The sequence below is a fragment of the Pseudomonadota bacterium genome, from assembly GCA_016195085.1.
Lineage (GTDB): Bacteria > Pseudomonadota > Alphaproteobacteria > SHVZ01 > SHVZ01 > JACQAG01.
In genome coordinates this window covers 1-56907 of the sequence record JACQAG010000041.1, presented here as the reverse complement: position 1 = coordinate 56907, position 56907 = coordinate 1, and the positions used below count along the sequence as shown (strand labels likewise).

General features: G+C 66.2%; 51 protein-coding genes (1 of these 51 only partly in view). 19 read left to right on the top strand and 32 right to left on the bottom strand.

Annotated elements, in window-relative coordinates; all coding sequences use genetic code 11:
• Positions 1-808, top strand: partial view of an MmgE/PrpD family protein gene (locus HY058_12840; GenBank protein MBI3498185.1) — the 3' portion only. The gene continues 605 nt to the left of window position 1, outside the view; only the last 808 of its 1413 coding nucleotides appear in the window; its start codon lies off the left edge, out of view; its stop codon occupies positions 806-808.
• 177 nt (positions 809-985) lie between these two features.
• Here HY058_12840 and HY058_12835 read toward each other — a convergent pair whose 3' ends face one another.
• From HY058_12835 to HY058_12815, 5 genes are all read right to left on the bottom strand, one after another.
• Positions 986-2680: a glutamine--tRNA ligase/YqeY domain fusion protein gene (locus HY058_12835; protein MBI3498184.1), complete on the bottom strand. Its 1695-nt coding sequence runs from the start codon at positions 2678-2680 to the stop codon at positions 986-988.
• Positions 2681-2926: 246 nt separating this feature from the next.
• A complete protein-coding gene (locus HY058_12830) occupies positions 2927-3550 on the bottom strand; it encodes a glutathione S-transferase (GenBank protein ID MBI3498183.1) in 624 nt (207 codons plus the stop codon).
• A 55-nt stretch (positions 3551-3605) separates the two neighbouring features.
• A complete protein-coding gene (locus HY058_12825; GenBank protein ID MBI3498182.1) occupies positions 3606-5438 on the bottom strand; it encodes a DUF2264 domain-containing protein in 1833 nt (610 codons plus the stop codon).
• Complete coding sequence (locus HY058_12820; protein MBI3498181.1) at positions 5435-6232, bottom strand: sugar phosphate isomerase/epimerase; 798 nt, start codon at positions 6230-6232, stop codon at positions 5435-5437. The genes HY058_12825 and HY058_12820 overlap by 4 nt, the downstream gene beginning before the upstream one ends.
• Positions 6232-7245 carry a hydroxyacid dehydrogenase gene (locus HY058_12815; GenBank protein ID MBI3498180.1) on the bottom strand — a complete coding sequence of 338 codons (1014 nt, stop codon included), beginning with the start codon at positions 7243-7245 and terminating at the stop codon, positions 6232-6234. The genes HY058_12820 and HY058_12815 overlap by 1 nt, the downstream gene beginning before the upstream one ends.
• Positions 7246-7379: 134 nt before the next feature.
• Here HY058_12815 and HY058_12810 point away from each other — a divergent pair, with 134 nt between their 5' ends.
• Positions 7380-8651 (top strand): CinA family nicotinamide mononucleotide deamidase-related protein, encoded by a 1272-nt coding sequence (locus tag HY058_12810; GenBank protein MBI3498179.1) that lies wholly within the window; start codon positions 7380-7382, stop codon positions 8649-8651.
• A 203-nt stretch (positions 8652-8854) separates the two neighbouring features.
• On the opposite strand, the gene HY058_12805 is transcribed toward HY058_12810, so the two are convergent.
• The 3 genes from HY058_12805 to HY058_12795 are packed head-to-tail and all read right to left on the bottom strand — an operon-like array spanning position 8855 to position 11820.
• Positions 8855-10969 carry a xanthine dehydrogenase family protein molybdopterin-binding subunit gene (locus tag HY058_12805; protein MBI3498178.1) on the bottom strand — a complete coding sequence of 705 codons (2115 nt, stop codon included), beginning with the start codon at positions 10967-10969 and terminating at the stop codon, positions 8855-8857.
• Positions 10966-11439 carry a (2Fe-2S)-binding protein gene (locus HY058_12800; GenBank protein ID MBI3498177.1) on the bottom strand — a complete coding sequence of 158 codons (474 nt, stop codon included), beginning with the start codon at positions 11437-11439 and terminating at the stop codon, positions 10966-10968. Before HY058_12800 ends, HY058_12805 begins: the two co-directional genes overlap by 4 nt.
• Before the next feature lie 21 nt (positions 11440-11460).
• Positions 11461-11820, bottom strand: a complete 360-nt coding sequence (locus HY058_12795; protein MBI3498176.1) for a YkgJ family cysteine cluster protein — start codon at positions 11818-11820, stop codon at positions 11461-11463.
• Between the two features lie 363 nt (positions 11821-12183).
• Between HY058_12795 and HY058_12790 the strand changes: the two genes are divergently transcribed.
• Complete coding sequence (locus HY058_12790) at positions 12184-13851, top strand: YHYH protein (protein MBI3498175.1); 1668 nt, start codon at positions 12184-12186, stop codon at positions 13849-13851.
• A 224-nt stretch (positions 13852-14075) separates the two neighbouring features.
• Here HY058_12790 and HY058_12785 read toward each other — a convergent pair whose 3' ends face one another.
• Together HY058_12785 and HY058_12780 are read right to left on the bottom strand one after the other, a co-directional pair.
• Positions 14076-15272, bottom strand: coding sequence for a mandelate racemase/muconate lactonizing enzyme family protein (locus HY058_12785; protein ID MBI3498174.1), 1197 nt, complete (start codon positions 15270-15272; stop codon positions 14076-14078).
• Between the two features lie 35 nt (positions 15273-15307).
• Positions 15308-16300, bottom strand: coding sequence for an ABC transporter substrate-binding protein (locus tag HY058_12780; protein MBI3498173.1), 993 nt, complete (start codon positions 16298-16300; stop codon positions 15308-15310).
• 125 nt (positions 16301-16425) lie between these two features.
• On the opposite strand from HY058_12780, the gene HY058_12775 reads away from it, so the two are divergent.
• From HY058_12775 to HY058_12750, 6 genes are all read left to right on the top strand, one after another.
• Entirely contained in the window at positions 16426-17208 is a 783-nt protein-coding gene (locus tag HY058_12775) for a class II aldolase/adducin family protein (protein MBI3498172.1), read from the top strand.
• 41 nt (positions 17209-17249) lie between these two features.
• The gene (locus HY058_12770; GenBank protein MBI3498171.1) at positions 17250-18446 is read left to right on the top strand and encodes an ABC transporter substrate-binding protein; all 1197 of its coding nucleotides are present in this window, start codon (positions 17250-17252) and stop codon (positions 18444-18446) included.
• A gap of 156 nt (positions 18447-18602) precedes the next feature.
• Positions 18603-20507 (top strand): ABC transporter permease, encoded by a 1905-nt coding sequence (locus HY058_12765; GenBank protein ID MBI3498170.1) that lies wholly within the window; start codon positions 18603-18605, stop codon positions 20505-20507.
• Positions 20504-21274 (top strand): ABC transporter ATP-binding protein, encoded by a 771-nt coding sequence (locus tag HY058_12760; GenBank protein ID MBI3498169.1) that lies wholly within the window; start codon positions 20504-20506, stop codon positions 21272-21274. The genes HY058_12765 and HY058_12760 overlap by 4 nt, the downstream gene beginning before the upstream one ends.
• The gene (locus HY058_12755; GenBank protein ID MBI3498168.1) at positions 21274-22116 is read left to right on the top strand and encodes an ABC transporter ATP-binding protein; all 843 of its coding nucleotides are present in this window, start codon (positions 21274-21276) and stop codon (positions 22114-22116) included. The genes HY058_12760 and HY058_12755 overlap by 1 nt, the downstream gene beginning before the upstream one ends.
• A gap of 166 nt (positions 22117-22282) precedes the next feature.
• On the top strand, positions 22283-22600 hold the full coding sequence (locus tag HY058_12750; protein ID MBI3498167.1) for an MmcQ/YjbR family DNA-binding protein: 318 nt from the start codon (positions 22283-22285) through the stop codon (positions 22598-22600).
• Positions 22601-22714: 114 nt separating this feature from the next.
• On the opposite strand, the gene HY058_12745 is transcribed toward HY058_12750, so the two are convergent.
• From HY058_12745 to HY058_12720, 6 genes are read right to left on the bottom strand one after another with little or no spacing between them, the layout of a single operon-like run.
• Positions 22715-23941 (bottom strand): ABC transporter substrate-binding protein, encoded by a 1227-nt coding sequence (locus HY058_12745; protein MBI3498166.1) that lies wholly within the window; start codon positions 23939-23941, stop codon positions 22715-22717.
• Between the two features lie 12 nt (positions 23942-23953).
• Positions 23954-24937, bottom strand: coding sequence for a branched-chain amino acid ABC transporter permease (locus HY058_12740; GenBank protein MBI3498165.1), 984 nt, complete (start codon positions 24935-24937; stop codon positions 23954-23956).
• Positions 24938-24984: 47 nt separating this feature from the next.
• Positions 24985-25863, bottom strand: a complete 879-nt coding sequence (locus tag HY058_12735; GenBank protein ID MBI3498164.1) for a branched-chain amino acid ABC transporter permease — start codon at positions 25861-25863, stop codon at positions 24985-24987.
• A 14-nt stretch (positions 25864-25877) separates the two neighbouring features.
• Positions 25878-26588, bottom strand: a complete 711-nt coding sequence (locus tag HY058_12730) for an ABC transporter ATP-binding protein (protein ID MBI3498163.1) — start codon at positions 26586-26588, stop codon at positions 25878-25880.
• Positions 26585-27436, bottom strand: coding sequence for an ABC transporter ATP-binding protein (locus HY058_12725; protein ID MBI3498162.1), 852 nt, complete (start codon positions 27434-27436; stop codon positions 26585-26587). The genes HY058_12730 and HY058_12725 overlap by 4 nt, the downstream gene beginning before the upstream one ends.
• Before the next feature lie 32 nt (positions 27437-27468).
• A complete protein-coding gene (locus tag HY058_12720; protein ID MBI3498161.1) occupies positions 27469-28299 on the bottom strand; it encodes an IclR family transcriptional regulator in 831 nt (276 codons plus the stop codon).
• Positions 28300-28418: 119 nt separating this feature from the next.
• Between HY058_12720 and pimC the strand changes: the two genes are divergently transcribed.
• The 3 genes from pimC to HY058_12705 all read left to right on the top strand — a co-directional run bounded on the left by pimC (position 28419) and on the right by HY058_12705 (position 31168).
• Complete coding sequence (gene pimC / locus HY058_12715; GenBank protein ID MBI3498160.1) at positions 28419-29618, top strand: pimeloyl-CoA dehydrogenase large subunit; 1200 nt, start codon at positions 28419-28421, stop codon at positions 29616-29618.
• 178 nt (positions 29619-29796) lie between these two features.
• Positions 29797-30945: an acyl-CoA dehydrogenase family protein gene (locus HY058_12710; GenBank protein MBI3498159.1), complete on the top strand. Its 1149-nt coding sequence runs from the start codon at positions 29797-29799 to the stop codon at positions 30943-30945.
• 22 nt (positions 30946-30967) lie between these two features.
• Positions 30968-31168, top strand: coding sequence for a tautomerase family protein (locus tag HY058_12705; protein ID MBI3498158.1), 201 nt, complete (start codon positions 30968-30970; stop codon positions 31166-31168).
• Positions 31169-31175: 7 nt separating this feature from the next.
• On the opposite strand, the gene HY058_12700 is transcribed toward HY058_12705, so the two are convergent.
• The 3 genes from HY058_12700 to HY058_12690 all read right to left on the bottom strand — a co-directional run bounded on the left by HY058_12700 (position 31176) and on the right by HY058_12690 (position 34288).
• On the bottom strand, positions 31176-32108 hold the full coding sequence (locus HY058_12700; protein MBI3498157.1) for a sel1 repeat family protein: 933 nt from the start codon (positions 32106-32108) through the stop codon (positions 31176-31178).
• 51 nt (positions 32109-32159) lie between these two features.
• On the bottom strand, positions 32160-33215 hold the full coding sequence (locus HY058_12695) for a HoxN/HupN/NixA family nickel/cobalt transporter (GenBank protein MBI3498156.1): 1056 nt from the start codon (positions 33213-33215) through the stop codon (positions 32160-32162).
• A gap of 149 nt (positions 33216-33364) precedes the next feature.
• Positions 33365-34288 carry a metal ABC transporter substrate-binding protein gene (locus HY058_12690; GenBank protein MBI3498155.1) on the bottom strand — a complete coding sequence of 308 codons (924 nt, stop codon included), beginning with the start codon at positions 34286-34288 and terminating at the stop codon, positions 33365-33367.
• Positions 34289-34479: 191 nt separating this feature from the next.
• On the opposite strand from HY058_12690, the gene HY058_12685 reads away from it, so the two are divergent.
• Complete coding sequence (locus HY058_12685) at positions 34480-34935, top strand: hypothetical protein (protein ID MBI3498154.1); 456 nt, start codon at positions 34480-34482, stop codon at positions 34933-34935.
• Positions 34936-35028: 93 nt separating this feature from the next.
• Positions 35029-35655, top strand: coding sequence for a class I SAM-dependent methyltransferase (locus tag HY058_12680; GenBank protein ID MBI3498153.1), 627 nt, complete (start codon positions 35029-35031; stop codon positions 35653-35655).
• Between the two features lie 3 nt (positions 35656-35658).
• On the opposite strand, the gene HY058_12675 is transcribed toward HY058_12680, so the two are convergent.
• The 5 genes from HY058_12675 to HY058_12655 form a co-directional block, all read right to left on the bottom strand.
• Positions 35659-37245, bottom strand: coding sequence for an ABC transporter substrate-binding protein (locus tag HY058_12675; protein ID MBI3498152.1), 1587 nt, complete (start codon positions 37243-37245; stop codon positions 35659-35661).
• A gap of 91 nt (positions 37246-37336) precedes the next feature.
• Positions 37337-39289, bottom strand: coding sequence for a hypothetical protein (locus tag HY058_12670; protein MBI3498151.1), 1953 nt, complete (start codon positions 39287-39289; stop codon positions 37337-37339).
• Positions 39290-39311: 22 nt separating this feature from the next.
• The gene (locus tag HY058_12665) at positions 39312-40652 is read right to left on the bottom strand and encodes a TRAP transporter large permease (GenBank protein ID MBI3498150.1); all 1341 of its coding nucleotides are present in this window, start codon (positions 40650-40652) and stop codon (positions 39312-39314) included.
• On the bottom strand, positions 40649-41119 hold the full coding sequence (locus HY058_12660; GenBank protein ID MBI3498149.1) for a TRAP transporter small permease: 471 nt from the start codon (positions 41117-41119) through the stop codon (positions 40649-40651). Before HY058_12660 ends, HY058_12665 begins: the two co-directional genes overlap by 4 nt.
• A 162-nt stretch (positions 41120-41281) precedes the next feature.
• Positions 41282-42289: a TRAP transporter substrate-binding protein gene (locus HY058_12655; protein ID MBI3498148.1), complete on the bottom strand. Its 1008-nt coding sequence runs from the start codon at positions 42287-42289 to the stop codon at positions 41282-41284.
• 167 nt (positions 42290-42456) lie between these two features.
• Here HY058_12655 and HY058_12650 point away from each other — a divergent pair, with 167 nt between their 5' ends.
• Together HY058_12650 and HY058_12645 are read left to right on the top strand one after the other, a co-directional pair.
• A complete protein-coding gene (locus HY058_12650) occupies positions 42457-43425 on the top strand; it encodes a Gfo/Idh/MocA family oxidoreductase (protein MBI3498147.1) in 969 nt (322 codons plus the stop codon).
• Positions 43426-43460: 35 nt separating this feature from the next.
• Positions 43461-45038, top strand: coding sequence for an ABC transporter substrate-binding protein (locus HY058_12645; GenBank protein MBI3498146.1), 1578 nt, complete (start codon positions 43461-43463; stop codon positions 45036-45038).
• Positions 45039-45044: 6 nt separating this feature from the next.
• Here the strand turns inward: HY058_12645 and HY058_12640 are convergent, their stop codons facing one another.
• From HY058_12640 to HY058_12615, 6 genes are all read right to left on the bottom strand, one after another.
• On the bottom strand, positions 45045-46049 hold the full coding sequence (locus HY058_12640) for a Gfo/Idh/MocA family oxidoreductase (protein ID MBI3498145.1): 1005 nt from the start codon (positions 46047-46049) through the stop codon (positions 45045-45047).
• Between the two features lie 122 nt (positions 46050-46171).
• A complete protein-coding gene (locus HY058_12635) occupies positions 46172-47761 on the bottom strand; it encodes an ABC transporter substrate-binding protein (protein MBI3498144.1) in 1590 nt (529 codons plus the stop codon).
• A gap of 128 nt (positions 47762-47889) precedes the next feature.
• A complete protein-coding gene (locus HY058_12630; GenBank protein MBI3498143.1) occupies positions 47890-48678 on the bottom strand; it encodes an alpha/beta hydrolase in 789 nt (262 codons plus the stop codon).
• Positions 48679-48698: 20 nt separating this feature from the next.
• Positions 48699-49499 carry an alpha/beta hydrolase gene (locus HY058_12625; GenBank protein ID MBI3498142.1) on the bottom strand — a complete coding sequence of 267 codons (801 nt, stop codon included), beginning with the start codon at positions 49497-49499 and terminating at the stop codon, positions 48699-48701.
• Positions 49500-49695: 196 nt separating this feature from the next.
• Complete coding sequence (locus HY058_12620) at positions 49696-51288, bottom strand: ABC transporter substrate-binding protein (protein ID MBI3498141.1); 1593 nt, start codon at positions 51286-51288, stop codon at positions 49696-49698.
• A 130-nt stretch (positions 51289-51418) separates the two neighbouring features.
• The gene (locus tag HY058_12615) at positions 51419-53014 is read right to left on the bottom strand and encodes an ABC transporter substrate-binding protein (protein ID MBI3498140.1); all 1596 of its coding nucleotides are present in this window, start codon (positions 53012-53014) and stop codon (positions 51419-51421) included.
• A gap of 309 nt (positions 53015-53323) precedes the next feature.
• Between HY058_12615 and HY058_12610 the strand changes: the two genes are divergently transcribed.
• The 3 genes from HY058_12610 to HY058_12600 all read left to right on the top strand — a co-directional run bounded on the left by HY058_12610 (position 53324) and on the right by HY058_12600 (position 55702).
• Positions 53324-54289, top strand: coding sequence for a Gfo/Idh/MocA family oxidoreductase (locus tag HY058_12610; GenBank protein ID MBI3498139.1), 966 nt, complete (start codon positions 53324-53326; stop codon positions 54287-54289).
• A gap of 67 nt (positions 54290-54356) precedes the next feature.
• Entirely contained in the window at positions 54357-54869 is a 513-nt protein-coding gene (locus tag HY058_12605) for a PAS domain-containing protein (GenBank protein ID MBI3498138.1), read from the top strand.
• A complete protein-coding gene (locus HY058_12600) occupies positions 54866-55702 on the top strand; it encodes a class I SAM-dependent methyltransferase (GenBank protein ID MBI3498137.1) in 837 nt (278 codons plus the stop codon). Before HY058_12605 ends, HY058_12600 begins: the two co-directional genes overlap by 4 nt.
• A gap of 8 nt (positions 55703-55710) precedes the next feature.
• Here the strand turns inward: HY058_12600 and pssA are convergent, their stop codons facing one another.
• On the bottom strand, positions 55711-56556 hold the full coding sequence (gene pssA, locus HY058_12595; protein ID MBI3498136.1) for a CDP-diacylglycerol--serine O-phosphatidyltransferase: 846 nt from the start codon (positions 56554-56556) through the stop codon (positions 55711-55713).
• Positions 56553-56907 (bottom strand): phosphatidylserine decarboxylase (locus HY058_12590; GenBank protein MBI3498135.1); only part of this gene is annotated, 355 nt, incomplete at its 5' end. The genes pssA and HY058_12590, both read right to left, overlap by 4 nt.

Below are 56907 nucleotides of genomic sequence, written 5' to 3'. Positions count from 1 at the left end.
GGCCAGCGGGATCATCGAATATCTCGCCGACGGTAGCTGGACCAAGCGCATGCATCCCGGCTGGGCGGCACAGGCGGGCTTGCGCGCGGCGCTCATGGCCGCTTCCGGCTTTCGTGGGCCCGCCAGCGTATTCGAAGGCACCCACGGGCTCTTCAACGGCTTCGCGCACACGCGCGAGGGTGACTATTCGAAGCTCCTCGACGGCTTCGGCCGGCATTGGCATGCAGCGACCATCGCCTTCAAGCCCTATGCCTGCGGCACCATGACCCATCCCTACATCGACTGCGCGGCGAGGCTCGCCAAGCGCGGCGTCAAGGCCGAGGATGTAGCCTCGATCGTCTGCGAGGTGGCCGAAGGTACGGTGCATCGGCTGTGGGAGCCGCTCGCATCAAAGCAATCTCCCCCCAATGCCTATGCGGCGAAATTCTCCACGCCCTTCTGCGTGGCGCTCGCTCTGGTGACCGGCGATGCCGGACTTGCCGCCTTCACCGAAGCCGCGGTCGCGGACGAGCGCCTGCGCACGCTTGCCGGCAAGGTCGGCTACGTGATCGATCCCGACAACCCCTACCCCAACGACTATACGGGGCACGTCCGCGTCCGGCTCCGCGACGGACGCATCCTCGAGGAGCGCCAGGCGCATCTCCGCGGCGGCGCCCATGAGCGGCTGGACCGGGCCCAGATCGAGGCCAAGTTCTTCGCCAATGCCGCCTTCGGCGGCTGGACCGAAGGACAAGCCAAGGCAGCTCATGGCTTCGTGCGCGGCCTGTTCACCGCCGCCACGGTGGATCTCTCGCCGCTCAGGGGCTGAAGGAATTCACCACGGAGGTCGGGGCCGCGAAGACCGGCCCGACGAGAGCACGGAGACGAGGACGGTTGACCGCTGAGGGCGCTGAGGAGCGCAGAGGGCGCCGAGTGAATTGTTCTCCGCGCAAAGCGCGGCTATGACTTCTTCACTCTGTGTCCTCCGTGCCTCCGTGGTGAATTCCTATCTTTGGCGCGGCGCAGCCTGCGCTTTGGCGTAGCTGTCGCGGAGGCCGACGGTGCGGTTGAAGACGAGGCGGCCGGGTGCGGAGTCTCGATCGGGGTAGAAGTAGCCCTGGCGCTCGAACTGCACCGGGTCGGGGGCATTGCTGGCGGCGAGCCCGGGCTCGACCACGGCTCCTTGCAGCACTTCAAGGGACTGGGGATTGAGATCGGCAGCAAGGTCGCCCGCCGCACCCGGGTCCGGCCGCCGGAAGAGCGGCTCATAGAGCCGGATCTCGGCCGGTGCGGCGCTCGCCGCTGCCACCCAGTGCAGGGTCGCCTGCACCTTCCGCCCGTCGGGGGTATCGCCGCCGCGGGTGGCCGGATCGTAGGTGCAGCGCAATTCCATGACCTCGCCGGCGGCGTCCTTCACCACCCTCTGGCAGGTGATGAGATAGGCATAGCGGAGCCTGACCTCGCGGCCGGGCGCCAGGCGAAAGAACTTCTTCGGCGGGCTCTCCATGAAGTCGTCGCGCTCGATATAGATCTCGCGGCCGAAGGGGATCGGCCGGGTGCCGGCGCCGGGATCATCGGGATGATTGACCGCGCGCAGCTCCTCGGTGGCACCTTCGGGATAGTTCTCGAGCACGATCTTGAGCGGTCTCAGCACCGCCATCCGCCGCAAGGCCGTCTTGTTCAACAGCTCGCGGATCGAGTTCTCGAACATGGCGATGTCGACGACGCTGTTCGCCCGCGCCACGCCGACGCGGCGAACGAAATCGCGGATGGCGGCCGGCGGCACGCCGCGGCGGCGCAAGCCCGCCAAGGTCGGCATCCTCGGATCGTCCCAGCCCTCGACGTGCCCCGCCCGCACCAGCTCGGTCAACGCCCGCTTGGAGAGGACCGTGTAGGTGAGGTTGAGGCGCGCGAACTCATATTGCCGCGGCCGCGACGGCGCCGGGAGGTTGTCGAGGAGCCAATCATAGAGCGGCCGGTGATCCTCGAATTCCAAGGTGCAGAGCGAGTGCGTGATCCCTTCGATCGCATCCGACTGGCCATGGGCGAAATCGTAGGTGGGATAGATGCACCAGCTGGTGCCGGTGCGCGGATGGCGCGCGTGCAGGATGCGGTAGAGCACGGGGTCGCGCAGGTTCATGTTGCCGGCGGCCATATCGATCTTGGCGCGGAGCACCCGTGCGCCGTTCGGGAACTCGCCGGCGCGCATGCGCCGGAAGAGATCGAGATTCTCCGCCGCCGATCGTTCCCGGTAAGGACTGTCGCGGCCGGGCTCGGTCAAGGAGCCGCGCATGGCGCGCATCTCTTCCACCGGGAGATCGTCGACATAGGCCTTGCCGGCGCCGATCAGATGCGCCGCCCAGCCGTAGAGCTGCTCGAAATAGTCGGAGGCATGGTGGAGATGCGTGCCCCAGTCGAAGCCGAGCCAGCGCACATCGGCCATGATGGCGTCGATGTACTCCTGCTCTTCCTTGGTCGGATTGGTGTCGTCGAAGCGCAGATGGCAGCGGCCGCGGAATTCCCGGGCGATGCCGAAATTGAGGCAGATCGATTTTGCATGCCCGATATGGAGATAGCCGTTGGGCTCCGGCGGGAAGCGGGTCACCACCTCCTGGGCACGGCCGGCAGCGACGTCTGCCTCGACGAGGTCGCGGAGGAAGTCCCGCGCCGTATCCGCACTCGCCGCCTCGCTCGCCGCCATGCTCCGATGCTCCATGCCGCTTCGGCCTATCGCCGATGCAAAAGGCGCCGTCTATGTGCCAAATCGGCGCAGATGTGCCAAGGCCTCACCTGCCCTTCCGAGTGCCCCCACCCTCACCCTCCCCCGCCTGAAGCGGCAGGGGAGGGAGCAGGTATGCCGCCTACTCCCTCCCCCATGCGGAGCGTGGGGGAGGGTCGGGGTGGGGGCATTGTTCCCGTTCTGCCGGATGCGGTATTCGGAGGCCGGTCACTCCCCCCGCGGCACGACGTAGTCGGCTGGGTATGTCGCCTGGAATTCCGGCTTCGCCTCCAGGCGCCGGGAGAGCGCGTCCAGGCCTGGATAGCGTCCCTCCGGCATGAGCTCGGGGTCGGCCATCCGCACATAGCGGATCATGCAGACCGTGGTGATTTGCGCCTGGTCGAGCCCCGCAGACTCCGGCCAGACCTCGCGCTCCAGCGCGTCGAGCGCGCCTTGGCCCTGGGTCCGGCAGCGCTGGATCCATTCGGGCCAGCGATAGGCGGACGGACGGATGAGGCGCTCATAGGCCTCGGCGCCGATCTTGTCGATGGCGCCGGTCGCCAGCGCGATGAAGCCGAGCGCCCGCCGCCGCGCCTCGCCGCCCTGCGGGATGAGCGCCTTTGCGGGTCCGACGGACTGATCGAGCCAGTCCAGGATCGCAGCCGAGTCGATCAACACCGTCGCACCTTCGAGAATGAGCGAAGGAACGCGGCCCAAGGGGTTGATCCGGCGCATCGCGTCGAAATCGGCGAAGACCGAGCTTTTGTCGTGCACATAGGCATAGCCCAGCACGCGCAGCGACACCGCCACCCGGCGCACATAGGGAGAGTCGTACTGACCGACCAGGATCATGCCCCGCATCCTACGCGAGTTGCGCTCCCGGTGCGAACAGGGCGCGCGGCATGGTTCAATCGTCGAACCACGGACCTTGCGGTACGACCGGCGGCTTCGGCCAAAGACGATCGGCGGTATCCTTGCCGTGGGTTGCGAACACCGCCGTTGCCATGAGATGACGGCCAGACGCATGGCGACCCAGCAGCATCGGCATGATGGTGCGGGAGCTGATGAGATTGGTGTTCGGCAAGGGCCGGGCCGTCGCCGCAAGGCGCCCGGGTGCGCGGCCGGCAAGCGCGAGGTCGCGGATGCCGAGGATGCCGCCGGCGGCATCGATGCGGATCTCCTGCACTTCGGTCGGCGACAAGAACTCCCGATCGGCATGGGTCGATCCGGTGCGATCGGCGGCGAACCCGCCCTCTTTGGTCAGGATCGCCCGCTCGCTGCGCAATCGGTGGATGCGCAGGAGCCACGGCAGATCGACGGGGACGAGCCAAGTCTCGACCTCGACCTCGGCCCAGGGCTTCCAGCGGGAATAGAGCCAACCACCTGACTGCGCGGTCTCCTCGGCGATTTCGCGAACCCGATACTGATCGGGGACATCGGCGAGGGCGACGGCAAGCATGCTGTCGTAGCAGCCGTGATCGATCCCGCCCCAACCGCTCTCGACGCTGAAGCCGAAGCGCGAGGAATAGGCGAACTTCGCATATTTCGCCGTGCCCTGCCGGGCGAGCCGGTTCGTCTGACCGGACGACAGCATCACCGCGTGGGTCTCATCCTCTTGCAGGACAAGCCCGGCATGCTTTTGCACCGAGAGCGACGGCAGCATCGACGACGTCTCTTCGGCCCGCCAGAACGGATGCTCGCCGGCGACCGCGAGCGGCAGGAATGCCTTCATCGCCCAATAGGGCGACTGCGGCGAGTTGTACTCCTCCGAGATCAGGAGATTGGCATAGCTGTAGCCGATGGTGAGCGCGCCGTTGCGATCGGCGATCGGCTTGTCCGACCACCAGCGGAGATGGCGGAGATAGAGGCCCTTGACCTCGCCCCAGGGGAGGGCTTCGACATCGGCGAAGGCGAGCGCGCCCCAGAACGCACCCTGGGCGAAGCGGTAGGTCAAGCTGCGGCCGAAGGGGATGGCCGCACCGTCGCGGCCGAACCAATGGCGAAAATCCCGGGCGAAAAGACGAGCCCGCTCGCGGTAGGTGGCGCTTCGCTCCTGGTCCCACTCTTGCGCGAGGCGCGCATAGATGAGGCCGTAGAAATGGAAGGCGAAGGCCACGTAGTAGTCGAGCTGGCAACGCTCGCCGTCGCGGTACCAGCCGTCGCCCAGATAGAAACGGTCGAGCTTGGCCAACGCATCGGCCACCAGGTCCCGACGCCAGGGGCCGCCGACGCGCTGCAAACCGAGATTCACCAAAACGCGGAAGAAGCGCCAGTTGTTGTCGACGGTCTCATGCTCGTTGATGCCGGAGAGCCAGCGCAAGAGATTGTCGCGCACGCGGGACGGCAAAGGCTCCCAGACCAGCTCCGGCACCAGGGCCAACGCGAAGCCGATCGCCGCCATCTCGACCATGCGTTGGTCGCGCTCCTCGGTCCAACCCCAGAATTCGGGATGGCTCGGATCGCTGCCGCTGGCGAGTCCCTGGCAAACGAGCTCCCAGGCATCGCTGGTGCCGCCGCCGACCGCGAGCGGCACCAGACCCCAGAGCGGCCGGGAGAAGCCTTCGAGCTCGGCCGCCGCCTCGTCGAAGCGGGCAGCACTGGTGGCGACCCGCACCCGCGCGCGGCCCGGGCTGAAGCAGGACCGCAGCGGCTGGAAGAGCGCCTCGACCGCGGCAGCGACATCCGCTCGGCTGCGGAAGGGGTTGCCGCTGAGCGGCCGAAAGCCGAGATCTCGGCTCATCGCTCGGTGACCGATGCGATCCAGCCGGCGAGCGTGCGCGCATCCGCACGGAAGGCGGCGGGATCGTCATTGGCGACGAATTCCAGCATGGCATATCGCGGCATGGGCGCGCCAAGCGAGTTGGCAAGGGCACGACGCAGCACCGGCAGCCAGAATGCCTCGTGGGCGATCAAGGGCAGCCGTTCCTTCGCCGCCGTCCAGGAGAAGACATGGAAATGCGAGATCTTGCCGTCGAGCGCCGCCACCTCATCCAGCGCCTCCGCCCGCCCGATCCCCGGGCGCGGCTGCCAATAGGTGGTGAGGTTGGGGTGATCGACCGCGCTGAGGAGGTCGAGGGTGGACGACAGAGTGTCGGTAAGCGTTCCCGGATGGAACTCGAGGCCGACCGCAACGCCGCGCTCGGCGGCACGGCTCGCCATCCCTTTGAGCGCGTCGGCCACGGCCTGGCGGTCGCCGGCACTCGCCGCCTCGGAGCCGACGCCGCGCTTGCCGGCCCAGACCCGGATCGTGGGGGCGCCCATGGCTTCTGCGAGATCGAGAACGGAGGCAAAGGGCTGACCTGTGGTGGCGCCGGCCTCGACATAGGAGCCGATCGATGAGACCCGGATCCCCAGGTCGCGGCAGCGCCTGGCCACTTGGCGCGCGGCCTCGAGGTCGCCGGGCGGAACATGCTTGTCCGATCCCCACTCGATGCCGGCGACGCCGTTGGCCGCCGCCAGCTCGATCACCTGGGCGGGTGCGAGGCCGCGAAAGGTGACCGAGCAGAGGCCAAGCGCCAGAGGAGTAGCGCTCATCATGCCAAACGCTCCAGATCGACCGCCTCGACCCTATGCTGAAGCGCGTTGCCCCGCAGATAGCGCTCGATCTCGGCGAAGACGAGCTCGACCATCCGTTCGGTCTCCCGGCCTTGGGCCCCGGCAATGTGCGGCGTCAGGAATACATTGGGTATGTCGTAGAGGGGCGAGTCCGGCGGCAGCTCATCCGGCTCGGTCACATCGATGATCGCATCGAGACGCCCGGAGCGCGTCGCCTCGATCAAGGCGTCCTGATCCACCAAGGCACCGCGGGCGGTGTTGATGAAGACCGTGCCGTCGCGCATGAGCGCCAAATGGCGGCGATCGATCAGCGTGCGCGTTGCCGGAGTCGAGGGGGCGTGCAAGCTCACCACATCCGAACGCGCCAGCAGCTCATCGAGCGGGACGGGCTCGACGCCGAGCTGGCGCGCGTCCTCCGCCGCGACATAGGGATCGGCGAGAAGGACGGTGAAATCGAAGGGTCGCAGCAACGCGATGACACGCCGGCCAACCCGCGAGGCGCCGATGATGCCGACCACCTTGCGGTAGTTGCCCAGCCCCGGCGCCAGCTTGCTCCAAGGCTTGGCCATGGCGCGGCGCTCGCGATAGACCCGGTTGAGGCGGAACACCTGCTTGTTGGCGAAGAGGATCGCGGCCAGCGTGAACTCCGCGACCGGCACGGCGTTGCCGGCAACCGCATTGACGACGGCGATGCCGCGCCGCCATATGGCGGGATCGAGCATGGCTTTGACCGAGCCGGCGAGATGGGCGATGAGGCCGAGCTTCGGCATGGCGTCCAGCAGCACCGCATCGATTTTGGGCGCCCCCCATCCCGTCACCAGGATTTCCGTGCGATGCAGCAATGGCTGGATGGCGGGATCTCTCCAGTCGAGGACCGGTGCGCGGCGCAGCAGATCGGTCATCCCAGCCAAGGCCTCGATCTGCCCGTCGCTCAGGAGATCGGGACGATTGCCGGGATTGAAGGCGATCAGCGAACGAAGCTTTCGCGTCATACTCTAAGTCCCGTGCTGGCGATGCCTTCGATGAGGAGCCAGGATGCGAGACGCGGATGCGCAGATCAAGGCCGCTGCGCCATAATATGCATTGGGGCCTTTGCCCTCGCGATTCCCCGTGATAGGGGTGGAGCATGCGCATCGAGATCATCTGCACCGGCGACGAGGTGCTGACCGGCAAGATCGTCAACAGCAACTTCAGCTCTATGAGCCAGCGGCTGGAGGATGCCGGGCTGTCGGTGTTCTGGGGAACGACCGTCGGCGACGATCGCGAGACTCTCCTCGAGGCCTTCCGCCTGGCGGGCGAGCGCGCCCAGGCGGTGATCGTCAATGGCGGGCTCGGCCCCACGGTCGACGATCTCTCCCAGGAGATCGCCGCCAGGGCCGCCGGCGTCGAGCTGGTGCTGAGCCAGGAATGGCTCACCAAGATGGAGGAGTACTTCCTTCGCCGCAGCCGGGTGATGCCGCCCAACAACAAGAAGCAGGCGATGCTGCCGGCGGGCGCGGAGGTTCTGGACAATCCCATCGGCACCGCCTGCGGCTTTGCCCTCGATATCGGCAAGGCGCGCTTCTTCTTCACCCCCGGCGTGCCGAGAGAGCTGAAGCGCATGCTGGAGGAGCAGATCCTCCCCCGGCTCTTGGCGCGGAGCGGCAAGCAGACCGCGATCCATCTCAAGCGGTTCCATTCCTATGGCCTCGGCGAGTCCCATGTCGATACCATGCTGGCCGGGGTCGAGGAGATCGTGCCCGACGGCAGCGTCAAGCTGGGCTTCCGCGCGCATTATCCCCAGCTCGAGACCAAGCTCACGGTGCGCGGCACCGACAGGGACGATGTGCAGCTGAAGCTGGCGCCGGTGCAAGACGAGGTGAGGAAGCGTCTCGGCAATTTCATCCTGGCCGAGGACGACCAGACCCTGGAGGGCGTGATCCTGGCGGCACTCAAGGCCGAACGCAGCTCGCTCGCCGTCGCCGAGACCTTCACCAGCGGCCAGATCGCCGGACGCATCGCGCATCTCGCCGGCGCCGAGACGATCTTTCGCCGCGGCATCGTCGCCCGGGATCTCGGCGAGCTCGGCGCCGCCATCGGGCTCGATGGCGCCTTGCAGGCAAACGCGCTCACGACCGAGACGGCCGTCGCCGTCGCCGGCGCGGTTCGCGCCCAGGCGAAGGCCAGCCACGGGCTGGCGGTCCTGGTCGATCTCGACGAAGGCGCCGACCGGCTCGAGTTCGGCGGCACCATTTGCCTGGCGATCGCCACCGCCAAGAACGCCGCCTGGCGCCGGGCTCGCATTCTGGGCGGCCGCGACTGGGTGCGCATGGGCGCCATCGAGATGGGTCTCGATTGCCTCAGGCGCTATCTGCAAGGCCTGCCGGTCGACGAGCGCATCGACTTCGAGAAGGTGTGAGGCCGCTCTCGGCCGTATCGCACGTCGAGCAGGCCAACGGATTCCGCCTTCGACCTGCGAATGCCCCCACCCCTGCCCTCCCCCACGCTTATGCGCGGGGGAGGGAGTCAAAGACAATTCGTTCGGCCCTCGCGTGCCCTCCCCCGCCGAAGGTGGGGGAGGGTTAGGGAGGGGGCGTGCGGCGCCTACGAAACGCGCGGCTCCTACTTCAGCAGCGCCGCCATGATGCGCTCGCGGGAGAGCGGCATGTCGCGGATGCGGGTGCCGAGCGCATGGGCCACCGCATTGCCGATGGCGGCCGCGGTGGGTCCGACTGTGCATTCGCCGACGCCGAGCGCCGGATGCTCGGAGGCCTCCACCAGGTCGATGACGAGCTCAGGAACCTCGCTGAAGCGGAGGATCGGGTATGAGGCCCAGGAAATCGACGCAATGCCGCCCTCATCCAGGCGCACCTGCTCCTTCAAGGTCCAGCTCGCCGCCTGCAGGATGCCGCCTTCGAGCTGGTTCATGATTCCGTCGGGGTTGATCGCCAGGCCGGCATCGGCCGCACACCAGATGCGCTGGAGACGGACGCTCTCGTCCACCTCGACCTGGGCGATAACGGCGGCGTAGGCAGAGCGGTTCTTGTAGCGGGCGAAGCCGATGCCGAGACCGGCACCGCTGCCTCCCGGCCCGCGCCCGGCCCAATCGGCGCGCCTGGCCACGGTCTCGATGACGCGCCGGGCGCGCGGCTCCGACAGAATCGAAAGCCGATAGGCGACGGGGTCCTCGCCCAAGCGGAGCGCCAGCTCGTCGATGAAGCTTTCGATGGCGAAGATGTTGGGCAGGGCGCCGAGCCCGCACAGCGCCGAGGTGCGCACCGGCGGCCGCGACACCAGGTGATGGAGGATGCGGTGCCGGGGAATGTCGTAGAGCGGCACCGCATTGCGGGTGGCGCCGCCGCCGCTTGCCTCCGGCGGATCTTGCGGCACCGGCTCGGGGGGCGGATTGGGGAGCGCCTCGCTCGCCAAGAGATTGCCGCCGCCGGTGCCCGGGCGCTGGGTGTGGGTGCCGCTCCACAGCTCGGTCGTCCAGTCCTGCGGCCGGCCGCTCTCGTCGAGATCGGCCTTGAGCGTGATCAGCATGGCCGAGCCCAACGGCTCGAAGCCGAACTCGTCTTCGCGGCGCCATTGCAGGCGGATGCTGCGGTTCGGTACTGCCCGCGCGATGACAGCGGCATCGAGCGCCGCGTCGTCGGCGCCGTTATGGCCGTAGCAGCCCGCACCTTGGACGTGAAATGCCGAGACCGCATCCGGCGCCAGCCCGAGGGCGGCGGCAACGTTGCGCCGCAAGGGATGCATGCCCTGCCCATGCGACCAGATCGTCAGATGCCCGTCGCGGAACTCGGCCAAGGCGCAGGACGGCGCCAACGAGGCATGGGCGACATAGGGCCTGGAATATGTCGCTTCGAAGGGCCGGTTGGGCGGCGTCTCCGGCACCGGCGCCCCCACCAGCCGGTCGTTGGATATCTGGCTCTTGAGCCAGGCGGCCTCAGCCGATGCCGGATCCAGCCGGCGCGCATTCGACCACTCCGCATGCGCGGGTGCCGCCATCGCCGCCCTCTGCACAGTCGTCTCGTCCGGACCGAGGAAGGCCACGAACTCACCCAGGCGCAGAATGGTGAGCTCGCCGCCGGCAGCCCGGCAGATCGCGGCTTCGTCGAGCCTCGTTAGGCTGGCGCCGCGCGCGGGCTGTCGCAGCACCCGGGCGTGCAGCATGTCCGGGCGGACCATGTCGTGGATGAAGGCGCCGCCGGCGAGCTTCGCCGGCAGGTCGAGCCGCGGCAGGCTCGTGCCCACCAGGCGATAGGCGGCGACCGGCTTGGTGGCAGCCCTGCCGGTGATCTTGCTCTCAAGATCGACCTCGGGCGCGAAGCTCCAATAGTCGTGACCCGTGGGCGTTCCATTATGGAAGAAGCGGCCTTCGGCGACGGCGAGCTCGTCGCGTCCGCAGTTCAGCCGCTGCGCCAGGCGAGCGAGAACGCGCTGGCGCACCTCGGCGCAGACCAGCCTGACCGAAGCGCCAGAAACCTCAATGGATTGGCTGCCAGTGGTGTAGACCTCGTCCGGCCCTTCGGCGCCGTCGCCGGAGAGCACGCGGATGCGGTCAACCGGCACGTCCAGCTCCTCGGCCGCGATCTGGGCAATGGCGGTGACGATGCCTTGCCCCAGCTCCACCTTGCCGGTGGCGACCCTGACGGTGCGATCGGCGAGGAAGCGGATCCAGCGATCGAGCGCCGGATTTTCGATGAGGCTCGCCGGCAGGCTCGGCGCCGTCATCGGGCATGCCCGCGCAGGACGGAAGCGGCGCGCTCGACCGCACGGAGAATCCGCTGATGCGCCCCGCAGCGGCAGAGATGCCGGTCGAGGGCTTGGGCGATCTCGGTCCGGCTCGGGGCGGGATTGCGGTCGAGGAGCGCCTTGGCCGAGACCAGGATGCCCGAAAGGCAGTAGCCGCATTGGCCTGCCTGCTCGTCGAGGAAGGCCTGCTGCAAGGGGTGGGGCTTGGCCAGCGTGCCCAAGCCTTCGACGGTGGTGATGCGCTTGCCGGCGACGGAGCCCACCTCCCGGCTGCAAGCATGGACCGGTGCGCCGTCGACGAGCACCATGCAGCTCCCGCATTCCTCCAAGCCGCAGCCATAGCGCGCGCCCTTGAGATCCAGATGATTGCGGAGCACGTCCAACAGCGGCGCCGTCTCTGCCGCGCTCAACCGCCGTCTCTCTCCGTTGATGGTGAGCTCGATGTCCATGCGTCGAGAGAGCCGCGCCGGCTAGCCGTCCTTCTCCAGCTTGCGCAACCGCTTGACCGAGAGCTGCACGAAGCTCGCATATTCATAGACGGTGGTGTCCTCGTCCTCCCAGCAATTGTATTGCCGGCAGAGCGTGGGCCTGGCGGCATAAACGCTGCAGCGCCGACCGTCGGTGAGGAACTGGCAGGTCTTGTCCCAGGTCTTGATCAGCTTCGCCCTGTTCCGCATCTTCTTGACGATGTGCTTCTCCTCGAACTCCCGCTTGGTGAGGCCGAGGAATTTGGCCAGTCGCTGCGTGTCGCGCCGGCTCACTTCGACATAGCCCGCCATCTTGCAGCAGAGGCCCGGGCATTTTTGGCAGCTGAGTGGTGGTGTTTCCATCTGTGGCTTGTTCGGCTCGCTCCGTGATCCAGCCCAATCAGGCTGTGATGCTTATAACACAGGAGCGTGCGCGATGCGCCCACGCCTCGAGCGCGATGATGCGGAGCCCGTGCCGCTAGGGATCGACGGCCTTAGTATTAGCTGCCGCATACGACCTTCTTGCACCCGGCAACTTGGCGGCTCGTCGCCTTGGCGCCAGTCCTGCGAGCGAGGGAGCCCCCGTATCGTCGATTGTGATGGCGGTCACAGGAGCTGGCTTCCTTAGAAGGTATTTTCGGCTATCTTTCGGCAATGAGGATTGGGTGGAACTCCAACCCAATCAGGGCCGTGCCGGTCCAATGATCGAACGTTTGGGGGGACCTCATGCGGAAGGGCTTTGCTGCGTCGATCCTGATCGCCTTGGTGCTGGCGCTTGGCCACGTCTCAGCCAAGGCGGCGAGCTCCTGGCACGACCAGGGCACCACAGTCTCGACGGCCATCGACGGCCGCGCGACCAACGCAGCCGCCCAGAACACGATCTATTCCTGCTCCTTCAGCAAGGTCACCACCAGGACAACCCTGCCGTCCTGGGTCAACTCCTCGACCGGCACGCTCTCCTACGCGAGCAAGCCCGTGGTGAGCGGCACGGTAAGCTGGACCTCCTATTACAAGGCGGTCGTCTCCGGCGCGCAGCGCCTGCTCACGGGCAATGGCCTGCCCTCCCACACCACGGGCACGTTCCCGATCTCCTCATCCGACTCGGCCTACACCTACGACAAGAACCCCAACTCGATCGCCAGCGTCCGGCAATACTTCGCGCCGCCGGCCTCGCCCACCTACAGCTCGAGCCCGACCTGCGTCGGCATGGGTGCCATCGGCATCAGCACCAGCGGGGAGGTGTTCTACAACCCGCTCGACGCCGACGGATACGATCCGCTGATCGAGGAGATGTTCGACGCCTGCGAGGGCCATCCGGATTCCGCCGGACAAATCCACTACCATCACCTGTCGCCCTGCCTCACCGACAACGGCTCGGCCTCCCAGCATTCCACCCAGATTGGCTGGATCTTCGACGGCTACGGCATCTATGGCCCGTGGGGCAACAGCGGCGCCAAGGTCACCAACTCCGACCTCGACGTCTGCCACGGCCACACCCACAGCGTGACCGACAGCACCGGCACGACGAGCAGCGTCTATCATTATCACGCGAATGAAAGCTTCCCGTACCTCATCGGCTGCTATCGCGGCTCGACCAATGTGGCCACCGGCACCACGCTGTTGACCACGCCCAACACGGGGTTCTGGTACACATCTACGGCAAGCGGGCGCGGCTTCGGCATGGAGGTGCAAGGCTCCTCCATGTTTATCGGCATCTACACCTACGACTCGACCGGTGCCGACCTCTGGTACGTGGTGAGCTGCACCTTGACGACTACCACATGTACAGGTGATCTCACCGCCTATTCCGGCGGCACCACGCTCAGCAACATTGGCGTCGCCTCCACCAGCCCCACCTCGAGCTCGGTCGCCGGCACCTTCACGCTCACCGTGACCTCGAGCACGACGGCGACGGTGGCGATCACGCCGACGAGCGGCAGCGCCACCACTTACAGCCTGACGCGCTTCCCGATCTCGGGATCGACCGTGTCGTCGGCGCCGAGCTGGGCGCCGCAGACCGGCTGGTGGTGGTCGTCCAGCTATTCCGGCACCGGCTGGTTCATCGAGAACCAGGGTACCGTCACCTCCGGCGGCACCACCTATTCCAATTACTTCATGGTCGGCTACGCCTATGGCTCGACCTACACCTCTGGCCAGGGCAACTGGTACGCCAACACCTCCGGGCAGAACGTCCAGACCGGCAGCTCGACCTCTAGCTGGTCAGGCACGCTCTATGAATACGTCAACGGCCCGACCGTGACCGGTTCGTCCGGCTCGACCACGCTATACGCGACCAAGGGATCAGCGACGATCCAGTTCACCTCGTCGACTACGGCGACCCTGACCTTGCCCAACGGCAAGCAGATCGCGCTGACGCGGTTCACCTTCTTCTGAGGCCGGCCACCTCGCTCGCCGATCAGAATGCCACCGTCACCCTGCCAAACGGCAAGCAGATCTCCCTGCAGCGCTACACCATTCCGTAAGGTGCAGCAGATGGCGGCAGGAGCCCCCACCCCAACCCTCCCCCACGCTGCGCATGGGGGAGGGGGTCTGTCGGCGCGCCTCTAGCTCCCTCCCCCAGCATGGCTGGGGGAGGGTTAGGGTGGGGCCTTCGTCGGTTACCCGAACAGTGCCGCCGGATTCGCCGTGTAGCGCTTCAGCTTGCCTGGGGAGAGGGCGACGCCGAGGCCGGGCTCGTCCGGGATCGTGAGGTAGCCCTCGCGGTCGAGCTTGAACGGCTCCTCGGTGATTCCATCGAGATAGGGGCTGCCGCCGATGAACTCCACCAGATCGGTCTCGGGGAAGGCCGTCGCCATCTGCAGATCGGCAGCGAGCCCGAGCGCGGTGTTCCAGCCATGGCCGATATATTTGACGCCGAAATCGTAGGCCATCCAGGCGATGCGCCGCTGCTCGCTGATGCCGCCGACCTTGGTCACGTCGGGCTGCACGATGTCGAAGGCGCCGCGAACGAGCCACGGGATGAAGCTCTGGCGTCGGGTCAAGACCTCGCCGCCGGCGATCGGCACCGGGCTCTGGCGTCGGAGCTCGCAGAAATCATCGATGGCATCCGGCCTGAGCGCCTCCTCGAACCAGCCGATCTCGAATTCCTGCAGCATTTCGGCGGTGCGGAGCGCCCATTTCAGACCGTTCGGCCAATAGGCATCGCTGCCGCCGGGATCGACGAAGAGCTTCGCGGTCTCGCCGGCAGCATCGCGGGCCGCCTTGACGATGGCGCGATCGAGCTTCGGGTCGCCGCGGCGGCCGAACGGCCCCCAACCGATCTTGAAGGCGGTGAAACCCTTCTTGCGATATTCGCTGATGAGCTTGTGCATCCCCTTCGGCTCCTCCATGAGGAGCGAGCAATAGGGCTGCACCCGCTCCCGGTGGCGCCCACCCAGGAGCCGGCTGATCGAAAGCCCGGTGGCCTTGCCCAGAATGTCCCAGAGCGCGATGTCGATGCCGCTGATGACGTGGGTCAGCGTGCCGCCGCGGCCCATCCAGAAGGAATTCTGATTGAGCTTTTCGGTGACGCGTTCCGGCTGCAACGCGTCCTCGCCGAGAACGTGGCGCTCCAGCACCTTGAGCCCGGCGGCCACCAGCCGCCCATCGGTATAGACGCTGCCGAAGCCGGTGATGCCGGCGTCGGTGTGGACGGCGATCAGCGCGTGGATGGATTCCTCCGGCTTGATCTCCGCCGACCAGCCGCCTTTCGGGGTATCGCCGATCAGGGGTACGGAACGGATGGCCCTGATCTTGATCGGCCCGAGCGGCGGGTGGGCGGCCGAGTGCTTCGTCAAAGGCGCGGCCTTGCTCATGGGTGTCTCTTCCCTGGCTTGGATCTTGTGGGGCCTTAGATCTTGTGGGCTTCGAGCGTGGCGGGATGGAACAGCTCTTCGATGGTCACGCGCCGGGGCGAGAGGCCCTGGGCGTGGTGGTGCTTGAGGAAGGCATCGAGCACCACGCGGTTGCGCGGCACGCCGTAGGACCAAAAATCTTTGCCCATCAGCTCACGTGCGCGGCGGAGCTGCTCTTCGACGAAGGGCAAGGTGACCTTGGTGGCCGAGGTGTCGGTCAGATGCGAAAGCGCGGTGAGCTTCGCCTGCTCGAAGGCCTTGAGGAGCGCTGCCGGGAGCCAGGGGTGCCGCTCGGCCAACTGCCGACGCACGCCCAGGACATGCATGATCGGGAAGATGCCGGTGCGCCGATAATAGTCGGTGGCCGTCGCCGTCGGATCGGGAAAGAGCCAGCCCACTTCAGGATGGCCGCGCTCGAAGCAGGAAGGCGCCCGGGGGGCGACGATGCCGTCGATCTCGCCGGCCTCCAGCATGCCCGAAAGCGTCTTGCCGGATGGCGCCGACTCGATCCGGATGTGCGGCGGGAGCGTGATCTGGATCTTCTCCTCGCGGCCGGGCTGCTCGAGGCCGCCCCTGACCCAGTGGATCTCCGAGGCCTTCACCCCGTACTCCTCCTCGAGCAGCGCGCGCGCCCACACGCAGGCGGTCAGCTGGTATTCGGGCGTGCCGATGCGCTTGCCGCGAAGATCGGCGGGAGCGTCGATGCCGCGGTCCTTGCGCACGCAAATGGCGGTGTGGCGGAAGGCGCGCGACGGGAAGGCGGGAATGCCGATATAGGGATTGTCCCCGCGCGCGGTCCTGACGGTGAACGAGCTCAGCGACAGCTCCGAGATGTCGAACTCGGCATGGCGAAAGGCGCGAAAGAAGATCTCTTCCGGCGTCAAGGTCATGAACACGGGATCGACGCCGTCGATCTGCACCCGGCCGTCGACGAGCGGGCGCGTCCTGTCGTAGTCGCCGACGGCGACGGAGAGGTTGAGTTTCGCCATGGCCTGAATGCTTCCTTGGAAGGGACCGACTGCGAAGGTTAGATCAGCCAGACTGAGAATATTCTGTACATTGCCGGCAAGTCTCGCTCGACTATAGGGGTCCCGGACCCTCGCAAGGCGAAACAATGCCCGACCGGCCAGACACCGAGCCGCTAAGAGCCGGCAGACCCGCACCCGGCTCTGCGTCCCCCGCGGTCGCCGCGGTCGCCCCCGGGCTGGTCGAGGATCTGGTCGCGGCGAACCATATCCTCTTTCGCCAAGGCGTCGTCGACGGATTCGGCCATGTGAGCGTGCGCCACGACCGGGACCGCGAGCGCTTCCTCTTGGCGCGCAGCATGGCGCCGGCCCTGGTGAGCGAGACCGACATCATGGAATTCGGTTTGGACGGCGAGGCGATCGGCTCCGAGAGCCGCACCGCCTATCTCGAGCGGTTCATCCACAGCGAGATCTATCGGCTGCGGCCGGACGTGGTCGCGGTGGTGCATAGCCATTCGCCGGCGGTCATCCCCTTCGGCATCGTGAGCGGCGTGCCCTTGCGCCCTGTCTGCCACATGTGCGGCTTCCTCGGGACCGGCACTCCCATCTTCGAGATCCGCGAGGCGGCGGGGCCGGCGAGCGACATGCTGATCCGCAACCGAGCGCTCGGCGCCGCGCTTGCCCGATCCCTCGGTTCCCATGCCGCCGTCTTGATGCGCGGCCATGGCTCGACCGTGGTCGGCGGCAGCCTGAGACAAGCGGTGTTCCGCGCGGTCTACACCGAAATGAACGCCAAGTTGCAGGGCGAGGCGCTCCGGCTGGGACCGGTCACCTACCTCAACGCGGAGGAGGCGGCCGCGGCGGCTGCCGCCAATGACGGCCAGATCAATCGCGCCTGGGAGCTGTGGAGGCGCCAGGCAACGAGCGGCTGAGTGAGGCCCACGAACGAAGAGCTGCAACAGGGAGAACGACGATGAAGGTCCCGATGAGTCTACGCCTGGCATTTCCGGTTCTTTGCGCCGGTGCGGCGCTGCTGCTGTCCCCGGCGGACTTGCGCGCCGCCGATCCATTCGAAATCACCGCCATCTTGCCCTTGACCGGCGGCGCCTCCTTCCTCGGCAAATCCGAGCAGCTCTCCATGCAGCTCGTGGAGAAGGTGGTGAACGATGGCGGCGGCATTCAAGGCCGGCCGCTCAAGCTCGTCTTCCAGGACGATCAGTCGAGCCCGCAGACCGCCGTCCAGCTCGCCAACCAGGCGATCGCCAAGCGCCCGCCGGTGGTCATCGGCTCCTCCTTGGTGGCGATGTGCAACGCCATGGCGCCCTTGATGCAGAACGGCCCGGTCCAATACTGCCTCTCTCCCGGCGTGCATCCGAATGACGGCAGCTACATGTTCACCTCCAGCGTCTCCACTCACGATCTCGCCCGTGCCCTCATCCGCTATTTCCGCATGCGCGGCTGGACCAAGATCGCGATCATGACCAGCACGGATGCGAGCGGACAGGATGCCGAAAAGGGCATCGAGATCGCCTCCAAGCTGGAGGAGAACCGCGCCGTGCAGCTCGTTACCCGCGAGCATTTCAATCCCGGCGACGTGTCGGTTTCGGCGCAGATCGAGAACGTCAAGGCAGCCCAGCCCCAAGCCTTCATCGCCTGGAGCACCGGCGCGCCGATCGCCACCATCTTCAAGGGCATCGTCCAGGCCGGGCTCGAGGTGCCGGTCGGAACCACCGACGGCAACATGACCCATGCGCAGATGACCCAATACGCCGCCTTCCTGCCGAAGCAGCTCTTTATTCCGGCGGCGAAGTGGGTGACCCACGGCTCCACCGTCAAGCGCTCGCCAGGCGAGATCGCCGCGCAGGAAAAATTCGATGCCGCCTTCAACGGCGCCAACACCAAGCCGGACGTCGCCTCGGCCCATGGTTGGGATCCGACCATGATCATCGTGGACGCCTTGCGCAAGGTCGGCCCGACGGCAACCGCGGTGCAGCTTCGCGACCATCTCCTGCACCTCAAGGGTTATGCCGGGATCAACGGCGTCTATGATTTCGAGCGCGTGGCGCAGCGCGGGCTCGACGTCGAGGACGCGGTGGTGACCCTCTGGGATCCGGCGAAGCAGAACTGGATCCCCGTGAGCGAGCCCGCCGGCGCGCCCTTGCAGAAGTGAGGCGCTCACTCCGGCTCTCCTGTCTTCCCCCCTCTCCCACCGGGAGAGGGCTGGGGTGAGGGGAAGCATCACTCGCAGACAGGGTGCAGCCGGACATGCCTCCCCTCACCCCGACCCTCTCCCGAAGGGAGAGGGTGCAAGAGATAGCGGCCCACGATGACCTACCTCGCGCAGATCGTCATCGGCGGACTGGTGCAGGGCAGCGTGTTCGCGGTGATCGCCCTGGGATTGTCGCTGGTCTTCCGGGTGACCGGCATCATCAATCTGGCCCAGGGCGGCTTCTGCATTTTGGGCGCGCTCTTCCTCTATTCCTTCGAGGAGAGCTTCGGCTGGCCGGCGCCGCTGGCGGTGCTGGCCGCGGTGGCGGGCACGACCATCGTCGGGCTTGCCATCGGGGCTGCCACCTTCGTTCCGGCGCTGGCGCGGCTCCCGAACAGCAGCATGCTCATGCTGACCGCGGGGCTGCTGACCGCCATCGAAGGGGCCGTCATGCTGGTCTGGGGGAGCCAGCCCTATGCGGTGCCGCCCTTCTCGGGCGAAGCGCCGGTGGCGCTCTTGGGCGTGCGCATTCCCTCCCAAGGGCTGTGGATTGCCGGGATCTCGGGGCTGATCATCCTTGCCGCCTGGTATCTCATCGCACGCACCGCAACCGGCAAGGCGCTCATCGCCTGCGCCGAGAATCCTCTGGCCGCACGCCTCGTCGGCGTCGATGTGCGAGGGCTTACCCTGCTCAGCTTCGCCTTGACGGCGTTCATCGGCGGCTTGGGCGGCAGCGCCGTGGCGCCGATCATGTCCTTGCAGTTCGACAGCGGCCGGTTCTTCACCAATGCCGGCTTTATCGCCGTCGCCATCGGCGGCATGAGCTCGTTTCCCGGTGCCATCGCCGGCGGCCTCTTCCTCGGCGTGGCCGAGCAGCTCGCCGCCGGCTATGTCTCCTCGCTGTTTGCCAACGCGCTTGCCTTGGGCCTCCTCCTCGTCGTCCTCCTGTGGCGGCCCCAGGGCTTGTTCATGCCGTCGGTCGCCCGCCGCCACGATGTGCGCGAGGAAGCCCGCGTGCACCGGGCGATCGTCCGCTTCCGCGGGCTGGGAGCGGCGCTGACGGGCCTCAGCGTGGTGCTGGCGCTGGTGCTCTTTCCCATCGTGGTCGAGGATGGCGGATTGTTGAGCTCGCTCACCATCACGCTCATCCTCTTCGTCGCCGTTATCGGCCTCGACGTGCTCATGGGCTATGCCGGGCAGGTGAGCCTCGGCCAATCCGGCTTCATGGCGATCGGCGGCTATACGGCTGCGATCCTGGCGACCACCTACGGCGTTCCGCCGCTTCTCGGCATTGCCGCCGGCATCCTCCTCTCGCTCGCCGCGGCACTCCTGCTGTCGGTGGTGACCATGCGGCTCCGCGGCGCTTATCTGGCGTTGGCCACGCTCACCTTCGGTCTCCTCATCGACTCGCTCACCGTCGGCTTGACCGATTTGACCGGCGGGCCCTCCGGCCTCGTCGGCATTCCCGCCTTCGCCGTGGGTCCGTTCGACTTCGGCTCGCCCTTGGCGATGTACTACCTGGTGCTCGCCATCGTCGTCGCGCTCGTCGTGACACTCACCGGCACCATGCGCTCGGGCTTCGGGCGGGCGCTCCAGGCGCTCCGGGCCGACCAGACCGCCGCCGCGGCCCTCGGCATCGACGTGCCCCGCCACAAGATCGCCGCCTTCGCCGTCGGCGCGGCACTCGCCTCGCTCTCCGGCAGCCTCTATGCGTTCGACTTCCATTTCCTGTCGCCGGAAATGGTGAGCACGCCCCGCTCCTTCGAGATGATCGCCATGCTGGTGCTGGGCGGCGAGGCGACCCTGGTCGGCGGGTTCGCCGGTGCGGCCTTGATCACGCTGCTCCCGACCTTGTTCCAGCCGCTCGCCCTCTACAAGACCTTGGCCGAAGGCGCCATCCTGGTGCTCGCCTTCCAATATCTGCCGTCCGGACTCATCGGCGGCTTGGCAGCGCTGGTCGCCTCCCGCCGAAAGCGGCCGCTCGCCTTGGCCCAGCCGCAAATCCGGGAAGAGACGCCGTGAGCGCGCCGGCACTCGAGGCGAAGGGGATCGCCAAAGCCTTCGGCGGTGTTGCCGCCGTCGATGGCGTGTCGTTCACCGTGCCCGACGGCAGCCTGGTGGCGCTGATTGGACCGAACGGGGCAGGTAAGACCACGCTGTTCAACCTCGCGACCAATCTCTTCCACCTCGATGCCGGCGAGATCCGTCTCTATGGAACACCGCTGGCAGGCCTCAGCCCCAACGCGATCGCGAATCTTGGCCTGCTCCGAACCTTTCAGACCGCGCGCGTTTTCCCGGGCATGACCGCGCTCGAGAACGTGCTGGTCGGCGCGCATCGCCATGTCCAAGCTCATCCCTTGCGGCAGATGCTCTGGCTCGGCGCCGGGGAGGAGGGGCGGCTGATGGCGCGCGCCCGGGATCTCCTCGAGCTGGTGGGGCTCTGGGAATTCGCCGACATCGCCGCAACCAGCCTGCCCATGGGCGCGCAAAAGCTGGTGGAGGTCTGCCGCGCGCTGATGGCCGGGCCCCGCCTCCTGCTGCTGGACGAGCCGGCGGCCGGGCTCAATGACGGCGAGACCGCCGAGCTCGCCACCTTGCTCAGGGCCATCCGCGACAGCGGCATCACCATCTTGGTGGTCGAGCACAACATGTCGCTGGTGATGGATGTCGCCGATGAGATCATGGTGCTGGATCTGGGCCGACTCATCGCCCATGGCCCGCCCAGGGTGATCCAACGCGACAAACGGGTGATCGAGGCCTATCTCGGCCAGGACGCGGGTGTCGCCTGATGCTGGAGATCCGCACCCTCGAGGCCGGCTATGGCGAGGCCTCAGTGCTCCGGGGCATCGACCTTACGGTCGAGGCGGGCGAGATCGTGGCCTTGATCGGCGCCAATGGCGCCGGCAAGACCACGCTCGCGAAAACCATCGCCGGAATCGTTCCGGCGCGCACCGGCGAGATCCGGTTTCAAGGCACCAGGATCGAGCGGTTGACGGCGCGCCGGCGGGTCATGCTCGGCATCTCGCAGGTGCCGGAAGGACGGCAGATCGTGGCCGGCCTCACCGTCCGGGAAAATCTGGAGCTCGGCGCCTATACGGCGCGCCGTCGCCTGGGCGCTGCCGGCATGGAGGACCGCATGCAGCAGGTCTGCCGGCTGTTTCCGGTTCTCCTTGAGCGGCTGGGAGAGGCGGCGGGCAATCTCTCCGGCGGCCAGCAGCAGATGCTGGCGATCGCCCGGGCCTTGATGATCGAGCCCAGCCTCTTGGTCTTGGATGAGCCGTCGCTCGGTCTCTCGCCGACTCTGGTCAGCGAGATCTTCCGCTTGATCGAACGGCTCCGCGGGCAAGGATTGGCGATCCTGCTGTCCGAGCAAAACGCCCGGATGAGCCTCGCCATCGCCGACCGCGCCTATGTCATCGAGCAAGGGCGGATCGCGCTCGCCGGCCGCGGCCGGGAGCTGCTCGGCCGCGCCGACATCGCCGAGCGCTATCTCGGCGTCGGCCAGTCCGTGGGGCGTGACCGTCGCTCCGAAGAGCGCCGCGCCCAGCTCAAAGCCGGCCTCGCGCGGATATTGCCGGAGCGAGTGGCCCCCACCCCGACCCTCCCCCGCCTTCGGCGAGGGAGGGAGTAAGAGGGGTGGCCACTCTCATACCCCCTCCCCCATGCGAAGCGTGGGGGAGGGTCGGGGTGGGGGCCGACGCGAGCGGCCACGTCGCATCATTCCAGAAACTCCGGTGTATTGTGGCGCCATGCCAACCAAGCTCAATCCGAAGCGGCTCGAGCGTTATTGCCTGTCGATGCCGGGGGCGACGCAGTCCATCCAGTGGGGCGATGCGCGCGTGCTCAAGGTCGGCGGCAAGATGTTCGCCGTGTTCCGCCCGCCCGGCGCGGAGCCGACGTCGCTCTCCTTCAAATGCGACGATCTCGGCTTCCAGCTCTTGACCGAGCTCGGCGGCTTCCGCCCCGCACCCTATCTCGCGCGCGCCAAATGGGTGAACGCGACCGACAGCGTGCCGCTCTCAGCAGACGAGCTCGAGGCTTATCTCAAGCGCGCCTACGAGACGGTCCTCGCCAAGCTGCCGAAGAAGACACGGGCGGCGATGGGACAGGCCTGAGCCAACAGCCCCACCCCCTCCCCCGCCCTCCCCCGTCAAAGGGGAGGGAGAAGGAGGCTCTGCCCTCGTACCCCCTCCCGGAGTCCACCCCCGGGAGGGTTGGGGGGGTGTTCGCTAGCTGCCGATGTCGCCGCTCATCACCGGGCCGAACAGTTCCCAGCGCTCGCCGTTGAAGCGCTGCATCTGCATCTGCTTGATCGGATAGAAGTCGGTCGGCGCGGTGTTGATCTTGATGCCCGGGAGGAGCATGCCGAGCTCGAGGTTCTTCAGGCTGGCGGCCTGCTTCATGACGTTCTCGCGGGTGAGCGTGTCGCCCGACTGCTTCAGGACCTGCACCAGGGTCTGCGCCACCGTATAGCCATAGGCGGTGAAGCTCGAGGTGCGGTCGCCGTCGGGGTAGTATTTTTCCATGAACGCCGACCACGCCTTGAAGGCGGCATCGTCCTTCCAGGTGGGATCGGTCGGATCCTTGAGATAGCCCGTGCTGAGCACGCCGGTGGAGGCGTCCAGCCCTGCCGGCTTCAACACCGAGCCGACCGAGTTCGACACGTTGTTGAGGAGATGCACCGGCTTCCAGCCGATCTCGAAGGCCTTGCGGATCGCCTGGGCGGCGAATTTCGGCGTCGTCACATTGAAGAAGATGTCGGCGCCCGAGGCCTTCAGATTGACGATCTGCGAGTCGACGGTGGGATCGGCGACCTCGTAGGGCAGCTCGGAGACGATCATCGAGGCCTTGGCGCCGAGCCCATCCTTCAAGCCCTTCACGTAGTCCTTACCGTAGTCGTCGTTCTGGTAGAGGATGCCGATCTTGCCGCCGGGGTGCTTCTCCAGGACGTATTTGGCGTAGATGCGGCCTTCGCTCTGGTAGTTCGGCTGCCAGCCCATCGTCCACGGATATTCCTTGTACTCCCCCCAGACGGTAGCGCCGGTGGCGACGAAGAGCTGCGGCACCTTCTTCTGGTTCATGTATTTGTGGATGGCGGTGTTGGACGGCGTGCCCAAGGTCTGGAACAGCAAGAGCACCTCGTCGCTTTCCACCAGCTTGCGCACCTGCTCGACCGTCTTGGGCGGACTGTAACCGTCGTCATAGGTGACGAAGGTGAGCTTGCGGCCGTTGACGCCGCCCTCGGCATTGACCTTCTTGAAGTAGGCCTCGATGGTCTTGCCGATGGTCCCATAGGCCGAGGCCGGGCCGCTATAGGGGTTGGTGTTGCCGACCTTGATCTCGGTGTCGCTGGCGCCGGGATCGTATTTTTTCTGCGCCAGGGCCGGGCCTCCGGCGAGCGCCGCGCCGGCGATGACCGCCGCCGCGACGAAGAGAGCACGTCTTGTCTGCATCATTTCCTCCCATTGTTACGAACGCGACGACAGCCCTCGTAAAAACCGTCGAGCGAGGAGCCGGACGAGCCCCGCCGCCCCTTTCGGCATGATGTAGATGACCAGGATCAGGATGACGCCATAGACCGCCCAAGCCAATCCCTTGGAGATCGCCTCGGCGATGTTGGGCACGAACAGCACGAACAAGCCGCCGATGAGCGCGCCCGGGATCGAGCCGACGCCGCCGACCACCAAGCCGACGAGAAAGCTCACGGCGAGGAAGAAGGTGAAGCTGTCGGGGGCCACGAACTGGATGACGATGGCACCCAAGGCACCGGCGACACCGGTGTAGAGCGCGCTCACCGCGAAGGCCAGCGACTTGTAGACCGCGGTGTTGATGCCCATCGCCGCGGCGGCCAGCGGATTGTCGCGGATCGCCATCAAGGCCCGTCCCGTGCGGCTCGCCACCAGATTGCGCGCGGCCCAGAACATCACGAGGACGACCGCCAAGGTGAAGTAGTAGAGCCACTGGTCCTGGCTCAAGGGCAGGCCGAAGGGCGCATCCGGCTTCTGGATGACGATGCCCTGCACGCCGCCGGTCCAGCGCTCGATCAAAGAGAGCTTGAAGAGCTGCGGCGTGGCCACGGCCAGCGCGAAGGTGGCGAGCGCCAGATAGAGCCCCTCCAGCCTGAGCGCCGGCAGCCCGAAGAGAAAGCCGGCAACGAAGCAGATGATGCCGGCCGCCGGCAAGGTCAGCAAATAGGAGGCATCGAAGCGATCCATCATGATCGCCGCGGTGTAGGCGCCGATCGCGTAGAAGGCGCTGTGCCCCAGCGAGAACTGCCCGTTGATCCCGGTCAGGAGATTGAGGCCGAGGATGGCGATGGCGTAGACCATGACCAGGGTCAGCTGGAAGACCGTGAAGTTCTTGACTAAGAGCGGCAGCGCCGCGGCCACGAGAATGGCGCCGATGAGGGCGAAGCGCTGCCAGGCCTCGAGGGAAAGCCCGAGGGACGGCATCGGCGCCGCCGTAATTCCTTCGGGGATGTCGTGACGCACCGGCGCCCTCAAACGCGACTGACGGCGGCGCGGCCAAAGAGGCCGGCCGGCCGCAGCATGAGCACGCAAACGATGAGCACGAGCGCGATCGTGAGCTTCAATTCGCGGCCGACCACGGGCACGAAGGTGCCAGCAAGGTTCTCGGTCACGCCCACGGCGAAGCCGCCGAAGACCGCACCGCCGGGACTGTTCAAGCCGCCGACCACCGCACCGGCCAAGCCGTAGAGCAGGATGCTCAGCATCATGTTGGGCTCGAGGAAGACGATGGGCGCGATCATCATGCCGGCGACCGCGCCGATTGCCGATGCCATGCCCCAGCCCAGCGCCACCATCCATCCCACACGGATGCCGACCAGCCTGGCGGAGTCGGGATTGGCGGCCGCGGCCCGCATGGCAAGGCCCAAGCGCGTGTAGCGGAAATGCAGGTAGAGCAGCGCCAGAAGCAGCAAGGTCACCCCGATCATGCCGAGGTCATGGGCGCTGATCAGCCGGTTGCCGAGGATCGGCTCGGCCGGGAATGGGCTCGGAAATGACTTGATCGTGTAGTCCCAGATGAAGCCGGCAAGGCTGTTGAGAATGGAAAAGAGCGCGATGAAGACCACGATCTGGCTCAGGATCGGTGCCGTGCGGATGGGCTTGAACAAGGCCCGCTCGATCAAGGCGCCGCCGATGAAGGAGATGACGACGGTAGCGGTGAAGGCCAGCCAATAGGGAAATCCCCATTGCATGAGCTGCCAGGCGATGTATGTGGAGAACATCGCCATCTCGCCCTGGGCGAAATTGAAGTGGTCGATCGCCTGGTAGATCATCACCACCGCCAGCGCCATGCAGGCATAGATGCCGCCGGTGGCGATGCCCGCCAGAAGCTGATGCAGAAACAGCTCCAAGATCGTCTCCTCGCTCAGTAGCCGAGATAGGCGCGGCGCACGCCCTCATCGGCGCCGATCTGGGCGGCCGAGCCGGCCATGACGATCCGCCCGGTCTCGATCAGATAAGCCCATTCGGCCAGCTCGAGGGCGAGCGCGGCATTCTGCTCGACCAGGAGCACGCTGACGCGGTCGGCCTTGTTGATGGTCTTCAGGATCTGGAAGACCTCGGCCACCAGGAGCGGCGCCAAACCGAAGGACGGCTCGTCCAAGAGCATGATGCGCGGGCGCAGCATGAGCGCGCGGCCGATCGCCAGCATCTGCTGCTCGCCGCCCGACAGCGTGCCGGCCTGCTGATGGCGGCGCTCCTTCAGGCGCGGGAAATGCCCATAGACCCGCTCGATGTCCTCGGCGACGCCGCGGTCCCGCCGGATCATGGCGCCGAGCCGCAAGTTTTCCTCGACCGTGAGCCTGACGAAGGTGCCGCGGCCCTCCGGCACATGGGCGATGCCGAGGCGCACGATGTCCTCGATCGCCGTCCCGGCGATGGCAGCGCCGCCATAGAGAATCTCGCCTTCGGTCTTGACCATGCCGGAGATGGCGCGCAGCACCGTGGTCTTGCCGGCGCCATTAGCGCCCAGGAGCGCGGTGATGCCGCCCTCCTCCAGGTCGAGGTCGAGGCCGTGCAGCGCCTGGGTCTGGCCATAGAAGGCGTTGAGCCCGCGGATGGCCAGGAGCGCGCTCACCCGGAAGCCGTGCCCAGATAGGCCTGGATGACGAGCGGGTCCTGCTGCACCGACTCGGGCGGACCCTCGGCGATCTTGCGCCCGAAATCGAGAGCCACGACCCGATCGGAGATCGACATGACCAGGCCCATATGGTGCTCGACCAAGAGCACCGTGGTCCGGCGGTCGTCGCGGATCTGGCGGATGAGGCGGCCGAGATCCGCGACCTCCTCGTGGTTGAGGCCGCCCGCCGGCTCGTCCAGCAACAGGAGCTTCGGCCGGCTGGCGAGCGCGCGGGCGAGCTCGATGCGCTTCAAGGTGCCGTAGGGAAGGCCGGAGACCGGCCGGCCCGCCAGCGGACCGAGGCCGAGATAGTCGATGAGCTCCAGCGCCTCCAGCCTCAGCGCCGCCTCATCGCCGCGGGCGCCGGGAAGACGCAAGGCATCGCCGATGAGCCGGAAGCGGCCGCCCGCATGGCCGCCGACCAGCACGTTGTCGAGGACCGAGAGGCCGCCGAACAGCGCCAGGTTCTGGAAGGTGCGGCCGAGGCCGATCTCGGCCATGCGGTGGCGAGGCCGACCGAGGATGGAGACGCCCTCGAACAGGATATCTCCGGCGCTGGGACGGTAGAGACGGGAAAGGCAGTTGAACAGCGTGGTCTTGCCGGCGCCGTTCGGCCCGATGAGACCGAGGATCTCGCCGGGCAAGAGCTCGAAGGAGACGCCATCCAAAGCGACGATGCCGCCGAAGCGGAGCGCAACGTCGCGCACGCTCAGCAACGGCCGAGCGGTCCCTGGCTCCCCGACCGACTGAGACGGTTCCGCCTTAGCGCGACGGACCGCACCTCCCACAAATCCGAGCAAGACCATTCCTCCCAGACGAACGCATCGTTCTTGATTCCTCAGCGATGGCCGAGCTGCGCTTCGACATTGCGTACGAGATTGACGAGCCGCGGACCGATGTCGCCCTCCAGCTGCTCGCGCGACAGCTGGAAGGCCGGGGCGCCGCAATTGAAGGCGACGATGGGCGAGCCATCGGCCGGCACCAGCGGCACGCCGACGGCGTTGACGTCGGCCTGCCATTCGCCGATCGAGGTGGTGAAACCGCGCCGCCGCAAATCCTCGACCGCTTGCTCGATGCCGGCACGGATTGCCGGCCAGCGCTCACCCTCGTGACGCTGGATATGGTCCATGAGCCAGCTCCGCTCGCCTTCCGGCAGAGCGGCGAGAAGCGCCCGCCCCATCGCCGTGGTCGCGATCGGGATTCGCGCCCCGGCATCCAGGCGCAGCGTCAGCGCGGAGTTGCTGCGGCAGTATTCGACATAGATGAGCCGCAGCCGATCTCGGCTGCCTAGCGCCACCGAGGCGTCGGCATAGTCGGCAAGCTGCTGCATATGCGGACGCGCGACCTGGCGGATGCCGAGGTTCGACAGCACCGCGTAGCCGAGAGCCAGCGCCGGGGCGCCGAGCTGGTATTTGCCCAGCCGCTCCGAATAGGTGAGATAGCCGAGCTTGGTCAGCGTGTAGGTCAGGCGCGAGACGGTCGGCTTCGGCAGCCCGGTGTAGCGGGCGATCTCCTGATTGCCGAGGAGCGCATGATTGGGGGCAAAAGCCCTGAGGATCTCGAGGCCGCGGGCGAGCGCCTCGACGAATTGCCGGTCGCGCCTGGTGGCTCCGGCGGTGTCGTTGTCGGCCCGTGCGCGGGCGATCCACACCGCCCCGTCATCGCTCATGCGCGCCCTATCCTCGCCGCCCTGTTGTAGGATTTACAGCCAGGCGCTCACACCATACCATCGGCGCCGGACTTGCAAAACTCAGTTTCGCACCGTGAAATTAACCGACGGAGTGCCCCATGGACCTTCGCTTCACGCCGGACGAGCTGGCCTTCCGCGACGAGGTCCGGAGCTTCTTCAAGAGCTCGGTTCCCGGGCAGATCCGCCAGAAAATCATCGAGGGGAGATCGCTCGCCAAGGACGACATCGTGCAGTGGCAGCGCATCCTCAACGCCAAAGGATGGGCGGTGACCCACTGGCCGGTGGAGTGGGGCGGCACCGGATGGACGCCGGTGCAGCACTACATCTTCCAGGACGAGATGTACCAGGCGCCGGCGCCCGCACCGCTGCCCTTTGGGGCCAACATGGTGGGCCCGGTCATCATCGCCTTCGGCAATGAGGCGCAGAAAGCGCGCTATCTGCCGCGCATCCGCAATCTCGAGGATTGGTGGTGCCAGGGCTTCTCCGAGCCCGGCGCCGGCTCCGATCTGGCCTCGCTCAGGACCAGTGCCCGGCGCGAGGGGGCGGAGTATGTGGTCAACGGCCAGAAGATCTGGACCACGCTCGCCCAGCACGCCGACTGGATCTTCTGCCTGGTGCGCACCGATCAGAACGCCAAGAAGCAGGAAGGCATCTCCTTCCTCCTCATCGACATGAAGACCAAGGGCATCACCGTGTGCCCGATCGTCACCATCGATGGCGGAAATGAGGTGAACGAGGTGTTCTTCGACGAGGTCAGGGTGCCGGTCGAGAACCTGGTGGGTGCGGAGAACAAGGGCTGGGACTACGCGAAATTCCTCTTGGGCAATGAGCGCGTCGGCATCGCCCGCGTCGGCCTGTCGAAGGAGCGCATCCGCCGCCTGAAGCACCTTGCCGGCCTGGAGCGCGACGGCGACCGGCGCCTCATCGACGATCCGCGCTTCCGCGAGAAGGTTGCCCAGGTCGAGGTCGAGCTGAAGGCGCTCGAGATGACCCAGCTCCGGGTGGTCGCCGCCGAGCGCCATCGCCGGGACAAGAAGCCCGACCCCGCCTCCTCCATCCTCAAGATCAAGGGCTCGGAGATCCAGCAGTCGGTGACCGAGCTCCTGCTTGAGGTGGTCGGCCCCTACGGGCTGCCGAGCCAGGCCGACGCCGAGCCCGGCTGGAACGAGCCGCCCATCGGCCCGGATTGGGCCGGGCCGATCGCGCCCACCTATTTCAACTGGCGCAAAGTGTCGATCTATGGCGGCTCGAACGAGATTCAGAAGAACATCATCGCCAAGGCGATATTGGGCCTTTGAGTGCTATCACCTTGAACGGCGGAACCGCCTCCCCTCACCCTAACCCTCTCCCCATGGGAGAGGGGACATGACGCGAATTGGCAATACGCACTTCTTATCTTGCCCCCTCTCCCATGGGGAGAGGGACGGGGTGAGGGGCGCCGCCTGCCAAGTTGCGTAGACTGAAAGCAGACGGCGCATGGATTTCGATCTGAGCGAGGAGCAGCTTCTCCTGAAGGAAACCGTCGAGCGTCTGATCGCCGATCATTACGGCTTTCAGCAGCGCCGTCGCTACGCCGAGGAGGCCAAGGGCTGGAGCCAGGACCTATGGGCGCGCTATGCCGAGCTGGGTCTCTTGGGACTCCCCTTCGCCGAGCGGGATGGCGGAATCGGCGGCGGGCCGATCGAGACCATGATCGTCATGGAGGCCCTCGGCCGGGCGCTGGCGCTGGAGCCCTATCTGGCGACGGTGGTGCTCGCGGGCGGGCTCATCCGCCATGGCGGCAATGACCGCCAGCGCGCCGCACTGGTGCCGGCGATCGCCCAGGGCACGCTCGTGCTCGCCTTCGCCCATGGCGAGCGCCACGCCCGCTATGAGCTGGCCCATGTCGAGACCAAGGCGAGAAAAGACGGAACCCACTGGGTGCTGGATGGCGAGAAGAGCCTGGTGCTGCATGGCGATACCGCCGATCGCCTCCTGGTGACGGCCCGGATCTCTGGAGCACCCCGAGACCGCCGGGGCATCGGCCTGTTTCTCCTCGATGCCAACGCCGCCGGCCTCGTACGCCGGGTTTACGCCACCGTCGATGGGTTGCGCGCGGCCGAGATCCAGCTCGCCGGCGTCAACGTGTCCGGCGATGACGTGCTGGGAGAGCCCGGAGCCGCCTTTCCCCTGGTCGAGCGCGTCGTCGACGAGGCGATGGCGGCTCTCGCCGCCGAGGCGGTGGGCGCCATGGCGGCCTTGCACGAACTCACCCTCGACTATCTCAAGACCAGGCGCCAATTCGGCGCCGCGATCGGCAGCTTTCAGGTTCTTCAGCACCGCGCGGTCGACATGCTGATGGCGCTCGAGCAGGCCCGCAGCATGGCGATGTTCGCGACCATGATGGCCAGCGAAGCCGATGCCGTCGAACGTGGCAAGGCGATGGCTGCGGCCAAGGTGCAGATCGGCCGCTCCGCGAAGCTCATCGGCCAACAGGCGATCCAGCTCCATGGCGGCATCGGCATGACCATGGAGTACAGCGCCGGCCACTATTTCAAGCGGCTGACCATGATCGACACGCTCTTCGGCACCGCCGATCACCACTTGGCCCGGCTGGCGGAAGCCGGCGGCCTCATCGAATCCTGACCATCAGCCCTGGAGGAGACCCATGCCCGAAATCTATGTTCACGCCATCGAGGGGCGCAGCATCGAGCAGAAGCGCGGATTGGTGAAGGACATCACCGACGCCGTGGTGCGGCACTTCTCAGTGAAGCCGGAAGCGGTGATGGTGCAGATCATCGAATCGCCACGCAGCCTGAAGGCCAAGGGCGGCGTGCTCTTCAGCGACCAGCCGCCGGTAAAGCCGTAGGGCCGTCTCACGGCGTCTGCGGCTCGAGGCCGGGGGGCTCGCGGTAGCGGCGGTCTTCCCAATCCGGCACCAGGGTCGCGGCGCGTTTCAGATCCGCCTCCGACATCTCCTCCTCGATTGTGTAGAGCACGCCGGCAACCCGGTTGATCATCTGATCGTTGCCGTAGAGGCCGGCGGTGGCGAACCAGCGATAGGCTTCGATGCGGTCGGCGGCCACACCCGTGCCTTTCAGATACATGGATCCGAGATTGAAGGCACCGGCGGGATTGTTCTGCTGCGCGGCCCGGCGGAACCATTCGAAGGCTGCCTTCGGGTCGCGGGCCACGCCATTGCCGTAGAGGAGAAAGGTGCCGAGCGCGTTTTGCGCCTCGGCATGGCCCGCCGCGGCGGCTTTGCGGTGGAGGTCGAGTGCCCGCTTCAGGTCGCGGGACTGGCCCAACCCCTGCTCGGCCGCCAGCGCCAAGGCATAGAGCGCATGCGGCTCGTTTCTCTCGGCGGCCTTGCCGAGCCAGGCAAGACCGGCCTCGATGTCGGCCTTGCCGATATCCCCAAAGAGCAGCATCGAGCCGAGATTGGCCTCGGCCAGGAGATGCCCATGGCCGGCGGCACGTTCGAACCAGGCCCGCGCGGCCGCCGGGTCCGCCGGGCGGCCGAGGCCGCGATAGTGGACGACGCCGCAATCATATTCGCCGGTGACGAAGCCCTGCTCCGCCGCGAGGCAGAACCATTTGCCGGCATCGGGCAGCATGCCGTCCTTGTAGGCGATGGCGCCGAGGTAATAGGCCGCCTCGGCGTCGCCGGCCTTTGCGGCCTCCAGGAACGGCTGATAAGCCGCCATGAGGTCGCCCTTGCGATAAGCCTCGATGGCGCCTTTGAGATCGGCGGCGGTCGCGGGCGCAGCCGCGAACAGGATGGCGAGGACGACAACCAAGGCGATCATGGCGTGGGATTATAGCCGGGGTGAGCGACGATGCTCATCGAAGGTGGCGGTTCAGGCCGATTCTTCGAGCCGGTCGTAGCCCATGAGCTTGTAGAGAATGAGCGAGACGGCCAAGCTCACGGCGAAGATGGCGATCACCAGGTAGCCCAGCATGCCGAAATTCTCGTTGAGCGCGGCGACGAGCTCCCAGAAGGCGCCGCTCAGCTCGAGATTGCTGGCGATGAGACCGAGGGCTTCGACGCCGCCGATGACCAGGGCCACCACCACCGAGACGAAGGTGATGGTGAGATTGTAGTAGAGCTTGCGGATCGGCTTGACCAAAGCCCAGCCATAGACACCCAGCATCAGCAAATTGTCGGTGGCGTCGACCAAGGACATGCCGGCGGTGAACAAGGCGGGAAAGATCAGGATCGACCAGATCGGCAGCCCTTTGGCCGCCTCCGCCGCCGAGATGCCGAGAAGCCCGATTTCGCTCGCGGTGTCGAAGCCGAGTCCGAAGAGAATGCCCAGGGGATACATGTGCCAGCTCCGGGAGACGAGGCGGAACATCGGGCGAAACAGCCTGGCCATGAGTCCGCGCCCGGCCAAGAGCCCGTCGAGATCGTCATCGACGGCTGGGCCGCCTTGCCTGGCGCGCCGAAAGCTCCGGTAGACGGCGTTCAAGATGAAGATGTTGGCGATCGCGATCGCGAACAGGAAGAGGGCCGACACGCTGGTGCCGATGATGCCGCCGATCTCGCGAAAGAGCTGAAACCGGCTTTCGAGCGAGCTTGCCGCCAGCGCGATGGCGGCCGAGGCCAGCACCACCACGCTCGAATGACCGAGCGAGAAGAAGAAACCGACGGCGACAGGGCGCTCGCCCTCTTGCATGAGCTTGCGCGTAACATTGTCGATGGCGGCGATGTGGTCGGCATCGACCGCGTGGCGGAGGCCGAAGCTGTAGGCGAGAAGTGCGGTGCCGAGGAGCACGGGATAGGCATCGAAGGCGATGAGCGCCCAGGCCCAGACCGCGAGATTGGCGCCGATGAGGACGACGTAGAGGGCCACGATCCTGTTGCGAGGCCTGAAAGCCTTAGTGGCAGCAGCGTTCTCGATCACATCGGACATGAAGCCTCGTGGGGAATCCCTGAGCCTTGCCAGGTTGCCGGCGGAAGCTAGGGCGGGCGCCGTTCCCGCGTCAATCGTCGCGCCGATGGTTCGTGCTCTGCCCATTCATTCCACGCCCTCTTCACGACCTCGCCGGCTCGGCGGTCGCCTCAATTCTTGAGCATGGCTTCCTTGAGCAGGGCTACGTTGTGGCGGAACATCTTGACGTAGGTGTCCGCCGGGCCGCCCGGCTTCGAAAGCGCATCGGAGTAGAGCGTGCCGCCGAGCACCGCGCCGGACTCGCGGCCTATCTGCTCGATAAGCCGGGTGTCGGTCATGTTCTCGATGAACACGGCCTTCACCTTGTCGCGCCGGATCTGTCGTATGAGCTTCGCCACATCGGCCGCCGACGGCTCGGATTCCGTCGAGACGCCGACCGGCGCCAGCAAGGTCACGCCATAGGCGGCACCGAGATAGCCGAAGGCATCGTGGGAGGTGATGATCCGGCGCTTCGGCTGCGGCACCGAAGCGAACTCCGCCCTGACCCAACCATCGAGCCGGGCCAGCTCCTGGTCGTAGGCGTGCTCGCGGGCGCGATAGGCTTCGGCATTGGCGGGGTCGGCCTCGATCAGCGCGGCGGCGATGGTGGCGACATAGCGCCGACCTAGACTCAGATCCTGCCAGCAATGGGGATCGTCGAACCGGGCTGCCTTGCCGCCGGCCGATGCGTCGTCGGCTTCCATCTTGCGCGCCTTGATGCCCGCGCTGGCGACGGCGAGCCTCCCCTTGTAGCCGGAAGCCTTGATGAATCGGTCGATCCATCCCTCGAGGCCGAGCCCGTTGATAACGACGAGCTTCGCCGCGGCGATGGCGCGGGAATCGGTGGGAGTGGGCTCGTAGATATGGGCATCGCCGTCGGGCGGCACCAGCGAGACGACCTCCAGGCGTTCACCGCCGATATTGCGCACGATGTCGGCAAGCACGCTCATGCTGGCGACGACCTTTATTGGCGGGCCGGCTTGCGCGTGGACCGGCGCCGCCCAGCCGAGGATGACGGCCGAGAGGATGGCGAGCACGGTTGTGGTGGCTTTCATGGACAGGCCTGGAAAGGTCGAATGGAGGAAATGTTATAATATTACATTTACTCTATCCGCCTCGCCGCTCTGGGGTCAAGCGCCGGCCATCTCCAGTCCATCCCGACAATCTGTTAATATGTGCCAGGCTCGTCGAAGGCATGCCGGCATGGGCGCGGGGCTCGCCTTCGTCTCGTTGGGGGGAGTGAATCATGGTCGACCGCCGTCGTTTCATCGTGGCCGGGGTCAGCATCATCGCGCTCATGAGCGGATTGGGCCAGCGCGCCTGGGCGGCCACGAGCCGCCTCGCCCTCGACAATCTCTACAAGAATCCCGACATGCCGGGCGTCGACTATCGCCCGAAGGTGCTGGAGCTCGCCGGCCAGCGCGTCACCGTCAAAGGCTATGTCGTCCCCCACACCGCCGACAGCGCCGCCCCGTTCATGGTGGTGTCGGCCGAGCCCCTGGTCGGCTGCCCCCATTGCCTGGCAGCGCTCGATCTGCCCCCCGACAGCCTGATCGCCTATTTCAAGGAGCCGCCGAAGCTGGCCGATATCGGCTTTCCGGTCACCGTCGAGGGCACCCTCGAATTGGGCTCGCGCTCGGATGCGAAGACCGGTTTTGTCTCGACCGCGCGCCTGGTGGAAGCCCGCGTCGCCCGCTTCTAGCCGCCCTTTCTCGCCCTCTTGTCATAAGGTGCTGCGCGCCGGGAAAGCGGCGAGTGGCGACGCGCAACCCGCCTCGAGGGAGCACCGGGCTCGATGCGCGATTATCTGAGGCGCCGGCTGCGCCATGCCAAACAGCTTCTCTTCGGATACTCCCCCGAGGTCGTTTCCCGCGAGCGTTGGGAAGCAATGTATGCGCGCGATGCCTGGAGCAAGCTCGGCGAGATCGGCGACCTCGCCCATTACAGCGTGATCCTCGGCTATTGCGTGTTCTTTCGATCGAAGACGATTCTCGATGTCTGCTGCGGCCACGGAGTGCTGACGGGCATGCTGCAGGCAATTCGGTACGAAGCCTATCGCGGCGTCGATCTTTCATCTGAGGCCGTGACCAAGGCACGGGCGCGCTTCGAGAATGAAAAGACCAGGTTCTTCGTGTCGGATGCAGGCACCTTCGATCCCGGAGAGAAGTTCGACACCATCGTCTTCAACGAGTGCCTCTACTATTTCGAGAAGCCCCAGGACCTCGTCCGGCAATATCTCCGATTCCTCTCGCCCGGCGGGCGGATCATCGTTTCCTTCTACGACAGCGGCGGCGAGGCGGCGATCCAGCGTCTCCTCGAAAGGACCGCGCGCGTGATCGACCGCACCGCCGTGGTCAATGACAAGGGACAGCGCTGGATGGTCAGCGTCGCCGTCGATCCTGCAGCGGTGCCGGAAGCTTAGCTCTCAAGACGCCGGGCGGATCTTGCCGAGCTCCATCTTCCAGACATTGGGGGTGAGCTGCACGCCGGCCACCGCCTTGTGCGCCGCCACCCGATAGATCGGCTGCATGAGCGTGATGTAGTGCGCATTCGCCACCAGGATCTCCTGGTAGCGCTTGTAGAAGGCCGCCTGCTTCGCCGGATCCGGCTCGGCCGCCCCCTTGGAGACGAGATCGACGATATCGGCCGGCGGCTCCCAGCCGACGCGCTTGGCCACCCGTTGCACCGAGGCGCCGGCCCAGAGATGCGGATTGGGCGAGGGCGAGTTCCATGGAGCCACAGTCGCCTGCAGCTTGGCGCCGTTGAATTGCGAGCGCCAATTGACGTTGTCCATCGGCTTCAAGGACATCTTGATGCCGACCCGCGCCAGATCGGCTTGGATCTTCTGCGTCATCAGCAGGTAGGAGGTGCTGAAATAGGCGGCATTGGGATAGGCCAGCTCGAACTCGAAGCCGTTGGCAAGGCCAGCGGCGGCCAGGAGCTGCTTCGCCTTCGCCAGATCCTCGCGGTAGCCGAACTCCCGGGTCATCGCGAGCGTGGTGCCGGCGATGCCGGATGGCAGGAACGAGGGCGGCCGATCGGCGAAGCCGCCGACCAGACCCTTGATGAGGCCGTCATAGTCGACCGCGTGCGCCACCGCTTGGCGCGCTTCGCGCTTGGCGAGACTTGGATTGAGCTCGCCATTGTTGGTCAGCACGAAGTAGAGCGTGTCGGTGCTGGCGCCCTGGATGACGGTGACGTCGCCATTGCCCTTGAGGCTATCGAGCTGCTCGGCCGAGAGGTTCATGGCGATATCGACATCGTCGCGCCTGACGGCCAAGAGCTGCGCCGCCCCGTCGGAAATATGCCGGATCACCACCCGCTCGAAGGGCACGGCACCGCCCCAATAGTTCGGGTTGCGCTGGAGCGTGATGCTGCCGTTGCGCTCCCAGCCGGTCATGCGATAGGGGCCGGTCCCGGGTGAATTCTGGTTGAGCCAATCGGTCGCCTTGTCCTTCTGGTCGGCGCCGGGCTCCGAGACCGCGCCATTGGCGCCGGCGAGCTTCTTCGAATAGATGGCGAAAGACGGCGCGGTCAGATCGATGAGCAAGGGCTCCGACGGATTCTTGACGGCAATCTCCACGGTCATCGGGTCGATGATCTTGATCTCGCCCATGTTGGCCGCGTAGATCGCCGGCTGGTCCTTGATGTTGAGCAGCCGATCCAGGGAGAATTTCACGTCGTCGGCGGTGAGCGCATCGCCGTTCCAGAACTTGACGCCGGGCCTGAGGCTGAAGCGCCAGGCGGCGCCGTTCTGGGCCAGCGTCCAGGATGTGGCCAGGGCCGGCTTCACATTGACGAGATCGTCGGCCGACAGCGTCACCAGATTGTCGTAGACCGCACCATGGGTCAAAGGCGGGGTCAGGTCGGCGGACCGCGCCGTGTCGTAGTTGCGCCCGTCGCTGATGTCGAGCCCGATCACCAGGGTCGTCTTCTTCTGCGCCAGAGCCGGCGATGCCAGCACGAGCGCGATGGCGACTGCAAGGCCAAGCCTCACCATGGATTGCTGCACGTCCGCTCCTCCCTCACGGGCCCTAGGCGGCCCTCAATTGTTTGAGATCAAGTCTAGCGTCGATGCGTCACGCCACGCAAATTTCGGGGCCTCACGGCCGCAGCGGATTCTTCGCCCGCGCCGCGGCGACGAAGCTCTGGGCGTCCTCCGGCAGCAACAGACGATCGCTGACCAGGGCGGCGGCCGCTTCGGAGACGCGCGCGACATAGGTCTCGTGGCTGCCGTACAGCTCCTCCAGCGAGGGACGCGGATCGGCCTTGGCTTCGCGCTCGGTTCTGGTGCGCGGCAGCGGCAGATAGCTGCCGTCGCGGTCGCAGATCTCGCCGTCCGGGAAGGGCGACTTGTACTGGTTCCATCCCGTGTAGGTTGCGATCGGTGCCACGATATCGGGAAGCCGGATGCCGGCGACCTCGTTGCCCGTCGCATCGACCTTGGGTACCAGCGTCCGGTAGGCATGAACGCCGTCCCATTTTGGGCCGACCCAATCGGCGAGCGGGGCCACCCGGTTCGTCTCGCGCACCGCGACCGCTCCGGGGATCGCAGGAAAGCCGGTGCGATCCGACTGGACGAGCGTGCCCGCCGTCAGGCTCGGCACACGCGAAGCCGGCGGCTCGATCCCCTCGCCGGCCCAGCGGTCGAGAGCGACCAGGAGGGCGCGCAGCACCGGCCCGGAGCTATGGGGATTTCGCGGATTGACGCACGGACCGGGCTGGGTGGTGAGGCCGGCCCGGCCGCCGTGCTGGGTTCCGGCGATCATGAACACCCGCGCCGTTGCCGGCAGCATCAGATCGCGTCGTCCCAGGGGATCGGTGTGCAGGAGCGATGCGCCTTTCTGCCAGTACTCGGTCGAGGTGTTAACCTCGATCAAGAGCGGATCGGAGCCGTCGCCGCGCAAGAGCGAGGCGGAGCGATGGGTGACGGGATCGATGGTGCGCGCGCTCGAGAACGGAAATTCATTCTCGGGATAGGCATGATCCTCATGCTGGGTATTGGTGCGGAAAGCCTGGGCGAAGGCCGCATTGTGAAACACCCGTCCGACGCCGGAGATATGCGCCAACACGCCGTCGAACACGCGCTGGCCGTTCTCGTCCTTGTTGAAGCCCTGGCCGATATGGTCGCGCAGATAGCGTCCGCTCTGGGAGATGCCGATGGCGAGCGCCGCCTTGACCGGGCCGCCGGCGGGGTTGCTCCGCGGTTCCGCGTGCTTGAGATAGGAAACGACGTCGCGGGTGGCGGCGAAGCCGATGCCGGTCACCTTCGGGTTCTTGGCCTCGTAGCGCAGCTCATAGAGCGTGCCTGGCTCGGGTTTCGTTCCGGCAGGCAAGAGCCGGATGCTGCGCGCGTCGGCGAAAGCCCAGCCGGAGATGGGGATCACCGATTCCGGATAAGAGTCCTTGCGGCGGAGCGTCAGCGTCGCCTGGGTCTGGTCCAGGCTCGCGGCCTCATAGCTCAAGCGGAAGACGTCGACCTGAGGGGCGCGCGTGCCCGATACGAGCTGGTCGCGGATGCGCTGGGTGACCGGCCGCCCGCCATCGGTTGCGACCGGCACGCTCATCGCCAACCCGCCATTGGCCCTCGGCGCATCCGGGTCCCAGCCGCTCCACACCAGCGTGTAGCCGAGCTTGAGGGCGAAGCCATTGCCGGCATCGGCGGCACTCTTCATCTCGTTGGCGGCATCCGGCGCATCCAGGAGAAATGCGGGGACGAGCTTGCGGCCGCGATTGTTGACCTCGTAGAGGATCTTGCCGTTGCCCTTGGCCGGATCGGCCGGCCTGAGAATGAACAGATCCGTCTCGTATTCGACCATGCCCCTGGCGTTCACCGGGACCTTGTCCAGATTGACGATGCCGCGATTGACCGGAAGACGCGGATCGAGCTCGCCCTTGGCCTTGCCGACCAGGCGGAGATAGGAGCCGGCGGCGCCGAAGCTCGCCCCCGCCGCGAAGGGCTCGGAGGTGGTGATCTCGACCGCAGTCACCCGGGCCTCGGCCGTGCCGAGCGTCCAGGCGAAGAGTGCCGCCGCCAACCCGATCGCAACGACCATGCTCGTCATGGCGGTGCCTTCCTTACTGCGGACAGATATATCCCGTTCCACTCGGATTCTTAAAGCAGCCGACGGATTCAGGCAGAAGCCATTTTGGCAAGTAGAGCACGACGTCCGGGAACAGCACCGTGAAGCCAATGACGAAGAAAAACACCACATAGAGCGGCAGAGATCGGAACATCGCGCGCGAGAAGGTGACACCGACAAACTTCGATGCCACCAGCAGAGAAAGCCCGTAAGGCGGGGTGATCAGCCCGAAGACCAAAGTGGTGATGATGACCACGCCCATATGCACCGAATTGATGTTCCCCAGCTCGGAGAGCTTCAGGATGATCGGCATGAAGATGATAATGGCCGGGATGGCGTCGACGAAATCGCCGACAATGACGAAGAGGACCACCAGGAGAAACATGATCATCCGGGGATCGGTGCCGGCATAGTCGGCAATCCAGGTCGCGACCTGATCCGGGCCGCGCAGATAGGCCAGCATCCAGCCGAAAGCCGAGGCGCCGGCGACCGCAGCCAACGGGATCGAATAGAGGAGGCCGGCATAGATGAAGTCGCCGGGCAGATCGCGAAGATGTCCGCGGCGAAGCAGCGGGATCACCACCACCAGGATGTAGACGACCGCGATCATGCCGGCTTCGGTGGGCGTGAACCATCCGGTTAGGATGCCGCCCATGATGATGACCGGGATCATCAGCGGCAGCGCCGATTCCTTGAGCGCGATGCCGAACTCGAGCAGCGAGGCGCGCTTCTTCCTCACGCCGACCGGCCCGAAGAAGTAGCTGTAGATCATCAGGCCGATGCCGATCAGCACCCCCGGGACGACGCCGCCGAGGAAGAGGCCGCCGATCGACACATTGCCGGTGGCGCCATAGACCACCGCCATGATGCTGGGCGGGATCAGATTCGCCATGGTCGATGCGCACGCGATGAGGGCCGCGGTGAAGGCGCGGTCATAGCCCTCGCGGTCCATCTCCGGCGCCACCGTGCGGCTCAAGACCGCGACATCGGCGGTCGACGAGCCGGAAATACCGGCAAAGAACATGCTGAACAGGGTCACGACCTGGGCCAGCCCGCCCTTGAGGTGTCCGACGAGCGTCTGCGACAGGCGCACCATCCGCTGCGTGACATCCGCCGAGGTCATGAGCTCGCCCACGAGCAGGAAGAACGGTACGGCCAAGAGCGCTTCGGAATCGATGCCGTGGAAGAGCTGGCCGATCATCGAGGGGTAGCTGATCGGCGTGAAGCTGGTGGCGATCAGCACGCCGGCAATCAGCGAGAACGCCACCGGCACGCCCATGTAGCCCAGGCCGAGGAACAGGAACGCCATCAAGAACAGGATCGAGGCGTGGCTCATTTAACCGGCTCGACCATGAATTCGCTGTCTTCCGGCCCTTCGAAGCCGCCGATCCAGCCGTTTATCAGCTGCTCGATGCAGAAGAGCGCGATCAGCGCCCCCGAGATCGGCACGATGATCGTGTAGACCCCGAGCGGAATCAGCGAAGGCATGCGAAAGCTGCCGAGATCCAGGAGATAATTGAGGTAGCCGAACCAGACCATCGACAGCGCGACCGCAAGCACGATCAGCCGATTGACCGTTTCGATGGCGCTGCGCACGACACCGGTCAGACGCTTGGTGATCTCGGTCAAATAGAGATGGTCGTTGCGCCTCGTCGCCGCCGCCATGCCGATGAACACGCCCCAGGCGAAGAAGCCGGTGGTGACCTGCTGCAGCCAGAGCCAGGGCGCTGCCAGCTCGCGGGTGACCACATCGAGGAACACCGAGAGGGTGAACCCGACGATGGACACACCGCAGAGGAGCATGAGCAGCGCCTCCAGCGGATCCAAGGCCGGCCATTTCAGGTGGCGATGGCGTTGCAGCACGAGGGAACGCTGGTTCAAGGGACCTCCCCCTGGATCAGGGCGCTGGTGAAAACAAAGACGGGCGGCGCCGTCTGCCGCCGCCCGTCGATCGGCCCGCGACTGCTATTTGACGTTGCGCACCAGCTCCAAGAGCTTCACCGCGTGCGGCCCGAGCTCCTTGGCGAGATCGTCTTGGATCGGCAGCGCCGCCTTGATGAAACCGGACTTGTCCACGCCCTCGACGATCTTGACGCCCAGCGCCTTGAGCTTGACGGCGGAGTCGCGTTCGAGCTGCAGGGCCTTCGCCGGTTCGGTCTTGCCGACCTCGTCGGCCGCCGCTTGCACCCAGCGTTTCTCTTCGTCGCTGAGGCCGTTCCAAGTCTTCTCGCTGACCCAGACGGCGTTGTTGTTGGCCTCGTGCTCGGTCATCGAGAGCACCGGCGCCACCTCATAGTGCTTGTTGGCGAGATAGACGTTGACGCCGTTCTCGGCGACGTTGACGACACCGGTCTGCAGCGAGGTGTAGACGTCGCCAAACGGCATGTGCACGGTCTGGGCGCCATAGGCCGGGAAATGCGTATCCTCGGTCTTGGTTGCCTGGACGCGCACCTTCTGGCCCTTGATGTCCTCCAGCGACTTCACCTCCTTCTTCGAATACATGTCACGGAAGCCCATGGTCATCAGCGCCATCACATGGGCGCCCTGCACGGACTCCGCGACCATGTCGCGGAAGGCTCTGACGACGACGGGGTCGGCCAAGACCTTCTTCAGATGCTCCTCGTCGCGGAAGATGTAGTGGAGGGAGAAGACGCCGGCCTGGGGTGCCACGGTCGAGGCGTTGGCGGTGGACGTGATGATGAAATCGATGTCGCCGGCTCTTAGCTTTTGCAGCATCTGCGGCTCTTGGCCGAGCTGTGCGCCCGGGAACTGATCGATGGTGAAGCGGCCGCCGCTCAATTCCTTGAGCTTGGCATCGAAGGTGTCGGCGGCGATGCCATAGGCGGTGGTGTGCGGCTGGTCATAGCCGAAGCTGAAATGCCGGACCTGGGCATGGGCCGCCATTCCGCCGGCAAGCCAAAGCGCGAATGCCGCCAATGCGATGAAGATCGTGCCGGTAGCCCGGATACGCATCGAAACCTCCCTTGTTTGTGCCCGGTTGCGGGCTCTTGATGCTCCGCGGGCGCACGGCCCGAGGCGTTTTCTTTGAGGCTAGTGCATGGCAGAGGGAAGCGTCAACGCGGGGTCCGAGACTGGGCTAGTATCCTCGAAGGAAAACCGGCGACCGGGACCGACAAGCGATGCCTCTGGCAATTGCGATTCTGGGGGTGGCCCATTGGCATGCTCCCACTTATGCCCAAATCTTAGGCGAACTCGGCCACCGTGTGGTCGGCAGCAGCGATGGCGACGCCACGGCAGGTGCCCTCCAGGCGCAGAAGCTCGGCCTCGCCTTCGAGTCCTCTACCGAAGCGCTGCTCGATCGCACCCGCCCAGACTTCGTCTTCGTGCTGCCCCGCCACGACCGCGTCAAGGCAACGCTGGCGCCGGTCCTCGAGCGCCGGCTGCCCTTCCTGCTGGAAAAGCCGATGGGGCTCAGCGGCGCCCAGTCAACGGACCTTGCTTCCGCGGCCGCCTCGGCGGGGGTCTTCGCCGCGGCCGCCCTTGCGAACCGGCACCTCGCCATCTGGGCGGTCTATCGCCGGCTCCAGGCCGAGGAGCGTCTCGGCACGGTCATGCACGCGCATTTCCGCCTCAACAACGGCCCGCCAGAGCGCTACCGGGATCTGGGCGTGCCCTGGATGCTGGACCCGGTCATATCGGGGGGCGGCCCGTTGCGCAATCTCGGCATCCATGCGACCGATGCCGTGCTCACCTTGGCTGACGGTCACATGGTCAAGGTGCAAGCAGCACAGCTCAGCCACCGTGCCTATCATTTGCCGGTCGAGGAATTCGCCACCGCACTCCTCCAGGTCGAGGGCGGCCCAATCGTGACCCTGGAGGCCGGCTACAGCTATGCGGCCGGCGGCGGCGATTTCGAGTGGCGGATCGCCGCCACCGGCGCCACCATGATCGAACGCAAGGGCTTGCTCGCCGTGCGCTGGCCCAATGGCGAGCTCACCGAGACCAAGACCGACATGCCGGGCTATCGCTCGTTCGTTCTGACCATGCTCGCCGATTTCCAAGCAGGACGGCCGCCGGTGGCGAGCTTGTCGGACTGCGCCGCCGCGGCGATGCTCATCGATCGGATCTATGCGGCCGCGAAGGCCTGAACCTAGGAGAGTGCAAAGAGCGAGGGAGGTAACCCATGATCGACATCCTGAAGCGATGCGTGCCGGCGCTCGTCGGCTCCCTTCTTGCCGCCATGCCGGCCATGGCGGAGACCACCCTCAAATTCATCCCCCAGGCCGATCTCCGCGTGCTGGATACGGCCTGGACCACGGCCGCGATCACCCGCAATCACGGCTATCTCATCTACGAGCCGCTATTTTCCTATGACAGCAAGGTCGTGGCCCGACCCCAGGCGGTCGAGTCCTGGACCGCCAGCCCCGACGGCCTGACATGGCGCTTCACGCTGCGGCCGCTTCGCTTCGACGATGGCTCGCCGGTGACATCCGCCGATGCCGTCGCCTCGCTGGAGCGCTGGTCGCAGCGCAAGGCGAGCGGCCAGGCCATGCGCGTGCGGCTGGAGGCGATCAAGGCCGTGGACGATCGCAGCTTCGAGCTCCGCTTCCGCGAGCGCTTCGGTCTGGTACTGGAGACCCTCGCCGATGCCATCCAGCCGACCTTCGTGCTCCGTGCCAAGGACGCCGCGTCGGATCCGTTCACCCAGATCCAGTTCCAGGATGTCGTTGGCTCCGGGCCGTTCCGCTTCGTCAAGGACGAATGGGTGCCGGGCAGCAAGGTCGTCTATCGCAAGAGTGCCGGCTACAGCCCACGCGCCGAGCCGCCCGACGGCTTCTTCGGCGCCAAGCAGGTAAAGCTCGACCAGGTGGAGTGGATCTACATCCCCGATGCCAACACCGCCGTCCAGGCGCTCATCCGCGGCGAAGCCGATGTGATGGAAATCCCCCCGGCCGAGCTCATACCAATCTTGAAGCGCACGCCAGGAATTGTCGTCGCCGTGCAAGACCCCTTCGGCAGCCAAGCCTTCTTTCGCCTGAACTCGCTGCATCCGCCCATGGACAAGGCCAAGTTCCGCCAGGCGCTGGCGCTGCTCGTCGACCAGAACGAGATGCTCGCCGGCTACATCGGCAACAAGGAGTATGAGGTGCCGTGCCTGGCGATCTTCGGCTGTGGCGGGCCGAACGAGACCGATGCCGGGGCGGCGGCGTTCCGCAAGGCCGACCTGGAGCGCGCCAAAGGGCTCATCAAGGAATCCGGTTATGCCGGCGAGCCGGTGGTCATCCTGGACCCGACCGACCAGCACATCCTGCACGAGATGGCGGGCCTGATGGCAGGCGCCATGCGGGCGGCGGGGATCGCCATCGATTTGCAGGCGAACGATTGGGGCGCCGTCATCGCCCGCGGTTCACGGCCGGACAAACCGGGCCCCGGCTCGCCCGGCTGGCATATGCAGCCGACCTGGGCGCCGGCACGGGTGATCGCGAGCCCGCTCACCTCCACCCAGCTCATCCACCCCTGCGATCCCAAGATCTTCAACGGCAATCCCTGCGATCAGCCCATGGAGACGCTGCGACAGGCGTTCTTCGCCGCTTCGGCCGAGACCCGACGCCCGGTGGTCGATCGGATCCAGAGCCGCTTCTACGAGGTCATGCCCTTCGTGCTGGTCGGCCAGTTCCTGGCACCGAAAGCTTGGCGCGCCAACGTGACCGGCATCGTCAATGCCAGCGAGTTCGTGTTCTGGGGCGTGGAGAAGAAGTAGCGCCGCCTATTCGCGAAGCGGGACCCTGACCACGGCGTTCTCCGCCGCCGCCTCCTCGGCGGCAATGACGGCAGCCATGACGTTGCGGCCCTCGAGCGCGCTGACCGGCGACGGCCCGCCCTCGACGTGATCGAGGAAGGAGGTCCATTCCGCCGCCAGCGCTTTGGCGAGCCAGGCTGGATCGGCGGCAAACGCGGTCTGCCAGGCATTGTCGCGGCCGAGCTCGAGGCCGAGGCCCGGCTCGCAGCGGAGCGCCCCTTCGGTGCCGACGATGACCGTCCAGTGATCCGGCGCGCCCACCCGGTAGCCGGCGGCCTCGGCGATGCCGGTGCCGCCGCCCCAGAACCGGTAGAGCGCCACCCCGATATCGTCGACGGCGAGCCCGGTGTGGAAGCCCGTGCCTAAGCTGGCGCTGACCGACATCGGCATGCGGCCGAAGGCGAGCACCAGGCGATCGACGAGATGGACGGCATTGGTCATCCACATGCCGCCGCCCCGGGTTTGGGCCAGGTGCCAGTCCTTGCGCGCCTTTAAGGTGAAATCCTTGATCATCGGCGCGCGCACATGGATGGGCTCGCCGATGACACCCGAGCGGATGCGAGCGACAGCCTCCGCATAGGCCGGAATGAAACGGGTGGGCTGCGCCACCGTGAACGGCACGGGGCGGCCGCGAAGCCCGTCCAGTATCGCATCGCATTGGGCTAGGCTCGGCGCCATCGGCTTCTCCAGAAGCACCGCGCATCCCGCTTCGATCGCCGCCAGCGTCATCTCGCCATGGAGATCGTGCGGCGTGGCGATGCAGACCGCATCGACCTCGGCCAGAACCGCCCGCCAATCGCGATACGCCTTGGCACCCAAATCGGCCGCCACTCTCTCCGCCTCTGCAAACGATCCCGACGCGACCGCGGCCAGCCTGGCGCGCCCGCCCAGCTCGCCGAGAGCCTTTGCATGCAGCCGGCCGAACTGGCCCATGCCGATGATGCCGACGCGGATCGGATGTGATCGAGGCATGCGCCCTCTCCTTCGTCATGCGCGGGCTTGACCCGCGCATCCACGTCTTCGGCCGAGTGCTTGCACGACGTGGATGCCCGGATCAAGTCCGGGCATGACGAGAAGAAAACAGTCGTCCCTACTCAGCTCTTGTCGATGTTCCAGAAGACCGGAATGCTGGTCTTGAGCACGCCGGTCACGTTCTTCCGCCAGACGAAGGGCTGGTCGTACTGGCCTAAGAGGATGAGCGGCGCCACCTCCCAGAGCCTGGCATTGAGCTGGTCCAGGATCTTCATGCGCTTGGCCTGATCGGTCTCGCGCACGAACTGGTCGCGGAGCTTCTCCGCCTGCTCGTCGCAAGGCCAGCCGACCCAATTCTTGCCGTCGCAGGTGAGGCTGGTGACGACGGAGGTCAGCGGGCTCGACATCGGCGCGGCTCCGGTGGTGGTGTGGAAGATGTTCCAGCCGCCGGCGTCCGGCGGATCCTTCTTTGCCCGCCGGGCGGTGATGCCGCCCCAATCCATGGCCTGCACATCGACGTTGAAGCCGATCTTCCTCATGCGCTCGATCGTGACCAGAGTGAGCGCGTGGTACATCGGCAGATCGCCCGGATCCATCAGCACGATCTTCTCGCCCTTGTAGCCGGATTCGGCCAAGAGCTGCTTCGCCTTCTCCAGATCGGGCTTGCGGAAGCCGTCGGAGCCGACCTCCGATCCGTTGGGGCCACCGCAGATCCAGTAGGAGTAGCAGGTGCGCCAGAACTTCTCGCTGCCGAAGGCGGCGGCTGCATATTCGCGCTGGTCCACCATGTATTGCAGCGCCTGGCGGGCCTTGACGTTGTTGAAGGGCGGATGGAGTGCGTTCGGACGGATGACGCCGTAGAAGCCCAAGGGGAAGACCTGGCCGGTGACGATGTCGGGATTCTTCTCCACCGTCGGGATGAGATCGAGCGAGGGTTCCTCGATGTAGTCGACCTCGCCCTTGGTGAGCGCGGCGAACTGGGTGGCGGGATCGGGAATGATCAGGAATTCGAGCCGGTCGACCTTTACCACTTTGCCGCCGGCCATGCCGCTGGCGGGCTCGGTGCGCGGCACGTAGTCCGGATTCTTCTCCCAGATGATCTTGGCGCCGGGCACCCACTCGCTCTTGACGAAGCGGAACGGGCCGGAGCCGATCGACTCGGTGACCGCCGTCCCCGGGTCGACCGTCGCCTCCTGCTTGCGCATGATGCCGGTGGTGTTGTGCACGCCACCCAGGGAGAACTCGACCCAGGGATAGGGCTCCTTGAGGGTGAGCGTGAAGGAGCGGTCGTCGACGGCCTCGATCGAGGCGGTCAAGTCGGCCAGCTTCTGCGCCAGCGTGTCGGTCGCATAAAGGCGCTTGATCGAGGGAATGACATCGGCGGAGGTGACCGGCGTGCCGTCATGGAACTTGAGACCGGGGCGCAGCCGGAAGGCGTATTTGAGTCCATCAGGCGAGACACTGTAGGCCTCGACCATCTGCGGCTGCGCCGCCATCTTCTCGTCCCAGCCGAAGAGCTGATCGTAGACGAGGGCGCTGTGCATCTTGGATGCCATCGCCGTCGTCTGGAACGGGTCGATCACCTTGAGATCGGTGGCCGGCACGACCCTCAGCACCTTCTGCTGCGCGATCGCCGCTCCCGGCATCGCTGTCGCAACGGCAACGGCAAGCCAGGTCGTCAGGCGCGAAGCATTCTTCGTTCCCATAGGCATGACCGCCTCCTTTCTCGTTGTGCGATTTCCGATAGGAAAGCACTGGCGCAGGCGGCTGTACAGGAATACTCGCCGAATGCCGCCGCCAAGCCCCTCCCCGGGAGGCGGCGAGGGGTGGGGGCTCGGTGCTACAGCTTGCGCAAGAAGTCGATGACCACCGCGGCAACCTCATCGGGTGCCTCGACCGGGAGCGAGTGGCCGATGCCTTCGAGCTCGACCAGGCTGCCCCGGCTGCCCAGCTCGCCCAAGAGCATCCTGCCATTGGCAGGCGGCGCCATGACGTCGGCGAGGCCCTGTACAATCAGCACGCGCGCCGTGCCGGCGGTCCACCATTCGTCCATCGGCGTGGCCGCGGCTGCGGCCAGATAGACCTTGGCGACCGGTTCGTTCCAGCCGTCAAGCCAGGGCGTGGGGTCGCGGCCGGGGCCGACCATGGTCAGCCGCGCGGCCGCCAGCCGCTCGGCCAGCGGCAGCGCCGGGTTCTTGGCGCGCTCGTTCGCGGCCGGCAGCTCCGGCCCGCCCGCCACCTTGCCGCTGGCGCCGAGCAGCACCACGGCGGAGATCAGCTCCGGCCGATCGGCGGCCAGCATGCGGGCGACGCGGTTGCCGAAGGCCTGGCCGACCAGCACGACCGGGCTCTTGCCGAGCGCGGCGATGGCCGCGGCCACGTCGGCGGCGAGGTCGTGGAGGGTGATGCCCGCCATCGGTCCTTGGCTTGCCCCGAGGCCGCGCGGCATCGGCAGTGCGACGCGATAGCCCGCCCCGATCACCCGCTCGGCCAAGGGCAAGAGATCATCGGAGCTGCGGCCTAGACCCGGCAGCATCACCACCGTCTTGCCACTACCGGCAACGCGCAGCGCGATCCGCGCGTGCTCCGCGGCGACGGTTCGATGCTCCCAGGCGATCTTCTCAGCCATGGTCGTTCAGCAGCCTTTCATCACGCCGCGGCGAGATGCTGCTTCTTGAGATACGCGATCATCGCGGCGGCGACCTCGTCCGGCGCCTCCACCGGCACCGAATGGCCCACACCGTCCAGCTCGACCAGGGTGCAGCGCTCGCCGAGCTCTTCCTTCAGCATCCGACCATTGACCGGCGGCGAGGACTTGTCGGCGAGGCCTTGGATCACCAGGACCTTGGCCTTGCCGCCGGTCCACCATTCCTCGGTCGGCACGGCGCGGAGCGCTGCCTGGCAGGCCTTGGCGATCGGGTCGTTCCAGCCGTCGAGCCAGACCGTGGGGTCGCGCGTGGGCCCCACCATGGAGACGAGCGCTGCCTTGCGGCGCTCCTCGATCGGCAGCGCCGGGTTCTTCACCCGCTCGATCGCCGCCACCACCTCGGGCGTGCCGGCGACCTTGCCGCTCGCGGTGAACAGAACGAGGTGGGACACCAGATCCGGCCGGTCGGTCGCGATCAGCCGGGCGACGCGGTTGCCATAGGCGTGGCCGCAGAGGATCGCCGGGATGTCGCCCACAGCCTCGATCACCTTGGCCACGTCGGCGGCAAGATCGTGGAGCGTAATCCCTGTCAGCGGCCCGGTGCTGCCGCCCATGCCGCGGGGCATCGGCAAGACGACGCGGTAGCCGGCGGCGATCAGCCGCTCGCCCAAGGGAAGGTGGTCTTCCGTCGTGCGCCCGAGCCCTGGCAGCGAGACGATGGTCTTGCCCTTGCCGGCGATCCGGTATTCGACGCGCGCCGGCCCATTGGCGACCGCCCGCTTGTCCCAAACGGCTTTCGTCATGCTCGCTCCGTGCGCGACTCCTCACTGAAGAGGCGAGGCAGAAGAAAACCGCAGAGATCGCTGAGGAGCGCGGAGTTTGCGGAGGTGTTTGCTCCCGCGCCGCGCGCTGCGAACTATTCTCGGCGTTCTCTGCGTTCTTCTCCGCGAACTCCGCGGTTCAATCGTCTCTACGACTCCGTGATGAACGACGCGGTTGTCAGCTCTTGTCGATGTTCCAGAAGACCAGCGTGCCGGTCTTGAGCACGCCGGTGATGTTTTTGCGCCACAGGAAGGGCTGCCGGAACTGGCCCAAGGTCACATAGGGCATCACCTCCCAGAGACGCTTGTGCATCTGCTCGACCAGCACCTTCTGCTTCGCCGGGTCGGTCTCGCGGACGTACTGGTCGCGCATCTTCTCCACCACCTCGTCGCAGGGCCAGCCGACGAAGTTCTTGCCGTCGCAGGTCATGATCGTGGACGGGCTGGTGAGCGGGCTCGCCAGATGCGCGCCGTTGGCGTTGGTGTGGAACAGGTTCCAACCGCCCTGCGCCGGCGGATCCTTCTTCGCGCGCCGGACCGCGACCACACCCCAATCGGTCATCTGCATGTCGACGTTGAAGCCGATCTGCTTCAGGAGGCTGGCGGTGAGCTGCGACCAGGCATTGTAGGCGGGGATGTCGGCGCCGCCGATAATCACCACCGGCTTGCCGTCATAGCCGGATTCTTTCACCAGCTGCCGGGCGAGATCGAGATTCTGCTTGCGGTAGGCCTCGGAGCCCGCCTCGGTGCCGTTGGGCGTGCCGCAGACCCAGAAGGCGTAGCACTCGTGCCACCATTTCTTGTCGCCGAACGCGAGCTCGAGATAGTCGCTCTGCTGCACCATATGGGCGAGAGCCTGGCGCGCCTTCACGTTGTTGAAGGGCGGATGCAGCGAGTTGGGCCTGAGTACACCATAGGTCTCGACCGGCCAGACCTCGCCGATGACGATGTTGGGATCGTTCTCGACGGTCTTGATGAGATCGAGCGAAGCGGCGTCGATGAAGTCGATCTCGCCCTTCCTCAAGGCCGCATAGGCCGTCGCTGCATCGGGAATGATCACGTACTCCACCCGGTCCACCTTGACCACCTTGCCGCCGGCCTGGCCGCTCGGCGGCTCGTTGCGGGGCACGTAGGCGCGATTCTTGTCGTAGACCAGCTTGGCGCCCATTACGTATTCGGCGGTGTTGAAGGTGAACGGGCCGGAGCCGATCATGGTGGTGACCGGGGTGTAGGGGTCGGTCAGCGCCTCCTTCTCGCGCATGATCCCGTCTTCGATGCTCTTGGTGCCGCTGATGAGATACTCGACGAAGCCGAAGGGCTCCTTCAGCGTGAGCGTGAAGGTGTTGTCGTCGACCTTGTCGTAGGACGCCACCGCCTCGGCCAGCTTGCCGATCTGGGTGTCGCGGACGAATTGCCGCTTCCAGGTCTGGATCACGTCCTTGGATGTGACCGGCGTGCCGTCGTGGAACTTGAGGCCGGGCCTGAGGGTGAAGGTGTATTTGAGCTTGTCGGCGGAGACCGTGTAGTTGCCGACCATCTGCGGGCGGGCGATCAGGTCCGCATCCACCGTGAACAGCGTGTCATAGACCATGGCCACGTGCATCGAGGTCGGGTTGACCGCCGATTGGTGCATGTCGAGCACCTTGGGCTCCGACATCGGCACCACCTTCAGCACTTTCTGCTGGGCGGCGGCCTCCATGGGTGCGAGCACAGCAGCGGCGAGGAAGCCGGCGATAAGCGGGACCATCGAGGCCGAGGTCTGACGGGACATGAAAGCCTCCTTATGGGCGTCGATCCGGCCCGCCTTGGCTGACTGGGCGGGGCGGTCGTCGGCGACAGAATTTTCCGATATTAAAACAAAGCTGGCCGGGCGCAATGCGTCGTTGGAGTTGTAGGCATCGTCAGCTCTTGTCGATGTTCCAGAAGACCAGCGTGCCGGTCTTGAGCACGCCGGTCACGTTCTTCCGCCACAGGAAGGGCTGGCGGAACTGGCCCAACATCGCATAGGGGACCACCTCCCACAGCCGCCTGTGCATCTGCTCCAGGAGCGCCTTCTGCTTCGCCGGGTCGGTCTCGCGCACGTATTGATCGCGGATCTTCTCGACCACCTCGTCGCAGGGCCAGCCGACGAAGTTCTTGCCATCGCAGGTCATGATGGTGGACGGGCTGGTGAGCGGGCTCGCCAGATGCGAGCCGTTGGCGCTGGTATGGAACAGGTTCCAACCACCTTGCGAGACCGGATCCTTCTTGGCGCGCCTGACTGCGACCGCCCCCCAGTCGCTCAACTGCACATCGACCTTGAACCCGATCTTCTTCAGGAGTTCGGCGGACATCTGCGTCCAGGCATTGAAGGTGGGGATGTCGGCACCGCCGATCATCACCACCGGTTCGCCGTTGTAGCCGGACTCCTTCACCAGCTGGCGAGCGAGGTCCAGGTTCTGCTTGCGGTAGGCATCCGAGCCAATCTCGGTGCCGTTGGGCGTGCCGCAGACCCAGAAGGCGTAGCACTCGTGCCACCACTTCTTGTCGCCGAAGGCGAGCTCCAGATACTCGCTCTGATTCACCATATAAGCCAGCGCTTGCCGAGCTTTGACATTGTTGAAGGGTGGTAGCAGCGAGTTCGGCCGCAAGACGCCATAGGTTTCGACTGGCCAGACTTCGCCGATGACGATATTGGGATCGTTCTCGACGGTTTTGATCAGATCGAGAGTGGCGGAATCGATGAAATCGACCTCGCCCTTCTTGAGCGCGGCATAGGCCGTGGCCGGATCGGGGATGATCAGCCACTCGACGCGATCGACCTTGACCACCTTGCCACCGGCCTGGCCGTCCGGCGGCTCGTTGCGCGGCACGTAGGCACGGTTCTTCTCGTAGACGAGCTTGGCGCCGGGCACGTATTCGGCCTTGTTGAAGGTGAATGGGCCGGAGCCGACCATCTCGGTGATCGGCGTGTAGGGATCGGTCAGCGCTTCCTTCTCCCGGAGAATGCCGTCGTCGATGCTCTTGGCGCCGCTGATCAGATACTCGACGAAGCCGAAGGGTTCCTTGAGGGTCAAGGTGAAGGTCTGGTCGTCGACCTTGTCGGTGGAGGCGACGGCGTCGACCAGCTTCTGAATCTGCGTGTCGCGGACGAATTGCCGCTTCCATGTCTGCAGCACGTCCTTGGTGGTGACCGGCGTGCCGTCGTGGAACTTGAGGCCAGGCCTAAGGGTGAACGTGTATTTGAGCTTGTCGGCGGAGACCGAGTAGTTGCCCACCATCTGCGGGCGGGAGACGAGATTCGAGTCCCACGTGAACAAGGTGTCGTAGATCATCGCCACGTGCATGGAGGTCTGATTGACGCCGGATTGGTGCGGATCGAACACCTTGGGCTCGGCCGATGGCACCACGCGCAGCACATTCTGCTGGGCTTGGGCGGGCACGACGCCGACGGCGAAAAGCGCCAGTGCGGCGACCGAGCCGCGGAACGTTGCTGAGGCCGAGGTCCGAAGCGACATGGACGCCTCCTTCGTCTCGTTGTTGTGGGCCCTCACTTGGGTGCTGTCGGTCGGTGCTCCGGCAATGTTCGGAGAAACGCTTTTTCCGATATTAAAACAATGCCGGGCGGGCGCAATGCATCCTTGCGAACCGGCTCCAGTATCAAGGAATGAAACCGTCATCGGCGCGCGTAAAAGCACGATTTTGGGTTGCTGACAGCGAGTCCCCGGGCGGGTCATGTCGCTCAAGGCTAGAATGAGGACAAGCGCACAACCCGGTCCCTCTCGCAGCGGCTTCCCCTCATTCCCCGCGGAAAGGCTTCCCCTGCCATGGCTCACGGCATCGGCTTCATTGGTCTCGGCATCATGGGCCAGCGCATGCTGGCGAGCCTTGCTCTCAATCCTCGGGTGGAAGCGGTCGCGGTGTGGGATCCGAACCCTGCCGCGTGCGCGCGGACGAAGAAGAGCCATCCCCGGCTCCGCATCGCCAGGGGCTCCTCGGAGCTCGTCGCCGATCCGGGCGTCGCCTGCGTCTACATCGCCTCGCCGCCTTCGACCCACCTCACCCACGCCGCTACCGCATTCGACGCCGGGAAAGCGGTGCTCTCCGAGAAGCCGCTTGGCGTCGACACCGAAGAGAGCGACCGGATGGTGGCAAGGGTCGAGCGCGAGGTGCATCGGGCAGCGATCAACTTCCCCTTCGCTTCCTCGCCCGCGGCACTCGCGCTCAAGGACATGCTCGCAGCGGACGCCGTCGGCACCCCCGAGCGCATCGAGATCGAGACCGTCTTCGCCGAATGGCCGCGACCATGGCAGGCGGACGCGCGCTGGCTCTGCCTGCGCGAAGAGGGCGGCTTCGTACGCGAGGTGGTCTCGCATTTTCTCTTTCTCACGCGACGCCTCATAGGTCCGCTCGCGGTGAAAGCCAGCAAGACCTCCTATCCCGATGACGGGCGATCGGCGGAGACCGCCATCGCCGCCGACCTCACCGCCGCGGGGATCCCGGTCAGGCTCACCGGGGGTGTGCGCGGCATGGCTGCCGACAGCAATGCGTGGACGGCATCGGGAGCCAAGGGCCACCTCCGTCTCCATGACTGGACCAACCTGTCGAGAGAGCAGGCCGGAAGCTGGAGTCCGGTCGATCTCGGCCCGGGCGAGCTGCGTCCACGCTCGGCCAAGGCGCAGCTCGACGGCGTCGCCGACATGATCGAAGGCAAGCCGCACGGGCTCGCCAGCTTTCGCGATGGCCTGGAGGTGCAGCGCGCAGTGGAAGAGCTGCTGAGCCGCACACGCTAAGGAGGGTGCGACCGGATGACGTTCCCGGCGGCGACGCCTTCGTCTATTCTTATCGCGCTACGCCTTCATCCGAGCCCGCCATGAGCCTCGAAGCGGAAGCACAACCCAGCCCGACAGTCGGGAGCTCTACCGATACTGGCTCGAGCGACACGGCGGTCGGCCGATGCCGCGGCGGGGCGACATCGACCCCGTCGATATCCCCGCCCTGCTCCCCAACCTGCTGCTCATCGACGTCGAGCCGGAACCCTTGCGGTTCCGTTATCGGCTGGTCGGCACCCGCATCGTCTCCTATCGGCAATCCCTGCAGGTTCCCGATCATACCGGGCGTTATGTCGATGACGTCGCGCATCATTTCGGCGCCGACCAGGTGATCCAGCAGTTCGCGAACTGCGTGCGGAGCCGCGGCCCGGTTCTCTGCTCAGGGCGCTTCACCTTCGACTCCGGCGCCTCCGGGGGCTGGGAACGCCTGACGCTGCCTTTGTCGGAGGATGACGGGAGGGTGACGATGCTGCTGGTGTTCTTCACCCGCTTCCAGGTCCCGGCCCGAGCCCGGGCGGCAATGCTGGAGCCGGCCCGATGACGGCGGAGCACGACGCCGAGACCAGGCGCCAGCGCGGCCTGTGGAGCACCACTGCGCGCGCCTGGACCCGCTGGGCCGATCGCATGGAGGCGATGGCCGAGCGCTTCAATCGGCCCCTGGTGGAGGCGGTCCGGGTCAATCCAGGCGAACGGGCCTTGGATCTCGCCTCAGGCGCAGGCGAGCCCGGCATCACCCTTGCCCGCGCGCTAGGACCTGAGGGCGAGGCCGTGCTCACGGATTTGGCCTTGCCCATGCTCCAGGGCGCCCGGCGGCGAGCAGACGAGCGCGGCCTCGCCAATATCCGCTTCGCCGTCGCCAATGCGGAAGCGCTCGGCTTTGGCGAGGCGAGCTTCCATGCCGTCACCTGCCGGTTCGGGCTCATGTTCTTTCCGCGGCCGGTGGTGGCGCTCTGCGAGAGTCTGCGCGTCTTGAAGCCCGGAGGCCGGGCGGCCTACATGGTCTGGGGGCCGCGCGCGGACAATCCGATGTTCGAGATCAGCGAGGCGGCGCTCGAAGAGGTTCTGGGGCCTGATCCCAATCCCCGCGACCCCTTCCGCTTCGCCGCGCCCGGCGTCGTGGGGGAGATGTTCAACGAAGCCGGCTTCGCCGCGGTGGACGAAATCGAGCATCGCTTCGAGCGCAAGGCGCCCTTGGGCGAGAAGTTCTGGCAGGCGGGCCTGGAGATGGGCGGCGGCGGCCGGCTGGAGAACGCCAGCGACGCACTCCTCGAGGCGCTCGACCAATCCGTCCAGAGGCGCCTCGAACCCTATCGTGCCGCCGATGGCTACCGGCTCGGCGCCCACATCCGCATCATCGTCGGGCGAAAGCCGTAGAGCGGCGCTTACGGCCGCGGCAGGGTCGGCGGCGGCTCGGCGGGCTCGACCGGCATCCCGGCGGCGGCTTCGACCCGGGCGGCCTCGCGCTGGAGATGCTGGAAGCTGCGCATGCTGAAGGGGATGCTGGCGATATAGGCAGCGCCGGCCAACGACAGGGTGACCCAGGGGGCGCTCGCCAGTGCTGCCGTCAGCACACCGACGCCCACCAGCGTCGGCAGCACGTAGTGGTGCGGCACCTTCACCCTCTTGAAGGCGAAAGTGGGAATGCGGCTGATGAAAAGGAGTCCGACCAGCACCAGCCAGATCGCATTCAAGATCGGCTGGGAGAAGAGGCCGCTGCCGACCTCGAAGCTGACGATCATCGGCAGCAGGGCCAGGCCCGCGCCCGCCGGCGCCGGCACGCCGGTGAAATAGTTGTAGGCCCAGGCCGGCATCTCCTCGCCGATCTTGGTGTTGAAGCGCGCCAGCCTCAAGGCGCAGCAGGTGCTGAAGAACAGCACTGTCGCCCAGCCGAAGCCGACAAAGCCGGAGAAGCCCTGGAAGGTCCAAAGGTAGATCAGGATCGCTGGAGTCACGCCGAAGCTGAGGAAGTCGGAGAGCGAGTCGAGCTCGGCGCCGAACTTGCTGGTGCCGCCGAGGAGACGGGCGAGCCTGCCGTCGAGACCATCGAGAATGGCGGCGATGACCACGAGCGCCACCGCGGCTTGCCAACGCTCCTGCAGACCGAAGCGGATCGCGGTCAGGCCGGCGCAGAGCGCCAACACGGTGAAGATGTTGGGAATGAGCCGATTGAAGGACAACCCCTTGATCCTGGACGGGCGGAAGCGGTGGGGTCGGCGGCGCAGCATCATCGGATCTCGCCCAGGCGTGGCGGCTCGGTCAAATTGAGATCGGCCAGCACCGTCTCGCCAGCGATCGCGCGCTGGCCGACCGCGACCAGGGGCGCGATGCCGTCGGGCAGATACACATCGGCGCGGCTGCCGAAGCGGATCATGCCGAAGCGCTCGCCGGTCCTGACCATCTCTCCTTCCTTGAGCCGGCAGACGATCCGCCGGGCGATGAGCCCGGCGATCTGCACGAAGGCGAGATCGCGGCCGTCCTCGAGCAGGAGGCGCACGCCGTTGCGCTCGTTGTCGAGGCTCGCCTTGTCGAGGCCGGCGTTGACGAACTTGCCCTTGTTGTAGGCGATGCGCATGACCATG

Excerpts from the sequence above, each read along its gene's own strand:
- HY058_12830 (MBI3498183.1), bottom strand. The coding sequence starts at position 3,550 with ATGATCCTGGTCGGTCAGTACGACTCTCCCTATGTGCGCCGGGTGGCG.
- HY058_12650 (MBI3498147.1), top strand. The coding sequence starts at position 42,457 with ATGCCTCTGGCAATTGCGATTCTGGGGGTGGCCCATTGGCATGCTCCC.
- HY058_12660 (MBI3498149.1), bottom strand. The coding sequence starts at position 41,119 with ATGCTCCTCTGCGGTGTGTCCATCGTCGGGTTCACCCTCTCGGTGTTC.
- pssA (MBI3498136.1), bottom strand. The coding sequence starts at position 56,556 with ATGATGCTGCGCCGCCGACCCCACCGCTTCCGCCCGTCCAGGATCAAG.
- HY058_12800 (MBI3498177.1), bottom strand. The coding sequence starts at position 11,439 with ATGGACATCGAGCTCACCATCAACGGAGAGAGACGGCGGTTGAGCGCG.
- HY058_12810 (MBI3498179.1), top strand. The coding sequence starts at position 7,380 with ATGCGCATCGAGATCATCTGCACCGGCGACGAGGTGCTGACCGGCAAG.
- HY058_12815 (MBI3498180.1), bottom strand. The coding sequence starts at position 7,245 with ATGACGCGAAAGCTTCGTTCGCTGATCGCCTTCAATCCCGGCAATCGT.
- HY058_12630 (MBI3498143.1), bottom strand. The coding sequence starts at position 48,678 with ATGGCTGAGAAGATCGCCTGGGAGCATCGAACCGTCGCCGCGGAGCAC.
- HY058_12765 (MBI3498170.1), top strand. The coding sequence starts at position 18,603 with ATGACCTACCTCGCGCAGATCGTCATCGGCGGACTGGTGCAGGGCAGC.
- HY058_12680 (MBI3498153.1), top strand. The coding sequence starts at position 35,029 with ATGCGCGATTATCTGAGGCGCCGGCTGCGCCATGCCAAACAGCTTCTC.
- HY058_12645 (MBI3498146.1), top strand. The coding sequence starts at position 43,461 with ATGATCGACATCCTGAAGCGATGCGTGCCGGCGCTCGTCGGCTCCCTT.
- HY058_12790 (MBI3498175.1), top strand. The coding sequence starts at position 12,184 with ATGCGGAAGGGCTTTGCTGCGTCGATCCTGATCGCCTTGGTGCTGGCG.
- HY058_12820 (MBI3498181.1), bottom strand. The coding sequence starts at position 6,232 with ATGAGCGCTACTCCTCTGGCGCTTGGCCTCTGCTCGGTCACCTTTCGC.
- HY058_12775 (MBI3498172.1), top strand. The coding sequence starts at position 16,426 with ATGCCCGACCGGCCAGACACCGAGCCGCTAAGAGCCGGCAGACCCGCA.
- HY058_12700 (MBI3498157.1), bottom strand. The coding sequence starts at position 32,108 with ATGATCGCCTTGGTTGTCGTCCTCGCCATCCTGTTCGCGGCTGCGCCC.
- HY058_12705 (MBI3498158.1), top strand. The coding sequence starts at position 30,968 with ATGCCCGAAATCTATGTTCACGCCATCGAGGGGCGCAGCATCGAGCAG.
- pimC (MBI3498160.1), top strand. The coding sequence starts at position 28,419 with ATGGACCTTCGCTTCACGCCGGACGAGCTGGCCTTCCGCGACGAGGTC.
- HY058_12745 (MBI3498166.1), bottom strand. The coding sequence starts at position 23,941 with ATGATGCAGACAAGACGTGCTCTCTTCGTCGCGGCGGCGGTCATCGCC.
- HY058_12740 (MBI3498165.1), bottom strand. The coding sequence starts at position 24,937 with ATGCCGTCCCTCGGGCTTTCCCTCGAGGCCTGGCAGCGCTTCGCCCTC.
- HY058_12670 (MBI3498151.1), bottom strand. The coding sequence starts at position 39,289 with ATGGTCGTTGCGATCGGGTTGGCGGCGGCACTCTTCGCCTGGACGCTC.
- HY058_12795 (MBI3498176.1), bottom strand. The coding sequence starts at position 11,820 with ATGGAAACACCACCACTCAGCTGCCAAAAATGCCCGGGCCTCTGCTGC.
- HY058_12770 (MBI3498171.1), top strand. The coding sequence starts at position 17,250 with ATGAAGGTCCCGATGAGTCTACGCCTGGCATTTCCGGTTCTTTGCGCC.
- HY058_12720 (MBI3498161.1), bottom strand. The coding sequence starts at position 28,299 with ATGAGCGATGACGGGGCGGTGTGGATCGCCCGCGCACGGGCCGACAAC.
- HY058_12610 (MBI3498139.1), top strand. The coding sequence starts at position 53,324 with ATGGCTCACGGCATCGGCTTCATTGGTCTCGGCATCATGGGCCAGCGC.
- HY058_12655 (MBI3498148.1), bottom strand. The coding sequence starts at position 42,289 with ATGCGTATCCGGGCTACCGGCACGATCTTCATCGCATTGGCGGCATTC.
- HY058_12825 (MBI3498182.1), bottom strand. The coding sequence starts at position 5,438 with ATGAGCCGAGATCTCGGCTTTCGGCCGCTCAGCGGCAACCCCTTCCGC.
- HY058_12710 (MBI3498159.1), top strand. The coding sequence starts at position 29,797 with ATGGATTTCGATCTGAGCGAGGAGCAGCTTCTCCTGAAGGAAACCGTC.
- HY058_12665 (MBI3498150.1), bottom strand. The coding sequence starts at position 40,652 with ATGAGCCACGCCTCGATCCTGTTCTTGATGGCGTTCCTGTTCCTCGGC.
- HY058_12695 (MBI3498156.1), bottom strand. The coding sequence starts at position 33,215 with ATGTCCGATGTGATCGAGAACGCTGCTGCCACTAAGGCTTTCAGGCCT.
- HY058_12635 (MBI3498144.1), bottom strand. The coding sequence starts at position 47,761 with ATGCCTATGGGAACGAAGAATGCTTCGCGCCTGACGACCTGGCTTGCC.
- HY058_12620 (MBI3498141.1), bottom strand. The coding sequence starts at position 51,288 with ATGTCCCGTCAGACCTCGGCCTCGATGGTCCCGCTTATCGCCGGCTTC.
- HY058_12750 (MBI3498167.1), top strand. The coding sequence starts at position 22,283 with ATGCCGGGGGCGACGCAGTCCATCCAGTGGGGCGATGCGCGCGTGCTC.
- HY058_12805 (MBI3498178.1), bottom strand. The coding sequence starts at position 10,969 with ATGACGGCGCCGAGCCTGCCGGCGAGCCTCATCGAAAATCCGGCGCTC.
- HY058_12785 (MBI3498174.1), bottom strand. The coding sequence starts at position 15,272 with ATGAGCAAGGCCGCGCCTTTGACGAAGCACTCGGCCGCCCACCCGCCG.
- HY058_12615 (MBI3498140.1), bottom strand. The coding sequence starts at position 53,014 with ATGTCGCTTCGGACCTCGGCCTCAGCAACGTTCCGCGGCTCGGTCGCC.
- HY058_12640 (MBI3498145.1), bottom strand. The coding sequence starts at position 46,049 with ATGCCTCGATCACATCCGATCCGCGTCGGCATCATCGGCATGGGCCAG.
- HY058_12625 (MBI3498142.1), bottom strand. The coding sequence starts at position 49,499 with ATGACGAAAGCCGTTTGGGACAAGCGGGCGGTCGCCAATGGGCCGGCG.
- HY058_12780 (MBI3498173.1), bottom strand. The coding sequence starts at position 16,300 with ATGGCGAAACTCAACCTCTCCGTCGCCGTCGGCGACTACGACAGGACG.
- HY058_12725 (MBI3498162.1), bottom strand. The coding sequence starts at position 27,436 with ATGGTCTTGCTCGGATTTGTGGGAGGTGCGGTCCGTCGCGCTAAGGCG.
- HY058_12685 (MBI3498154.1), top strand. The coding sequence starts at position 34,480 with ATGGTCGACCGCCGTCGTTTCATCGTGGCCGGGGTCAGCATCATCGCG.
- HY058_12690 (MBI3498155.1), bottom strand. The coding sequence starts at position 34,288 with ATGAAAGCCACCACAACCGTGCTCGCCATCCTCTCGGCCGTCATCCTC.
- HY058_12835 (MBI3498184.1), bottom strand. The coding sequence starts at position 2,680 with ATGGCGGCGAGCGAGGCGGCGAGTGCGGATACGGCGCGGGACTTCCTC.
- HY058_12600 (MBI3498137.1), top strand. The coding sequence starts at position 54,866 with ATGACGGCGGAGCACGACGCCGAGACCAGGCGCCAGCGCGGCCTGTGG.
- HY058_12755 (MBI3498168.1), top strand. The coding sequence starts at position 21,274 with ATGCTGGAGATCCGCACCCTCGAGGCCGGCTATGGCGAGGCCTCAGTG.